The organism is Domibacillus sp. DTU_2020_1001157_1_SI_ALB_TIR_016 (assembly GCF_032341995.1).
Lineage (GTDB): Bacteria > Bacillota > Bacilli > Bacillales > Domibacillaceae > Domibacillus > Domibacillus indicus_A.
Genome location: NZ_CP135439.1, coordinates 3,316,740 through 3,372,986, shown reverse-complemented (window position 1 = coordinate 3,372,986; position 56,247 = coordinate 3,316,740). Strand labels below are relative to the sequence as shown.

Here is a 56,247-nt window from a genome sequence, read left to right as displayed (position 1 = left end):
TGTTGTGGCTCCAGCGAAGATCTTGAACGAATTCGCGAAGAAAAACGACGCCCTTGAAATCAAGGCGGGTGTTCTTGAAGGGAACTTCGTATCTGTTGAGGAAGTTAAAGCACTTGCAGAACTTCCATCACGCGAAGGACTTCTTTCTATGGTACTCAGCGTTCTTCAAGCGCCAATCCGCAACTTCGCTCTTGCAGCGAAAGCAGTGGCCGACCAAAAAGAAGAGCAAGGCGCATAATTGTAAGAAAAGCCGCCTAGCGGTTTAACGAATAAAAAAACATTTTTAAAACACACTAAGGAGGAAATACAAAATGTCTAAAGAGCAAATCATTGAAGCAATCAAAGAAATGTCCGTTCTTGAATTGAACGACCTTGTAAAAGCAATCGAAGAAGAATTCGGCGTAACAGCAGCTGCACCAGTTGCAGTAGCAGGTGCTGCAGGCGGCGACGCAGCAGCAGAAAAAACAGAATTCGACCTTATCCTTGCTGGAGCAGGCGACCAAAAAATCAAAGTTATCAAAGTAGTTCGCGAAATCACAGGTCTTGGCTTGAAAGAAGCGAAAGAGCTAGTTGATAACACTCCTAAAGCACTTAAAGAAGGTATCGCGAAAGAAGAAGCTGAAGAGCTTAAAGCGAAACTTGAAGAAGTTGGCGCTTCTGTAGAAGTGAAGTAATTCTTTGATACAATGACACAAAAGTCCGCTGGTTTTACAGCGGGCTTTTGTTTGTTGAAAGGGGAAATGATCGTGGCAGATCATTATTTTTCCAATAAACCAAACAGTGAGCACCGTCTGCAGCAGTTTGATTTTGTGCTGCGGGACCGGACTTATAGATTCGAAACCGATGCAGGTGTTTTTTCAAAATCGGAAGTAGATTTTGGCTCAAGATTGTTAATTGAAACATTCGAATGGCCTGAAGTAGAGGGTCCCATCTTAGATGCAGGCTGCGGTTATGGGCCGATCGGCCTTTCAATCGCATCCGAGCAGCCAAACCGGACGATTCATATGATTGATGTAAACGAACGGGCTCTTGATCTCGCAAGCAAAAATGCAAAGCGAAACGGAGTAGAGAACGTTCAAATTTATAAAAGTGACCGTCTTCAAAATGTGTCGGAAGAAGGATTTGCCGCTGTGCTGACGAATCCGCCTATTCGTGCAGGAAAAGAAGTGGTATTTGATATTATTCAAACAGGATTTGCGAAGCTCAGAGAGGGCGGCGAACTGTGGGTAGTCATTCAAAAGAAGCAGGGAGCACCGTCTGTAATGAAAGAAATGGAGCGTCTGGCTGGCTCATGTGATATAGCAGCGAAGTCTAAGGGCTATTTTATTTTACGAGCGAAAAAATAATTGACCCTAAAAAAACCGTATGCTATTATTGTAAAATGCCAATATAATATTTGTGCCCGTTTGTCAATGAGAATATTTTTTTGTTAAAATGGGAACAATGACAACAAAATAGGGCCAATTGTGATAAAAATGAGGTTTTCTTTGACAAAACCTTTTTCTTTTTGTCTTGTTGAGTATGAAAATACTCTGCTTGAAGATAAAGTATAGGCAATAATAACGCTTGATTTGAGGGGTGAATCAGTTGACAGGTCAACTAGTTCAGTATGGACGACACCGCCAGCGCAGAAGCTATGCGCGCATTAGTGAAGTATTAGATTTACCGAATTTGATTGAAATTCAAACAGCCTCCTATCAATGGTTTCTTGATGAGGGTCTGCGTGAAATGTTCCAGGACATTTCTCCGATTGAAGATTTCACAGGTAATCTGGCACTGGAATTTATTGATTACAGCCTGGCAGAGCCAAAGTATCCCGTGGATGAGTCGAAAGAGCGTGATGTTACGTATTCTGCGCCGCTCCGCGTGAAAGTCCGTCTTTTAAATAAAGAAACGGGCGAAGTGAAAGATCAAGAAGTTTTCATGGGCGATTTCCCGCTTATGACCGAAACAGGAACATTTATTATTAATGGTGCAGAGCGCGTTATCGTTTCTCAGCTTGTTCGTTCTCCAAGCGTATACTACAACGGTAAACTGGATAAAAACGGTAAGCGTGGATTTACTGCGACCGTTATTCCAAACCGTGGCGCATGGCTTGAGTATGAAACAGATGCTAAAGACATTGTGTATGTTCGGATCGACCGGACACGTAAATTGCCGATTACGGTATTACTACGTGCATTAGGGTTTGGCACTGATCAAGAAATCATCGACTTGCTTGGTGATAACGAATACTTGCGCAACACACTCGAAAAAGACAACACTGAAACAACGGAAAAAGCGTTGATTGAAATTTATGAGCGCCTTCGCCCGGGTGAGCCGCCAACAGTTGAAAATGCGAAAAGCCTTTTGGTTTCCCGCTTCTTTGACCCGAAACGGTATGACCTTGCAAGCGTTGGTCGTTATAAAATGAATAAAAAGCTTCACACGAAAAACCGTTTGTTTGGACAGCGTCTGGCAGAGACACTTGCCGATCCGGAAACAGGTGAAATTATCGCAGAAGCAGGCACTGTACTAGACCGCCGCACGCTCGATAAAATCATTCCGTATCTTGAAAACGGCGTAGCCTTTAAAACATACCGTCAAAGCGGCGGCGTAGTTGAAGAGGATATGACTGTTCAGACTATTAAAGTATATGCACCAAACAGCGAAGAAGAGCAGGTTATCAACATTATCGGAAACGGCTTCCCGGAAATGAATGTGAAGAATATCACGCCGGCAGACATCATTGCGTCAATCGGTTATTTCTTCAATCTTCTTTACGGAGTAGGCGACACAGACGATATTGACCACCTTGGTAACCGTCGTCTGCGTTCAGTAGGCGAGCTTCTGCAAAACCAATTCCGTATCGGTTTATCCCGTATGGAGCGTGTGGTTCGTGAGCGTATGTCGATTCAAGACACACAAACGATCACACCGCAGCAGTTGATTAACATCCGCCCAGTGATTGCGTCTATTAAAGAGTTCTTTGGAAGCTCCCAGCTTTCACAGTTCATGGACCAAACAAACCCGCTTGGCGAATTAACGCATAAACGCCGTTTATCTGCACTCGGACCAGGTGGTTTGACGCGTGAGCGTGCCGGCTTTGAAGTCCGTGACGTTCATTACTCTCACTATGGCCGTATGTGTCCGATTGAAACACCTGAGGGTCCAAACATCGGGCTGATCAACTCATTGTCTTCTTTCGCAAAAGTAAACCGCTTTGGCTTCATTGAAACACCGTACCGTCGTGTTGATCCAGACACAGGTCGTGTAACACAGCGTATTGATTACTTGACTGCGGACGAAGAAGACAACTATGTAGTAGCCCAGGCGAATGTTCCATTAAATGAAGATGGATCATTTGCGGAAGAAGAAGTCGTTGCTCGTTTCCGCGGTGAAAATACCGTCGTTAAACGTGAGCGCGTGGACTACATGGACGTATCGCCGAAACAGGTTGTTTCTGCTGCGACAGCATGTATCCCGTTCTTAGAAAACGATGACTCCAACCGTGCCCTTATGGGAGCGAACATGCAGCGTCAGGCTGTACCATTGATGCAGCCGGAAGCACCGATCGTCGGAACAGGTATGGAATATGTATCTGCGAAAGACTCCGGCGCTGCTGTTATTTGTAAGCATGAAGGAATCGTTGAGCGTGTAGAAGCACGTCAAATTCTTGTCCGTCGCATTCAGGAAGTAGATGGACAGGAAATCAAAGGCGATCTTGATAAATACAAACTGCAAAAATTCATTCGTTCCAACCAAGGAACATGCTACAACCAGCGTCCAATTGTTGCAGTCGGCAACCGTGTGAAAAAAGGTGAGATTTTAGCGGATGGTCCATCAATGGAACTCGGCGAACTTGCCCTTGGCCGTAACGTTCTTGTTGCGTTCATGACATGGGACGGCTATAACTATGAAGATGCGATTATTATGAGCGAGCGTCTTGTGAAAGATGACGTCTATACATCGATCCATATCGAAGAATACGAGTCAGAATCACGTGACACGAAGCTTGGGCCTGAAGAAATTACGCGCGATATTCCAAATGTCGGTGAAGATGCGCTTCGCAACCTTGATGACCGTGGAATTATCCGTGTTGGTGCAGAAGTAAAAGACGGTGATTTGCTTGTTGGGAAAGTTACGCCTAAAGGTGTAACAGAACTGACAGCAGAAGAACGCCTTCTTCATGCAATCTTCGGTGAAAAAGCACGTGAAGTTCGTGATACGTCGCTTCGTGTTCCTCACGGCGGAAGCGGAATTGTCCTTGATGTAAAAGTCTTTAACCGTGAAGACGGCGATGAGCTGCCACCGGGTGTAAACCAGCTGGTACGTGTGTACATCGTTCAAAAGCGGAAGATTTCTGAAGGGGATAAAATGGCCGGCCGTCACGGTAACAAAGGGGTAATCTCCCGTATCTTACCGGAAGAAGACATGCCGTTCCTGCCGGATGGCACGCCGGTTGATATCATGCTTAACCCGCTCGGCGTACCTTCCCGTATGAACATCGGTCAGGTGCTTGAGCTTCACTTAGGTATGGCTGCCCGCTACCTCGGCATTCATGTTGCGTCACCAGTATTTGATGGTGCAACTGAGGACGATGTGTGGGAAACAATCGAAGAAGCCGGCATGAGCCGTGATGCAAAAACGGTCTTGTACGATGGCCGCAGTGGTGAGCCGTTTGACAACCGTGTATCTGTTGGGATCATGTATATGATCAAGCTTGCGCACATGGTTGACGATAAGCTCCATGCGCGTTCTACTGGACCATACTCACTTGTTACACAGCAGCCGCTTGGCGGTAAAGCCCAGTTCGGCGGACAGCGTTTCGGTGAGATGGAGGTTTGGGCACTTGAAGCATATGGTGCCGCTTATACACTTCAAGAGATCTTAACAGTTAAGTCCGATGACATCGTTGGCCGTGTGAAAACATACGAAGCGATTGTGAAAGGCGAAAATGTTCCAGAACCAGGTGTTCCTGAATCATTCAAAGTATTGATCAAAGAACTTCAAAGTCTTGGTCTTGACGTGAAAATCATGTCAGGAGACGATCAAGAAATTGAAATGCGCGATCTTGAGGATGAGGATGATGTGCAGCAGGCCGATACGTTAAATATCGCTCCTGAAGCCGCTGGAATCGAGCCAATCGGATCAACAGACTGACCCATATAAATAGCAGTTCGTCCAAAAAGCGCTCCGAGCGCTTTTTGGGCGCTTTCAAGGAAATCGGTAAAAAGAAAAGGGAGGTAGGCCCCTTGCTGGATGTCAATAATTTTGAGTACATGAAAATCGGTCTCGCTTCACCGGATAAGATCCGTTCATGGTCTTATGGAGAAGTTAAAAAACCTGAAACTATCAACTACCGTACGCTGAAGCCAGAAAAAGACGGCTTATTCTGTGAACGGATTTTTGGTCCTACGAAAGACTGGGAATGTCATTGCGGCAAATACAAGCGTGTTCGTTATAAGGGCGTTGTGTGTGACCGTTGTGGCGTTGAAGTAACAAAAGCGAAAGTGCGCCGTGAGCGTATGGGACACATTGAGCTGGCTGCGCCTGTTTCGCATATTTGGTATTTCAAAGGAATTCCAAGCCGTATGGGTCTTGTTCTGGACATGTCTCCACGTGCATTGGAAGAAGTCATTTACTTCGCATCTTACGTAGTAACAGAATCAGGAGATACAGCGCTTGAGAAAAAGCAGCTTCTTTCTGAAAAAGAGTTCCGTACTTACCGAGATAAATACGGCAGTAAGTTCCAGGCGTCTATGGGTGCAGAAGCGATCAAAAAGCTTCTTCAAGACATTGATCTTGATAAAGAAACAGAACAGTTAAAAGAAGAATTGAAATCAGCGCAAGGCCAGCGCCGTACACGTGCGATCAAGCGCCTTGAAGTGATTGAAGCATTCCGTCATTCTGGCAACCGTCCAGACTGGATGATTCTAGATGTGCTGCCGGTTATCCCGCCAGAACTTCGTCCAATGGTACAGCTGGATGGCGGCCGCTTTGCGACGTCTGATTTGAATGACTTGTACCGCCGTGTAATTAACCGGAACAACCGTCTTAAACGCTTGCTAGATCTTGGTGCGCCGAGCATCATTGTTCAAAACGAAAAGCGTATGCTTCAAGAAGCAGTAGACGCGTTGATCGACAATGGACGCCGTGGACGCCCTGTTACAGGACCGGGTAACCGTCCATTAAAATCTCTTTCACATATGCTGAAAGGGAAACAGGGCCGTTTCCGTCAAAACTTGCTTGGTAAGCGGGTTGACTACTCTGGCCGTTCTGTAATCGTCGTTGGTCCGAACTTGAAAATGTATCAATGCGGCCTTCCAAAAGAAATGGCGCTTGAACTTTTCAAACCGTTCGTTATGAAAGAACTTGTTGAGCGTGGACTTGCGCACAACATTAAAAGTGCAAAACGTAAAATTGAACGCGTTCAGTCTGATGTGTGGGATGTGCTTGAAGAAGTAATCCGTGAGCACCCGGTTCTCCTAAACCGCGCACCGACGCTTCACCGTCTTGGTATCCAGGCATTTGAACCAACATTGGTAGAAGGACGTGCGATTCGCCTTCACCCGCTCGTATGTACAGCATACAACGCAGACTTTGATGGTGACCAAATGGCTGTTCACGTGCCGCTTTCAGCAGAAGCACAAGCGGAAGCGCGTATGCTCATGCTGGCTGCACAGAACATTTTGAATCCGAAAGACGGAAAACCAGTTGTTACGCCGTCACAGGATATGGTACTCGGTAACTACTACTTAACGCTCGAGCGTGAAGGAGCAGTAGGGGAAGGGGCCGTCTTTAAAGATACAAACGAAGCAATTTTGGCTTATCAAAATGGATATGTTCACCTGCACACACGTGTTGCGGTGGCAGCTTCATCTCTTGAAAACCAGACCTTCACAGAAGAACAAAACAAAAAGCTTCTTGTTACAACGGTTGGTAAATTGATCTTTAATGAAATTTTGCCGGATACATTCCCGTACATTAACGAACCAACAAGCAGCAACCTTGAAGTGAAAACACCGGAGAAATATTTCTTAGATGCGGGTGCAAATGTGCCTGAGCACATTGCCAAGCAGGAAATTGTTGCTCCGTTTAAAAAGAAAATTCTTGGTAACATCATTGCTGAAGTATTCAAACGCTTCAAGATTACTGAAACATCTAAAATGCTTGACCGCATGAAAGACCTCGGCTTTAGACATTCGACAAAAGCGGGTATCACAGTAGGGGTAGCGGATATCGTTGTATTGGGTGAAAAAGAGGGAATTCTAAAAGAAGCACAGGCAAAAGTGGACAACGTTATGAAGCAGTTCCGCCGCGGTTTAATTACCGAAGAAGAGCGCTATGACCGCGTTATTTCTGTCTGGAGCGCAGCGAAAGATGTTATCCAGGGCAAATTGATGGAATCCCTTGATAAACGCAACCCGATCTTCATGATGAGTGATTCCGGAGCCCGTGGTAACGCGTCCAACTTTACACAGCTTGCTGGTATGCGCGGACTCATGGCCAACCCGGCCGGCCGGATTATCGAACTTCCGATCAAATCTTCGTTCCGTGAAGGTCTGACGGTACTCGAGTACTTTATCTCGACACACGGTGCGCGTAAAGGTCTTGCCGATACCGCCCTGAAAACAGCCGATTCAGGTTACTTAACACGTCGTCTCGTTGACGTAGCGCAGGACGTTATCGTTCGTGAGGATGATTGTGGGACAGATCGCGGCCTGGAAATCAGCTCGATCAAAGACGGCACGGAAATTATCGAGGCACTTGAAGAGCGTCTTATTGGCCGTTATTCACGTAAAGCAATCAAGCATCCGGAAACGGGTGAAGTGCTTGTCCGTGAAAACGAACAAATTGATGAAGACTTGGCGAAAGTGGTTGTGGAAGCAGGCGTGGAAACCGTATGGATCCGCTCAGCATTCACTTGCAACACACGTCATGGCGTATGTAAAAAATGCTACGGACGCAACTTGGCAACCGGCCAGGAAGTGGAAGTTGGCGAAGCAGTCGGTATTATTGCTGCCCAGTCAATCGGAGAGCCGGGAACACAGCTTACAATGCGTACGTTCCACACAGGCGGCGTAGCTGGAGACGATATTACGCAGGGTCTTCCGCGTATCCAGGAGATTTTCGAAGCGCGTAACCCGAAAGGTCAGGCGATCATTTCGGAAATCAACGGAACCATTACGTCTATTACAGAAGGCCGTGACCGTCAGCAGGAGATCACTATTGCAGGCGACGTGGAAACACGCACATACAACGCTCCATATACAGCACGCTTAAAAGTAGCCGTAAACGATACGATCGAACGCGGTCAAGTATTAACAGAAGGGTCTATCGATCCGAAAGAATACTTGAAAATCAAAGATGTCACATCTGTTCAGGAATACTTACTGCGTGAAGTGCAGAAGGTATACCGTATGCAGGGGGTTGAAATCGGCGATAAACACGTTGAAGTAATGGTTCGCCAAATGCTTCGTAAAGTACGTGTGCTTGAAGCGGGAGATACAGATGTTCTTCCAGGCAGTCTGCTTGAAATTCATCAGTTCCGTGATGCCAATGAAAAAGTTCTTCTTGAAGGCGGAATTCCGGCAACAGGCCGTCCGATCCTTTTGGGAATTACAAAAGCATCCCTCGAAACGGATTCCTTCTTGTCTGCTGCATCCTTCCAGGAAACAACTCGTGTCCTGACCGATGCTGCGATCAAAGGAAAGCGCGACGAATTGCTTGGCTTGAAAGAGAACGTTATTATCGGAAAACTCGTTCCGGCGGGTACTGGTATGCAGCGTTATCGTCAATCCGAAGCAAATCTAAAAGAAGAAGAATCAGTTACAGTCGAATAATTTTTTATCGGCGCCGGGAATTATACCGGCGCCGATAAAATTTTTAAAAAGAATAGTTGACACTAGAAAATGAAAATGATACTATGATCAAGGTGTTCCTGTACGACCTTACTTTATGTATGGAGATAGGACCAAAACAATCATTGCCACTATTCGCAAAGAACGTTTTTGCAGGTTTGCTGCAAGAACTTTGTTTTTGCTCAAAAATGAGCCACCTGGTTGTGTTGGCTTAGAAAAAAAGGAAGGGAGGATCTTTACATGCCTACTATTAATCAGTTAGTACGTAAGCCTCGTAAATCAAAGATCACTAAATCGAAGTCTCCGGCGCTTAATAAAGGATTCAACAGCTTTAAGAAATCCCAAACAGATGTACTTTCTCCGCAAAAACGCGGTGTTTGCACACGTGTGGGAACAATGACGCCGAAAAAACCGAACTCAGCGCTTCGTAAATATGCGCGTGTGCGTTTGAGTAACGGTATTGAAGTAACAGCTTATATCCCTGGTATCGGCCATAACCTTCAAGAGCACAGTGTCGTTTTGATCCGCGGCGGACGTGTAAAAGACTTACCGGGGGTACGTTACCACATCGTTCGTGGTGCACTTGATACTGCCGGCGTTGAAACTCGTCGTCAAGGCCGTTCTAAATACGGTACAAAACGTCCTAAAGCACCAAAAGCATAATTTTAAAAAACATAACTTGAATTTCCGAAAGGAGGAAAACACATGCCACGTAAAGGTCCTGTAGCAAAAAGAGACGTATTGCCTGATCCGCTTTACAACTCAAAATTAGTTACTCGTCTTATTAACAAAATGATGGTTGACGGGAAGCGTGGAAAATCCCAAGCCATCCTTTACGCAGCTTTTGATACAATCCGTGAACGCACGGGAAATGATCCAATGGAAGTATTCGACCAGGCGATGAAAAACATCATGCCGGTACTTGAGGTTAAAGCACGCCGTGTCGGCGGTGCGAACTACCAGGTACCTATTGAAGTTCGTCCTGAGCGCCGCACAACACTAGGTCTTCGCTGGTTGGTAAACTATGCGCGCCTACGCGGTGAAAAAACAATGGAAGAGCGCCTTGCAGCTGAAATTCTTGATGCGGCAAACAACAGCGGTGCTTCTGTTAAGAAACGCGAAGATACACACAAAATGGCGGAAGCGAACAAAGCATTCGCTCACTATCGCTGGTAATTTTTAAAACAAAACTTAAACCTACCCTAATTCAGGAAGGAGAAAGATAATAGATGGCAAGAGAGTTCTCCTTAAAAAACACTCGTAACATCGGAATTATGGCTCACATCGATGCTGGTAAAACAACAACGACTGAGCGTATCCTTTATTACACTGGCCGTATCCATAAAATTGGTGAAACGCACGAAGGTGCTTCACAAATGGACTGGATGGAGCAAGAGCAGGAGCGCGGGATTACAATCACGTCTGCTGCAACAACTGCTCAATGGAAAGGTCACCGTGTTAACATCATCGATACACCAGGGCACGTAGACTTCACAGTAGAAGTTGAACGTTCTCTTCGTGTACTTGATGGTGCGGTAACTGTACTTGATGCACAATCAGGTGTAGAACCACAAACGGAAACAGTATGGCGTCAAGCGACAACATACGGCGTTCCACGTGTTGTATTCGTCAACAAAATGGACAAATTGGGTGCTGACTTCCTTTACTCTGTTGGCACAATCCATGACCGTCTAATGGCGAATGCTCACCCAATTCAATTGCCAATCGGTGCGGAAGACGAGTTCTCAGGCATCATTGATCTTATTGAAATGAAAGCAACAATGTATGGCAATGACCTCGGTACTGAAATTGAGGTTGTTGACATTCCTGCAGATTACCAGGATCAAGCTGATGAATACCGTGAAAAGCTAATTGAAGCGGTAGCGGAGCTTGACGAAGAATTAATGGAGAAATACCTTGGCGGCGAAGAGTTGACGAATGACGAAATCAAAGCTGCGATTCGTAAAGGTGTTATCAACGTAGAATTCTTCCCAGTAATGGTTGGTTCTGCATTTAAAAACAAAGGTGTTCAGCTTATGCTTGACGCTGTTATCGACTATCTTCCAGCACCGGTTGATGTACCAGCAATCAAAGGTACGCTTCCAGACAGCGATGAAGAAGTGGAACGTGAATCTAGCGATGAAGCGCCGTTCTCGGCTCTTGCATTTAAAGTTATGACGGATCCATACGTTGGTAAATTGACGTTCTTCCGCGTATACTCAGGTGTTCTTTCATCTGGTTCATACGTTCAGAACTCAACAAAAGGCAAGCGTGAGCGTGTAGGTCGTATCCTTCAAATGCACGCAAACTCTCGCGAAGAGATTTCACAAGTGTACGCAGGTGATATCGCTGCTGCTGTTGGATTGAAAGATACAACAACAGGCGACACGCTTTGCGATGAGAAAAACCTTGTTATTCTTGAGTCTATGGTGTTCCCTGAACCTGTTATCCACTTGTCAGTTGAGCCTAAAACAAAAGCTGACCAAGATAAGATGACAACAGCACTTCAAAAACTTCAAGAAGAAGATCCAACATTCCATGCACGTACTGACCAGGAAACTGGTGAAGTTGTTATCTCGGGTATGGGTGAGCTTCACCTTGACATCCTTGTTGACCGTATGCGTCGCGAGTTCAAAGTAGAAGCAAACGTTGGTGCACCACAGGTAGCATACCGTGAAACGTTCCGTGCTAGTGCACAGGTTGAAGGTAAATTTGCCCGTCAATCTGGTGGACGCGGTCAGTTCGGTCACGTTTGGATCGAGTTCTCTCCTAACGAAGAAGGAAAAGGCTTCGAATTCGAAAACGGTATCGTTGGTGGTTCCGTACCACGTGAATACATTCCTGCTGTACAAGCTGGTCTAGAAGACGCTATGCAAAATGGTGTTCTTGCTGGTTACCCGTTGATCGACGTGAAAGCCCGCCTATTTGACGGTTCTTACCATGATGTCGATTCATCTGAGATGGCATTTAAAATTGCTGCTTCAATGGCGCTTAAAAATGCAGTATCAAAATGTAACCCAGTTCTTCTTGAGCCGCTTATGAAAGTTGAAGTTGTTATTCCAGACGAATATCTTGGCGACATCATGGGTGATGTTACATCACGCCGTGGACGTGTAGAAGGCATGGAAGCACGCGGTAACGCACAAGTTGTTAAAGCGTTCGTTCCACTTTCTGAGATGTTCGGTTACGCAACGACTCTTCGTTCTAATACGCAAGGTCGCGGTAACTACTCTATGCACTTCGATCATTATGAAGAAGTACCAAAGAGTGTTATGGAAACAATCATCAAAAAAAATAAAGGCGAATAATTGATTTATACTTCCTAATCAAGTATAAATACTATTGTAAGCTTTCCCTTCTTTCGGAAAATGAATGTTTTTCGGAAGAAGACCAATATAAACTACTACTAATTTCTATATTTTGAAGGAGGACTTCCTAATGGGAAAAGCAAAATTCGACCGTTCAAAACCACACGTTAACATTGGTACAATTGGCCACGTTGACCATGGTAAAACAACTCTAACAGCTGCAATCACAACTGTTCTTGCAAAATCAGGTGGCGCAGAAGCACGTGCGTATGACCAAATCGATGGTGCTCCAGAAGAGCGCGAGCGCGGTATCACAATCTCAACTGCACACGTTGAGTATGAAACTGAAACTCGTCACTATGCACACGTTGACTGCCCTGGACACGCTGACTATGTTAAAAACATGATCACTGGTGCAGCACAAATGGACGGTGGTATCCTAGTGGTATCTGCTTCTGACGGTCCAATGCCGCAAACTCGTGAGCACATCCTTCTTTCTCGTCAAGTAGGTGTACCTTACCTAGTTGTATTCATGAACAAATGTGACATGGTAGATGACGAAGAGCTTCTTGAGCTAGTTGAAATGGAAGTTCGCGATCTTCTTTCTGAGTATGAGTTCCCAGGCGATGACATTCCTGTTATCAAAGGTTCTGCTCTTAAAGCACTTGAAGGCGACGCTGCATGGGAAGAAAAAATCCATGAGCTTATGGCTGCAGTAGATGAGTACATCCCAACTCCAACACGTGACACTGACAAACCATTCATGATGCCTGTTGAGGACGTTTTCTCAATCACTGGTCGTGGTACAGTAGCAACTGGACGCGTTGAGCGTGGACAAATCAAAGTCGGTGACGTAATCGAAATCATCGGTTTGACTGAAGAGCCAAAATCAACAACTGTAACAGGTGTTGAAATGTTCCGTAAGCTTCTTGACTATGCTGAAGCTGGCGACAACATCGGTGCACTTCTTCGCGGTGTAGCTCGTGAAGAAATCCAACGTGGTCAAGTACTTGCAAAGCCAGGTACAATCACACCGCATACAACTTTCAAAGCGGAAGTTTATGTTCTTTCTAAAGAAGAGGGTGGACGTCACACTCCATTCTTCACAAACTACCGTCCACAGTTCTACTTCCGTACAACTGATGTAACTGGTATCTGCAACCTTCCTGAAGGCGTAGAAATGGTTATGCCTGGTGACAACGTAGAAATGTCAGTAGAATTGATTGCTCCAATCGCGATTGAAGAAGGTACTAAATTCTCAATCCGTGAAGGCGGCCGTACAGTAGGCGCTGGCGTTGTAGCAACAATCCAAAAATAATCATATTTTCACCGAAAACAGTCCGGTTTCGGCCGGGCTGTTTTTGTTTGTAATTTTTTTTGTTTCTACTATTGCAATCAGTAGAAAATGGATGTATAATAATCAATGTTGGTTTTTGACAGCGTTGATGCGGAAGGTTGCTGACACACCCGGCCGCTTTGCCATGGCGGTGATGTCAGGGAAAAATTTTCGCGGAGTATGTCTATTAGCTAAATAGGCGATAAAGGAGGGAAAATAATGGCAAAACAAAAAATTCGTATTCGTTTGAAAGCATATGATCATCGTATTCTTGATCAATCGGCAGAGAAAATAGTTGAGACAGCTAAACGTTCTGGTGCAAGTGTATCCGGTCCGATTCCGCTTCCAACTGAGAAATCTATCTACACGATTCTTCGTGCGGTGCATAAGTACAAAGATTCTCGTGAGCAGTTCGAAATGCGTACTCATAAACGTTTAATCGATATCGTGAACCCAACTCCAAAAACAGTTGATTCATTGATGCGTTTAGACTTGCCGTCAGGCGTTGACATTGAAATCAAACTTTAATAAATAAATTAATGAAAAATCAGGAGGTGTGACTCATGACCAAAGGAATCTTAGGAAGAAAAATCGGTATGACGCAAGTGTTTGCTGAAAACGGTGAGCTGATCCCAGTAACTGTAATCGAAGCAGCGCCAAACGTTGTACTTCAAAAGAAAACAGTCGAAAGCGACGGCTACTCTAGCGTTCAATTAGGTTTTGAAGACAAGCGCGAAAAGCTTGCTAACAAACCAGCTCTTGGACACGTGAAGAAAGCAGGCGAAGGCATCGCACCTAAGCGCTTCATTCGTGAGTTCCGTAACATCGACAGCGATCTTGAAATTGGTCAAGAAGTCAAAGTTGATACTTTTGCAGAAGGCGACATCGTCGACGTAACAGGGATTTCAAAAGGGAAAGGCTTCCAGGGTGCTATTAAACGCCATGGACAAAGCCGCGGACCTATGTCCCACGGTTCACGCTACCACCGTCGTCCAGGTTCAATGGGACCTGTAGCGCCAAACCGCGTATTTAAAAACAAACTTCTCCCTGGCCGTATGGGTGGAGAGCAAGTAACAGTACAAAACCTACAAATCGTAAAAGTGGATGCTGAACGCAACGTGCTTCTTATTAAAGGAAACGTTCCGGGATCCAAAAAAGCCTTAATCCAAGTTAAAACTGCGGTTAAAGCAAACTAATCAACTTTTACAGGAAAGGAGGAAACAGAAATGGCTAAAGTTAAATTATTAAACCAAACAGGTTCTGAAGTCGGCGATATCGAACTAAATGACGCTGTATTCGGAATCGAACCTAATGAACACGTCGTATTTGAAGCGGTGGTTATGCAACGCGCATCTTTGCGTCAAGGAAACCACAAAGTTAAAAATCGTTCAGAAGTTCGCGGCGGCGGTCGTAAGCCTTGGAAACAAAAAGGAACTGGACGTGCGCGTCAAGGTTCTATCCGTTCTCCACAGTGGCGCGGTGGTGGTGTGGTATTCGGACCAACTCCTCGCAGCTATAGCTATAAATTGCCTAAAAAGGTACGTCGTCTAGCATTGAAATCTGCTTTGTCATCAAAAGTACAAGAGCAAAACATTCTAGTGTTAGAAGCATTGTCATTCGACGCGCCAAAAACAAAAGAATTCACTGCAGTATTAAAAAACTTGTCTGTTGACTCAAAAGCATTGATCGTGACAGATACAGTAAATGAATTCGTTGCATTGTCAGCGCGCAACATCCCTGGTGTAACAGTGGTTGAAGCATCTGGCATCAACATCCTTGACCTGCTTGGCCATGATAAACTTATCATGACAAAAGCAGCGGTTGAAAAAGTAGAGGAGGTGCTTGCATAATGGATGCACGCGATGTGATTAAGCGCCCCGTTATTACTGAACAATCTATGGCTGTAATGGCTGATAAAAAATACACTTTTGAAGTGGACGTACGCGCGAACAAAACGCAAGTGAAGACTGCTGTTGAAGAAATCTTCGGCGTAAAAGTGAAAAACGTTAACGTCATGAACTACAAAGGTAAATTCAAGCGTATGGGACGCCATGCTGGCTACACAAACAAACGCCGCAAAGCAATCGTAACATTAACGCAAGATAGCAAAGAAATCGAACTTTTCGAAGCTTAATAAACGTATAAAATAGAAGAGGAGGGACACGAAATGGCGATTAAAAAGTACAAACCGACCACAAACGGTCGTCGTAACATGACGTCTTTAGATTATGCCGAAATTACAACAAGCACACCTGAGAAATCACTGCTTGAGCCGTTGAAAAAGAAAGGCGGCCGTAATAACCAAGGTAAAATCACTGTTCGTCATAGAGGCGGCGGGCATAAGCGTCAATACCGTATTATCGATTTCAAACGTGATAAAGATGGCATTCCAGGACGCGTTGCTACGATTGAATACGATCCAAACCGTTCGGCTAACATCGCACTCGTGAACTACGCTGACGGAGAAAAACGCTACATCCTAGCTCCAAAAAACATCCAAGTTGGAACGGAAATCATGGCCGGTCCGGAAGCAGATATTAAAGTAGGGAATGCTCTTCCACTTATTAATATCCCGGTTGGTACAGTTATCCACAACATTGAATTGAAACCAGGCAAAGGCGGACAGTTGGTTCGTTCAGCAGGAACTTCAGCTCAAGTACTTGGTAAAGAAGGCAAATATGTACTCGTACGCTTGAATTCAGGCGAAGTGCGCATGATTCTTGCAACATGCCGCGCAACAATCGGTCAAGTTGGTAACGAGCAGCATGAACTTGTAAACGTTGGTAAAGCAGGACGTTCACGCTGGTTGGGCAAACGCCCTACTGTACGTGGTTCTGTAATGAACCCTAATGACCATCCACACGGTGGTGGTGAAGGACGCGCGCCAATCGGCCGTAAAGGTCCTGTTACACCTTGGGGCAAACCAGCTCTTGGTTACAAAACACGTAAAAAGGTTAACAAATCAGATAAATTTATCGTTCGTCGTCGCAAAAAATAACGTAATTGTCCTACGGTTCCAAACGCGAACCGTAGATCAATCACGAAGGGAGGTACACAAATGGGCCGCAGCTTGAAAAAAGGACCTTTTGTTGATGATCATTTATTCAAGAAAGTTGAAGCACTGAACGAAACGGAGAAAAAGCAAGTAATTAAAACTTGGTCTCGTCGTTCTACAATTTTCCCGCAATTCATCGGGCACACAATCGCAGTGTACGATGGTCGCAAACACGTACCTGTATATGTAACTGAAGATATGGTTGGACACAAACTTGGTGAATTCGCGCCAACGCGTACGTACAAAGGACACGTTGCTGACGATAAGAAAACAAGACGTTAATTGAGAGGAGGATATTCCAATGGAAGCTAAAGCTGTCTTAAGAACAGTCCGCATTGCTCCTCGTAAAGCACGTCTAGTAATTGACTTGATTCGAGGCAAGCAAGTTGGAGAAGCGGTGGCGATCTTGAAGCATACGCCAAAAACGTCATCTCCTGTAATTGAAAAACTTTTAAACTCTGCAATCGCTAATGCAGAACACAACTACGATCTTGATGTGAACAAACTTGTTGTTACTCAAGCATACGTAAACGAAGGACCAACATTGAAACGTTTCCGTCCACGTGCAATGGGACGTGCAAGCGCAATTAACAAACGCACAAGCCACATTACAATCGTTGTGGCAGAAAAAAAGGAGGGATAATTCGTGGGTCAAAAAGTACATCCTCATGGACTACGGGTCGGGATCATTCGCGACTGGGATTCTAAATGGTACGCTGAAAAAGACTATGCTAATCTTCTTCATGAAGATTTGAAAGTGCGCGCATACATCGAAGAACGTCTTAAAGATGCTTCTCTATCCCGTGTTGAAATCGAACGTGCTGCAAACCGCGTGAACATCACTGTTCATACTGCGAAACCTGGTATGGTTATCGGTAAGGGTGGTTCTGAAGTAGAAGCACTTCGTAAAGCTTTGAACGAACTAACAGGCAAACGTGTTCACATTAACATTGTTGAAGTGAAACGCGCTGATCTTGATGCGAAACTAGTAGCGGAAAACATCGCTCGCCAGCTTGAAAACCGTGTATCATTCCGCCGTGCTCAAAAGCAGGCTATCCAACGGACAATCCGTTCAGGTGCAAAAGGAATCAAAACACAAGTTTCAGGACGTCTTGGCGGAGCAGATATTGCCCGTGCTGAACATTACAGTGAAGGAACAGTTCCACTTCATACTCTTCGTGCTGACATCGACTATGCACATGTTGAAGCAGACACAACTTACGGCAAACTTGGCGTAAAAGTATGGATCTACCGTGGAGAGGTTCTTCCTGCGAAGAAGAAAACTCAGGAAGGAGGCAAATAATATGTTGTTGCCAAAACGCGTTAAATATCGTCGTGTACACCGCGGCAAAATGCGTGGTCAAGCAAAAGGCGGAACAGAAGTAGCATTTGGTGAATACGGTCTTCAAGCAACAGAAGCTTCTTGGATCACAAACCGCCAAATCGAATCTGCTCGTATTGCGATGACTCGTTACATGAAACGTGGCGGTAAAGTTTGGATCAAAATTTTCCCTCACAAACCATATACGAAAAAACCTCTTGAAGTACGGATGGGTTCCGGTAAAGGTGCTCCTGAAGGCTGGGTAGCGGTTGTAAAACCAGGCAAGATCATGTTTGAAATTGCCGGCGTTTCTGAGGAAGTAGCACGTGAAGCACTTCGCTTGGCAGCACACAAGCTTCCAGTGAAATGCAAAATCGTAAAACGCGAAGAAATTGGTGGTGAATCAAATGAAAGCTAATGAAATCCGTGAACTTACCACTGCTGAAATTGAACAACAAGTAAAGTCGCTCAAAGAAGAACTTTTCAACCTTCGCTTTCAATTGGCGACGGGACAGCTTGAGAATACTGCCCGTATTCGTGAAGTACGTAAAGCAATCGCCCGCATGAAAACCGTGATTCGTCAACGGGAAATTGATAATCGATAATTGAAAGGAGGTTTGCACGATGAGCGAACGCAATCAGCGCAAAGTTTATACAGGCCGTGTTGTTTCCGATAAAATGGACAAAACAGTAACGGTTCTTGTTGAAACATACAAAACACACAAACTTTACGGAAAGCGTGTAAAGTACTCGAAGAAATTCAAGGCTCATGATGAGAACAACGAAGCAAAAATCGGTGACGTAGTACGCATCATGGAAACTCGCCCGCTTTCTGCAACAAAACGTTTCCGCCTTCTTGAAGTAGTGGAAAAAGCAGTCATCATCTAATTAATTGTTCGGATAGATGTTAAAGTCCGAAAGGAGGTAACCTAAATGATCCAGCAAGAATCACGTTTAAAAGTAGCTGACAACTCTGGTGCGCGTGAAGTATTAACGATTAAAGTCCTCGGTGGTTCAGGCCGCAAAACAGCTAACGTCGGTGATGTAATCGTATGTACAGTAAAACAAGCAACACCAGGTGGCGTTGTCAAAAAAGGTGAAGTGGTAAAAGCGGTTATCGTTCGTACGAAACGCGGCGTTCGCCGTAATGACGGTTCATACATCCGCTTCGACGAAAACGCGTGCGTTATCATTCGTGACGACAAGAGCCCACGTGGCACACGTATTTTCGGCCCGGTTGCCCGCGAACTTCGCGACAGCAATTTCATGAAGATTGTTTCCCTAGCTCCGGAAGTAATCTAATTGAACGAATAAATAAAAGGCCCATCAAGGAGGTGCGCAACATGCACGTGAAAAAAGGCGATAAAGTCATGGTCATCACAGGTAAAGACAAAGGCAAAACAGGCGTTGTTCTTGCAGCTTTCCCTAAAAAAGACCGTGTACTTGTTGAAGGAATCAACATCGTGAAAAAACACGCGAAACCTTCACAATTAAATCCGCAGGGCGGCATCCTAAGCCAGGAAGCAGCTATTCACGTATCCAACGTTATGCTGTTGGATCCGAAAACAAACGAACCTACTCGTGTAGGTTACAAAGAAGTGGACGGCAAGAAAGTCCGCGTAGCAAAAAAATCCGGTGAAACTCTAGATAAATAAAAAGTTCAAGAAGGGAGGTATTCTAAGTGAACCGCCTTAAAGAAAAATACCTTAAAGAAATTACTCCTGCTCTTATGAGCAAGTTCGAGTACAGCTCTGTAATGCAGGTGCCTAAAATTGAAAAAATCGTTGTAAACATGGGTGTTGGTGAAGCAGTTCAAAACGCTAAAGTACTTGATACAGCTGTTGAAGAATTGAATCAAATCACTGGCCAAAAGCCAATGGTCACTCGTGCGAAAAACTCAATCGCGGGATTCCGTCTTCGTGAAGGTATGCCAATCGGTGCGAAAGTAACTCTTCGCGGCGAGCGCATGTACGAATTCCTTGATAAACTTGTTTCTGTATCACTTCCGCGTGTACGTGACTTCCGCGGCGTTTCTAAAAAAGCGTTCGACGGTCGCGGTAACTACACACTTGGTGTAAAAGAACAGTTGATCTTCCCTGAGATTGATTACGATAAAGTATCAAAAGTACGCGGCATGGACATTGTTATCGTCACTACTGCCAACACGGACGAAGAAGCTCGTGAATTGTTAACACAAATTGGAATGCCGTTCCAAAAGTAATCGCTATATAAGGGAGGCGAAAACGTGGCTAAAAAATCAATGATTGCGAAACAAAAGCGCACACAAAAGTTTAAAGTACAAGAGTACACACGCTGCGAACGCTGCGGACGTCCACACTCTGTATACCGCAAATTTAAACTTTGCCGTATTTGTTTCCGTGAACTAGCTTATAAAGGTCAAATTCCTGGCGTTAAAAAAGCCAGCTGGTAATACACTGATTCCGGAAGGAGGTAAATATAAATGGTTATGACTGATCCGATTGCTGACTTGCTGACTCGCATCCGTAATGCGAACATGGTTCGTCACGAAAAACTGGAAGTACCTGCTTCCAAAATTAAACGCGAAATCGCTGAAATCTTGAAACGTGAAGGATTCGTCCGTGACGTTGAGTTCATCGAAGACGACAAACAAGGTGTTATCCGCATTTTCTTGAAATACAGCGGCAATGAGCGTGTAATCACAGGCTTGAAGCGTATTTCTAAACCAGGTCTTCGCGTTTACGCGAAAGCTGATGAGGTACCTCGTGTACTTAACGGTCTTGGTATTGCAATTCTTTCTACATCTACTGGTGTAGTTACTGATAAAGAAGCCCGCGCTAAACAAGTAGGCGGCGAAGTACTCGCGTACGTTTGGTAATAATCTTTTAAAGAATGGAGGTGCGACTATGTCACGCGTAGGTAAAAAAGTAATCGAGCTTCCAGAAGGCGTAACGATTACAAACAACAACAATGAAGTGACTGTCAAAGGTCCTAAAGGAGAATTGACTCGTCAGTTCAACAAAGATTTGACAATTGAAGTAGACGGCAGCAACGTAACAGTTGTTCGTCCTTCAGATTCAAAAGAACACCGTACAATCCACGGAACAACTCGTGCACTTCTTGCCAATATGGTAGAAGGCGTATCAAAAGGGTTCGAACGCAACCTTGAGTTGGTTGGTGTCGGTTACCGTGCTCAAAAACAAGGAACGAAACTTGTACTAAGCGTTGGTTACTCTCACCCAGTAGAATTCGAAGCTGAACAAGGCATCGATATCGACGTTCCTGCAAATACAAAAATCAGCATCAAAGGGATCGACAAAGAGCGCGTTGGTGCAATTGCTGCTAACATCCGCCAAGTTCGTCCTCCTGAGCCGTACAAAGGCAAAGGTATTCGTTACGAAGGTGAACAGGTTCGCCGCAAAGAAGGTAAAACAGGTAAATAATGCCGCATAGGCATCAGAAAGGAGTGACCTCGGGATGATCACAAAAGCTGATAAGAATAAAACGCGTAAAAGACGCCATGCCCGTGTACGTGCGAAAATCGCTGGTACAGCCGCGCGTCCTCGCTTGAACGTATTCCGTTCAAACAAGCACCTTTACGCTCAATTGATTGATGATGCAAATGGTGTTACACTTGCAAGTGCTTCAACTATTGAAAAAGATTTCGGTCTTGAATCAACAGGCAACCTTGAAGCTGCTGCGAAAGTTGGCGAATTGCTTGCTAACCGCGCAACTGAAAAAGGTGTCGCTGCTGTTGTATTCGACCGTGGGGGCTACCTTTATCATGGCCGCGTGAAAGCTTTGGCTGACGCTGCTCGTGAAAACGGCCTACAATTCTAATAAAAGGAGGGACACATTTAATGCGTCGCATTGATCCAAACAAACTTGAACTTGAAGAACGCGTAGTAACGGTCAACCGTGTTGCGAAAGTAGTAAAAGGTGGACGTCGTTTCCGCTTTACTGCACTGGTTGTCGTTGGCGATAAAAATGGTAATGTCGGTTTTGGAACTGGTAAAGCTCAAGAAGTTCCAGACGCGATCCGTAAAGCAATTGAAGATGCGAAGAAAAACCTTGTATACGTACCGATGGTTGGCACAACTTTGCCACACCAAGTTATCGGTCAATTCGGTGCGGGTGAAGTTCTTTTGAAACCTGCTTCTGAAGGTACTGGAGTTATCGCTGGTGGACCTGTCCGTGCGGTACTTGAACTTGCTGGTGTTGGTGATATCCTCTCCAAATCACTTGGTTCAAACACGCCAATCAACATGGTTCGCGCTACAATTGCAGGCCTTAAAGACCTGAAAACAGCTGAAGAAGTTGCAAAACTTCGCGGCAAATCTGTAGAAGAACTGTTAGGATAAGGAGGGAATCATAATGGCTGAAAAACTACAAATTACCCTCACTCGCAGTCTGATCGGACGTACACAAGATCAGCGCGATACTGTTAAGGCACTTGGTCTTCGCAAAATGCACCAAACGGTTGAGCAAAACGACAACCCGGCAATTCGCGGTATGATCAACAAAGTGTCTCATCTTGTGACTGTTACAGAAAAATAATTTGATTTTATAGAACAAGGAGGTGCAAGAGCATGAAACTTCATGAATTGAAACCAGCTGCAGGTTCTCGTAAAGAACGTAACCGTGTAGGTCGCGGTACAGGTTCTGGTAACGGTAAAACGGCAGGTAAAGGTCATAAAGGTCAAAACGCACGTTCAGGCGGTGGTGTCCGTCTTGGATTTGAAGGTGGACAAACTCCTTTATTCCGTCGTCTTCCAAAGCGCGGCTTTACTAACGTAAACCGTAAAGACTATGCAGTTGTGAACATCGATACATTGAATCGTTTCGAAGAAGGAACAGAGGTTACACCTGAACTTCTTATCGAAAGCGGCATCGTAAAAAGCGAAAAAGCAGGAATTAAAATTCTTGCAAACGGCAACGTAGAGAAAAAGCTTACAGTTAAAGCTCACAAATTCTCTGCTGCTGCTAAAGAAGCAATTGAAGCGGCTGGCGGTAAGATTGAGGTGATCTAATGTTTCGCACAATCTCCAATTTTATGCGTGTGGGTGATATAAGAAACAAAATTATATTCACCCTCCTTATGTTAATCGTGTTCCGGATCGGTACATTTATTCCTGTTCCTTATGTTAATGCGGATATTCTCCGCATGCAGGAGCAGGCGGGACTGATTGGATTCCTTAATACGTTTGGCGGAGGAGCGCTTCAAAACTTCTCGATTCTCGCAATGGGGATTATGCCATACATTACAGCATCTATCATTGTGCAGTTGTTACAAATGGATGTTGTGCCTAAATTCACTGAATGGTCGAAGCAGGGTGACGTTGGACGGCGCAAACTGACTCAGTTTACCCGCTACTTCACAATTGTGCTCGGCCTCATTCAAGGTTTTGGGATGTCATACGGATTTAACCGTCTGTATGGAGGATTACTTGTCGAAAACAGCAGCGTTGGCGGCTATTTGCTCATTGCATTGGTGCTGACAGCGGGTACTGCTTTCCTTATGTGGCTTGGTGAACAAATCACAGCAAAAGGAGTCGGCAACGGAATCTCGGTTATCATTTTCGCCGGAATTGTGGCGGCCATTCCTGGAGCAGTTAACCAAATTTACGCACAGCAAATTGAAGGAGCGGGCGATCAGCTCTTCCTGCGTATTGTTGTACTTCTTTTGATCCTGCTTGCAGTATTGGCGATTATTGTAGGGGTTATCTATTTCCAGCAGGCGCTGCGAAAAATCCCGATTCAATATGCGAAACGTGTTGGAGCAGGTGGCGGCATGACGCCGGTTGGCGGCCAGTCGACACATCTTCCACTTAAAGTAAACGCGGCGGGTGTTATCCCGGTTATCTTTGCGATTTCATTCTTAATCACACCGCAAACAATTGGTTCGTTTTTTGGTTCAAACGATGTGACGACCACGATCCAAAACATCTTTGACTATACGAAACCGATCGGTATGACGATTTATGTAGCATTGATTGTGGCGTTTACGTATTTCTATGCTTTCATTCAAGTAAACCCTGAACAAGTTGCTGACAACTTGAAAAAACAGGGTGGATATATTCCGGGCATTCGCCCTGGGAAGAACACACAGGATTATTTGACAAATGTGCTTTACCGTCTGACTTTTGTCGGTGCAATTTTCCTTTCAGCCGTTGCTGTGCTGCCTGTTTTCTTCATTAAATTCGCGGGTCTTCCACCAGCGGCGCAAATCGGCGGTACTAGTCTTTTGATCGTCGTCGGTGTGGCACTTGAAACAATGAAGCAGCTTGAAGCACAACTTGTAAAGCGCCATTACAAGGGCTTTATGAAGTAAGCACGGTGAAGAGTGTGTGATTCACTTCACCTCGATCAGACTGAGGGGGTATATCGATGAATCTCGTGTTGATGGGATTGCCTGGTGCCGGTAAAGGAACTCAGGCAGAGAAAATTGTTGAAAAGTACGGTGTACCGCACATTTCAACAGGGGACATGTTCCGTGCTGCAATGAAGGATGAAACGGAACTAGGCTTGAAAGCAAAATCATTTATGGATAAAGGCGAACTCGTTCCAGATGAGGTAACGATCGGTATTGTTAACGAGCGCTTGGCAAAAGCGGACTGCGAAAAAGGCTTTCTATTAGATGGCTTTCCTCGTACAGTAGCGCAGGCAGAAGCACTTGAAGATATTTTATTCGGCTTAAACCGTAAAATTGATTACGTCATCAACGTTGAAGTAGATCAAGATATTTTGATGGCACGCTTAACAGGCCGACGCATTTGCAAAGCTTGCGGTGCGACGTATCATTTGGAATTCAACCCGCCAGCAAAGGAAGATACATGCGACCGCTGCGGTGGGGAATTGTATCAGCGTGCTGATGATAATGCAGAAACGGTTCAGAACCGCCTTGACGTAAACGTAAAGCAAACAGCACCATTGCTTGCTTTCTACAGCGAAAAAGGCTATTTAAAGAACATTAACGGCCAGCAGGATATCAATGTAGTTTTCGAAAACATTGACGAACTCCTAAAAGGTCTTTGTAACTAATGATCATTTGTAAAACCCCTCGTGAACTGGAGATTATGAAAGAAGCGGGGCGTATTGTCGCGCTTACACATCAGGAACTGCAAAACCATATCTCTCCCGGGATAAGCACGATGGAGCTGGATGCTGTTGCAGAAAAATTCATTCGAAGCATGAATGCAGCACCTTCTTTTAAAGGGTATAATGGTTTTTCGGGCAGCATTTGCGCTTCAGTGAATGAAGAGCTTGTGCACGGAATTCCAGGCAGCCGTATATTACAAGAAGGCGACATTATCAGCATTGATATTGGTGCTTATTATAAGGGGTATCATGGCGACTCGGCCTGGACATATGCTGTTGGCCGGATTGCACCTGAGACGGAGAAGCTTCTCGACGTAACAGAGGAATCGCTTTACATCGGACTCAATGAAGCGAAACCGGGTGAACGTCTTTCAAACATCTCCCATGCGATTCAAACGTATGTGGAATCGAATGGCTTTTCAATCGTTCGTGAGTATGTTGGGCACGGTGTCGGGCAGAACCTTCATGAGGCTCCGCAAATTCCCCATTATGGTCCGCCAGGGAGGGGACCGGTACTAAAACCTGGTATGGTGCTTGCGATCGAACCGATGGTCAATGCCGGTCATCGTTACGTAAAAACACTTGAGGATAATTGGACTGTCGTTACACAGGATGGAAAAATGTGTGCTCATTTTGAACATACAATTGCGATTACCGAAACAGGCTTTGAGATTTTAACGAAAGCTTGAGGCAGGCTGCCAATCGGATGAAAAGTGAAGGGAGAGGAAGCAAGTGGCGAAAGACGACGTAATTGAAATTGAAGGTACAGTCACTGAAACTTTGCCAAATGCCATGTTTAAGGTAGAATTGGAAAATGGGCATACTATTTTAGCGCACGTTTCAGGCAAAATCCGTATGCATTTTATCCGTATCTTGCCTGGTGATAAAGTAACAGTAGAACTTTCACCGTATGACTTAACACGCGGACGGATCACGTACCGTTACAAATAACATATATGGCGCTCCGGACTATGAAGGAGGTTGGAGAAATGAAAGTAAGACCATCAGTTAAGCCAATCTGTGAGAAATGTAAAGTTATTCGCAGACGCGGCAAAGTTATGGTTATTTGTGAAAACCCTAAGCATAAACAAAAACAAGGCTAATATTAAAGGGAGGTGCACATTTTATGGCACGTGTAGCAGGTGTTGATATTCCACGCGACAAGCGTGTAGTTATCTCATTAACTTATATTTTCGGTATTGGCAGACCAACTGCTGAGCAAATTCTTGAAGAAGCAGGTGTTTCTCAAGAAACTCGCGTACGCGACTTAACGGAAGATGAACTAAACAAAATCCGTGACATCGTTGACCGCTTAAAAGTAGAGGGTGACCTTCGTCGTGAAGTATCTCTTAACATTAAACGTTTGATGGAAATCGGTTCATTCCGTGGTATCCGTCATCGTCGTGGTCTTCCAGTTCGTGGACAGAACACAAAAAACAACGCGCGTACTCGCAAAGGCCCGCGTAAAACTGTAGCTAACAAGAAAAAATAATCGGTAAAGGAGGCAGAATTAGAACATGGCTCGTAAACAACAAACTCGTAAGCGTCGTGTGAAAAAGAATATCGAATCTGGTATTGCTCACATCCGCTCAACGTTCAACAATACAATTGTCACTATTACAGACGTTCACGGTAACGCTCTATCTTGGTCAAGTGCAGGTGCCCTTGGTTTCAGAGGATCACGTAAATCCACTCCGTTTGCTGCTCAAATGGCTGCTGAAACAGCTGCAAAAGCATCAATCGAACATGGTATGAAAACTCTTGAAGTAACAGTAAAAGGTCCAGGTTCAGGCCGTGAAGCAGCTATTCGTGCGCTTCAAGCAGCAGGTCTAGAAGTTACAGCAATCAAAGACGTAACTCCAGTACCTCACAATGGCTGCCGTCCTCCAAAACGTCGTCGTGTTTAATCTTCCTGCATAAAGGAGAACTATTCCGGTTATAATGGAAAATTGACTGTTTTGATTCAGGAATTGACCAATTACTTTGTACAATCGGGAATGGTAAACATGGGAATTTCGGGTTGCCGGAATTTTGACGTATTCGAGGAGGGAAAATGGAATGATCGAAATTGAAAAGCCAAAAATTGAAACGGTTGAGATCAGCGATGATGCTACGTTTGGAAAGTTCGTCGTGGAACCACTTGAACGCGGATATGGTACTACTCTAGGGAACTCCTTGCGTCGTATTTTATTATCTTCACTTCCGGGTGCCGCAGTGACGTCCATTCAGATTGATGGCGTACTGCACGAATTCTCAACAATTGAAGGCGTCGTAGAAGATGTTACGTCGATCATTTTGAACATTAAAAAACTTGCGCTTAAAATTTACTCAGATGAGGAAAAAACGCTTGAAATCGATGTTCAAGGTCCAGGAACCGTAACGGCTGCCGACATTACTCACGACAGCGATGTGGAAATTTTAAATCCGGATCTGCATATTGCGACATTAGGTGAAAACGCTAATTTCCGTATGCGCTTGACGGCACAACGCGGCAGAGGGTACAACCGGGCTGATCACAACAAAAAAGAAGATCATCCAATCGGCGTCATTGCGATCGACTCCATCTATACGCCTGTATCACGTGTAAACTTCCAAGTGGAAAACACACGGGTTGGGCAGCTTTCAAACTTTGATAAGTTGTCACTGGACGTTTGGACAGATGGCAGCATCGGACCGAAGGAAGCTATTTCCTTAGGGGCGAAAATCTTAAACGAACATCTTAACATTTTCGTAGGATTAACAGACGAAGCACAGCATGCGGAAATCATGGTAGAAAAAGAAGAAGACCAGAAAGAAAAAGTACTTGAGATGACGATCGAAGAACTTGATCTATCTGTTCGTTCTTACAACTGCTTGAAGCGCGCTGGTATTAATACTGTTCAAGAACTTGCGAACAAGAGCGAAGACGATATGATGAAAGTCCGCAACCTTGGCCGTAAATCTCTTGAAGAAGTAAAGGCGAAGCTGGACGAGCTTGGACTCGGCTTACGAAAAGAAGATTGATTAAATAAACGACATCAATAAAGGAGGGTATCTTCATGGCTTACAGAAAGCTAGGACGTACAAGCGCTCAGCGCAAAGCGATGCTTCGTGATTTGACAACAGACCTTATCATCAGCGAACGCATTGAAACGACTGAAGCACGTGCAAAAGAATTGCGCTCAGTTGTAGAAAAAATGATTACACTCGGTAAACGTGGTGACTTGCATGCCCGCCGTCAGGCTGCAGCATTCCTTCGTCACGAAGTCGCTTCTACGAAAGAAGTAGAGAAAAACGGCAAAACGAAAGAACAGCCAGTTTACGCACTTCAAAAATTGTTTGATGATGTGGCACCACGCTACAATGAGCGTCAAGGTGGCTACACTCGCATTATGAAAGTTGGTCCACGCCGCGGCGATGGCGCACCAATGGTGATTATCGAGCTAGTATAAGCTCCTTAAGACCGCGAAATGGGCAGAACAAAACGAACGTTGCTTTGTTTTGCCCTTTTTTTATATCTTAAGAAAGTGCCGGTTTTTGGAAAGTCCAGTTTCAATTGCCAACGGAGGCCTGCAGTATGCACAGAATACAAGCATGGCGAACCACGAAACCGCATTCTTTGCTTCTGTTCTGCTCTCCGCAGTCACCTCTGCACTTTCGAATGAACAAGCTTAGAGCGTTACGATGGGCGTACCTTCTTACGCTTCACGTGCGTCCCGTCTAGCTCATGCACCCCCTGCCACGCTGCCGTAGCAGCAAGAAGAAATCCATTCTTCGGCTCGGGGTGCGGGCTTTTTTTATTTTTGCCGAAATAAGGAGGTGCCAGCATGAAGGAATCCATTATCTCGATTGACGATGTGTCATTTCAATATCCGGATCAAACTGCTTTTGCTCTTCAGCATGTGTCTTTTCATGTGCAGCGCGGTGAATGGCTGGCGATTGTCGGTCATAATGGTTCAGGGAAATCCACGCTTGCTAAAATGCTGAACGGTCTTCACTATCCGCAGGAAGGAACGGTCACCATCAGCGGACTGGCTCTTTCAGAACAAAATGTGTGGGCGATTCGGAAAAAGCTCGGAATGGTTTTTCAGAATCCAGACAACCAGTTTGTCGGTACCACTGTGCAAGATGATGTGGCTTTTGGGTTAGAAAATAACGGTGTCGAACAAAAGGAAATGAAAGAACGTGTACAGGAAGCGCTCCAAAAAGTCGGCATGACCGCTTTTCTGAATCAAGAGCCACACCATCTTTCAGGCGGTCAAAAACAGCGGGTAGCCATTGCCAGCGTGATTGCGCTGCGGCCGGACATTATCCTGCTTGATGAAGCCACCTCGATGCTTGACCCGGCCGGACGTGATGAAGTGATGAATACGATTCGTGATCTTAAAGAGAAAGAAGGATTAACGGTTATCTCTATTACACATGATTTGGAGGAAGCTGCGAAAGCGGACCGGGTCATTGTGTTGAATGAAAGCAGTGTATATGCAGAAGGGTCTCCACAGGCTATTTTCCAACTGGATCAGGAATTGCTTACATTAGGTCTTGATGTTCCATTTTCAGTCCGGATGAGCCAACTGCTGGCGGATAAAGGAATCACCCTGTCGGAGCGCCATTTTACGGAAGAAGAGCTGGTGAGAGACGTATGGACATTAAATTTCACGGAGTAGAATACCGCTATGCAGCCGGAACGCCGTTTGAGCGGCTCGCGATTACAGATATCACCTTTCATATTCCTTCCGGTGAATACGTAGCAGTAATCGGCCATACCGGCTCTGGGAAATCGACGGTTCTGCAGCATTTAAATGTGCTGCTGCAGCCGCTGCGAGGCAAAATTGAGGTCGGCAGCCGGACGATTGTCGCCGGCCGGAAAGAAAAGAATTTAAAAGACGTCCGCCGCCGCGTCGGTATTGTGTTTCAGTTTCCAGAGCATCAGCTGTTTGAAGAAACGGTAGAAAAGGATATTTGCTTTGGGCCGATGAATTTCGGTGTATCTGAGGAAGAAGCCAGAAAACGGGCTCGTGAAGCGATTCATCTTGTGGGGCTTCCGCCATCTGTGCTGGAGCGCTCTCCTTTTGACCTATCAGGCGGGCAAATGCGCCGGGTAGCCATTGCCGGCGTGCTGGCGATGAAGCCGGATGTGCTCGTATTAGATGAGCCGACAGCAGGGCTGGATCCGCGCGGGCGTCGTGAAATCATGGAGCTGTTTCATTCGTTAAAAAAAGAAAACAGCCTGACCTGCGTGCTCGTGACGCACAGCATGGAAGATGCGGCTCGTTATGCAGACCGGCTGATTGTCATGCATAAAGGCCGTGTTGCGAAAATGGGCACGCCGCGGGAGCTTTTTCGGAATCGGGCCAGCTTAACGGCTCTTGGGCTTGATGTGCCGGAGACGGTTCGGCTGCAGTATATGTTTGAGGAAAAGCTTGGACAGCCGCTTCCTCATCTTTGCTTAACACCTGAAGAACTTGCTCATGAAATAGCCCGTCTTCGAGGTGAGCGCCCATGATGGAAAAAATAATTTTAGGCCGTTACCTGCCGGGCGATTCAGTTGTACACCGGATGGACCCCCGGGCCAAGCTATTATTTATTTTCGGCTTTGTCCTGATTGTGTTTTTAGCCAATAATGTGCTTACGTATGCTTTGCTGAGCTTGTTTACGCTTGTTGTTATCTTGCTGTCAAACGTACGGATTGCTTTTTTAATGGCTGGATTAAAACCGGTTATTTTTCTTATCCTCTTTACCTTTTTGATACATGTGTTTTTTACAAAAGAGGGAGAGGTTTTGGCTCAGCTGGGGTTCTTGAGCATTTATAAAGGCGGGATCATTAAAGGCGCTTTTATTTCCCTGCGCTTTCTCCTGTTGATCTTTGTTACGTCGCTTCTGACACTGACTACACCGCCTATTTCCGTAACAGATGGAATTGAATCACTTTTTGGTCCGTTAAAACGAGTGAAAGTGCCGGTTCATGAGCTGGCACTGATGATCTCGATTTCTCTGCGCTTTATCCCGACGCTGCTGGATGAAACGGACAAAATTATGAAAGCCCAGATGGCCCGGGGCGCTGATTTTACAAGCGGGTCCGTTTCAAGCCGGGTTAAGGCCGTGATTCCGCTTTTGATTCCCCTGTTTGTCAGTGCCTTTAAGCGGGCGGAGGAGCTGGCAGTAGCCATGGAAGCACGTGGCTACCGCGGAGGCGAAGGACGCACCAAATACCGTGTACTCGCGTGGCATCTGCGGGATACAGCTGCGCTGTTTGTTCTAGCAGCGCTGGCAGCTGCCTTAGTCGGGCTGAGAAGCTGATGGAGGAATGAGCGTGAAACGAATTAAATGTAAGTTAATGTATGATGGCTCTCGCTTTTCCGGCTACCAGTCACAGCCGAAGGACCGGACTGTACAGCAGGAAGTGGAGCGCGCACTTTGGAAAATTCATAAAAAGACCCCGATTAAAACTCATGCATCGGGCCGTACGGATGCAGGTGTACATGCAATGGGGCAGATCATTCATTTTGACACACCCATTGAGATGCCGGCAGAGCGCTGGGCCCGTGCTTTAAACGGGGTGCTGCCGGAGGATATATCTGTTAAGCGGGCCGAGGAAGTCCCGGAGACCTTTCATGCCCGTTACTCGGTTACAGGGAAGGAATACCGTTACCGTATTTACCGGACACCATACCGTGATCCGTTTCGTACGGTGCATGCTTATCATTATCCGTATCCGCTTGACGTTGAACGAATGAAGCGAGCGGCTGCACATCTGCTAGGGGAGCATGATTTTACTTCTTTTTGCTCGACGAAAACGGATAAAGAAAATAAAGTGCGGACTGTCACAGATATTTCATTTTTGGAGCAGGGTGACGATCTGGAAATCCGCTTTGCCGGCACCGGCTTTTTATATAACATGGTCCGGATCATGACAGGGACGCTTATAAAGGTCGGAAATGGGCGTCTGGAGCCTGATGAGGTGGCTCATATTCTAGCAGCAAGAGACCGCAATCGTGCCGCTCAGACGGCTCCTGCGGAAGGATTATATCTATGGTCCGTTCATTATGACTAAAACATCTGACGGCTTTTAAAGGGGCGGAAAAAAGCCGTGTTTTAAATTCTTTTCGTGACAACTTCACCAAGTGTTGCATTTTATCTTGACAATGAATAACAAGCGGTATATTATAGCATATGGTATGTTATTTGACCCCACGATAAGCCCCGGAAACTTATTCGTGATATAAATACATGGAACCGTAAAATACAAACAAATCAGGAGGGTAAACAATGCGTACGACTTATATGGCGAAAGCAGGCGAAATCGAGCGTAAATGGTTCGTGATCGATGCTGAAGGCAAAACATTGGGCCGTCTTTCAAGCGAAGTAGCATCTATTTTGCGCGGCAAACATAAACCAACTTTCACACCACATGTTGACACAGGCGATCACGTGATCATCATCAATGCATCTAAAATCGAATTAACAGGTAACAAACTTCAAGGGAAAATCTATTACCGTCACAGCATGTATCCAGGTGGTTTGAAATCAACAACTGCTGGTCAAATGCGTGACAAAAACCCTGAAAGAATGCTTGAGCTTGCAATCAAAGGCATGCTTCCAAAAGGTTCTTTAGGTCGTCAAATGTTCAAGAAACTTCACGTTTACGCTGGAGCAGAACACAAACACGAAGCACAACAACCAGAAGTTTACGAACTTCGCGGATAATTTATTTAACTAAAAGGAGGAAATGACATTGTCACAAGTTCAATACTTAGGCACAGGACGCCGTAAAAGTTCAGTAGCCCGCGTACGTCTAGTACCAGGCGAAGGTAAAATCATCATCAACGGCCGTACTGCTGAAGATTATATTCCATTCGAAGCGCTGCGCACTGTGATCAACCAGCCGCTTGTTGCGACTGAAACAGTAAACAGCTACGATGTACACGTAAATGTAAACGGAGGCGGCTACACAGGACAAGCGGGAGCGATCCGTCACGGTATCGCGCGTGCTCTTCTGCAAGCTGATCCAGAATTCCGTCCAACACTAAAACGTGCTGGCTACCTTACACGTGATGCACGTGCAAAAGAACGTAAAAAATACGGTCTTAAAGGCGCTCGTCGCGCACCTCAGTTCTCAAAACGTTAATTTTTGCGTTTGGAAGACTCTCAGCTTTTTGGCTGGGAGTCTTTTTTATTTATCCAGCTCTCTCTAGCTGGATAAAGCAGTTCTCATAAGGCTTCTGGAACGGCTTAAACAGATCAATCAGTCATCCTTTCCTGATAACGGGAAAGGATTCTTTCATGTGAGCCGGTTTTTCTACATATAGTGGTCGTGACAGGAGGGAAAGCGATGAAAAAGCTTATTTTCGTTCTGATGCTCGCAGCGGCTGCTGCTTTTTTATATCAAGGAGTCAAGCCGGTGTTTAATGATTGGCGTCCTCCGCTTACCGGAATGACGATTATGATTGATCCGGGGCATGGGGGAATGGATGGCGGCGCGGGAAGTGAGCCGGCACTCGAGAAGGACATTGCCCTGTCTGTTTCAGAGAAGCTGAGAGAGTATTTAAATGGACAAGGCGCGGTTGTCCTTATGACGAGAGAAAAAGATAAAGATTTAGCCGGGGCAGAAACAAAAAGCGTCCGTACGCGAAAAACGGAAGATCTGCGCAAAAGAAAGCAGCTGATTAACGAGTCGGGGGCAGACCTGCTTATAAGCGTGCACTTAAATGCGATTCCAGCAGAACAATGGCGGGGAGCGCAGACTTTTTACTCGCCTCATATGCCTCAAAACAAACAGATTGCAACAGCCATCCAAAACGAACTGGTCGGCAACCTGGGCAATACAGACCGGAAGCCGGCAGAGATCGGACATGTTTTTATTTTAAAAGAAGCGGATGTTCCCGGGGCGCTTGTCGAGATCGGCTTTCTATCTAATCCTGCCGAACGCCGGCTTCTCGAAAGTGAAAGCTATCAGGAAAAAACAGCAGCGGCTATTTCCCGGGGCATTTTACGTTACGTAGACGGGAAGTAACCGTTTCCTAACAATCCACAGAGAGTGTGCTATACTAAATAATGAGAATACTACAGTCAAAGGATGGTGCCACTGATGATGACAGAAACACAGGTACGTGATATCGTGAATGCTCTTGAAGACCCTTTTTTACATAAAAAACTATCCGAAACAGGGGGGCTTGAAGAGGTATCCATTAAAGAAGAAAAAAATCATGTCAGTGTTAAAATCGCAATTGCACAAACGGGTACACCGGAACAGCTTCAGCTGCAAATGCGAATTGTGAATGCGTTAAAAGAAGCGGGTGTGGAAACAGTCGGCATCCGATTTAAACAATTATCTGAGGAAAAAATCGCCCAATTTCGCGGAGCAGATGCAGCAGGACAGGATGAAGGCCTTCTGTCTCCAAACAGCGAAACAACCTTCCTGGCGATCGCGAGCGGAAAAGGCGGGGTTGGTAAATCAACTGTATCGGTAAATCTTGCTGTGTCGCTTGCACGCCTTGGAAAAAAAGTTGGTCTTATAGACGCCGATATTTACGGATTTAGTGTGCCGGATATGATGGGAATCACGACACGTCCAGTAGTCCGCGGTCAAAAGATTTATCCGGTTGACCGTTTTGACGTTAAAGTTATTTCGATGGGCTTTTTTGTAGACGATAACGCTCCGGTTATTTGGCGCGGCCCTATGCTTGGCAAAATGCTGAATAACTTTTTCACGGAAGTAGAATGGGGAGATCTCGATTACCTCCTATTGGACCTGCCTCCGGGTACAGGAGATGTAGCGCTTGATGTACATACGATTTTGCCGCGCTGTAAAGAAGTAATTGTTACTACACCGCACCCAACAGCAGCTTTTGTTGCAGCGCGTGCTGGTGCAATGGCACTGCAAACAGATCATGAAGTCGTCGGTGTTATCGAGAACATGGCTTACTTTGAAAGCAAAACAACAGGTGAAAAAGAATACATTTTTGGACGCGGTGGAGGAGACAAGCTCGCTGATGAGCTGCGCACAGAAGTGCTCGGCCGCCTTCCGCTGCAGCAGCCAGACTGGGATGAGAAAGATTTTGCTCCATCTGTTTATGCGGAGGATCATCCGCTTGGCTCGATTTATCTGGATATTGCTAAAAAGCTCGATCAAAAAATTGGATCTAACTAAACGCTTTTGGGCTTCGGCCCAGAAGCTTTTTTTTATGACGGTCAAAAAATGTTCATGGTGCAGGAAGGCATGTCTTGGTACAATCGAAGAAGACGAACATACGGGAGGAATTTTGTGTGGGTATACGAAATTGGATCCGTTTTTTTACACATACGCTGCTCATTGGCGGGGCCGCAACAGGTATCTTAGGTTTTATCATCCGCTGGAATGAATTTGCTCCGCTGTTTGCAAACGGAGAGTGGGGAGAAGTACTGTCGGTTTTAACATGGCTTATTGGAGTCGGCTTTACCTTCAGTGTAATCAGCCAAATGGGGTTTTTTGCATACTTAACAATTCACCAGTTTGGTCTTGGACTGTTCAAGTCTTATTGGGGGGGTATTCAAACAGCGCTTATTGCCGTTGTATTATTTGATCTCGTTTATTTCCGCTTTCAAGCATTCAGCAGCGGAGAAACGATCGGTTCCTACATCTTGCTCGCTGCGATTCTTCTTCTCGTTGGAATTGTGACCGCTTACCAAAAAGCAAGAGGCAGAAACCGGAATGTATTTGTGGCGGCTCTGTTTTTTATGGTCGTTGTGACAACGCTTGAATGGCTTCCTGTTCTGCAGGCAAACGAAGAAAGCTGGTTGTATTTAATGCTTTTTACTCTGCTGCCGTGCAACGCTTTTCAGCTGCTGATGCTCCCTAAGTATAATCAAAAAACCATGAAAGCAGCATAACAAACTGCTTTCATGGTTTTTTAAGGGATATATTCGACTTGTGCCCGGCCGCCAGCCAATTCCGATAAGCTGATGACTTTTTTCTTTGTTAGTAAAAGAGGCAGCCATTTCTTCGTTACACGGAGATCCTCCTGCGGGTTGAGAAGAATAATATCTCCTTCATCAACATGACGCACCAATTCTGAAGGCGGCTGGTCTGCTAAATTCACGCTCCATTGAACAGCTAAATAACCTTGGGCAGCGGGCATGTCCGGTAATTCTCCCGTATCTTCAGCCGCTCGTATAAAGAGAAGGGAGTTCCTTCCGTAGGTGCTTAATATCTTTTGGACAGCGGCAATTTCTTTTTCCACTGCCTGATCGTCTGAAACATCTGTCAGCAGCACTCCAATATCAAAAGCCCGATCGACTAATAATTTTGCGGTTTTTGGATGTTTTTTCAGCCAGGACGATGTGACAAAAAAAGAAGCCGTCACTTTCTGGTCGATGAATATGTTCACAAGCTTGGACGTATTTTTCGAAGTGGAATCTACGTTTACGGTTAAGGCAATGTGCTCGTTGCCTTTATAAATGGCAGCTGGCTGCCCGGCGAATGAAATGGCCGGCTGCTCAGCAGGCGGAGACATGATGACGAAACCCATGGTGACGGAAGAAAGGAAGAGAACAGCCCATTTTAATTGTTTGAGTCGAATAAATAACCAAGGCATCGCGGCTTCAGCCTCCGTTTTAAAGTGATTTGACAAAGTATATGAAAAAAAATAAAAAAAAGAAGAAAAACTATTGACCATTTGATTGTATGCATGGTAAATTAAATCTTGCCCGTTACGAGAAACAAATGTCGAAAAAACATTTTTAAAAAAGTGTTGACACATAACGAGGCGAAATGATATTATATAAAAGTTGCTATTGAGCAACGCATTGAACATTGAAAACTGAACAAAATCAATAAAAACGTCAACGTTTTAAATTTTTATCTTCCACTAAAAACACCCCGTGTTTTAGTGGAAACAAATGAGCAAGTCAAACTTTTTTGGAGAGTTTGATCCTGGCTCAGGACGAACGCTGGCGGCGTGCCTAATACATGCAAGTCGAGCGGACTTGACAGAGCTTGCTCTGTTCAAGTCAGCGGCGGACGGGTGAGTAACACGTGGGTAACCTGCCTGTAAGACTGGGATAACTCCGGGAAACCGGGGCTAATACCGGATAATATCAAGAGCTGCATGGCTCTTGATTGAAAGGCGGCTTCGGCTGTCACTTACAGATGGACCCGCGGCGCATTAGCTAGTTGGTGAGGTAACGGCTCACCAAGGCGACGATGCGTAGCCGACCTGAGAGGGTGATCGGCCACACTGGGACTGAGACACGGCCCAGACTCCTACGGGAGGCAGCAGTAGGGAATCTTCCGCAATGGACGAAAGTCTGACGGAGCAACGCCGCGTGAGTGAAGAAGGTTTTCGGATCGTAAAACTCTGTTGTCAGGGAAGAACAAGTACGGGAGTAACTGCCCGTACCTTGACGGTACCTGGCCAGAAAGCCACGGCTAACTACGTGCCAGCAGCCGCGGTAATACGTAGGTGGCAAGCGTTGTCCGGAATTATTGGGCGTAAAGCGCGCGCAGGCGGCCTTTTAAGTCTGATGTGAAAGCCCACGGCTCAACCGTGGAGGGTCATTGGAAACTGGAAGGCTTGAGTGCAGAAGAGAAGAGCGGAATTCCACGTGTAGCGGTGAAATGCGTAGAGATGTGGAGGAACACCAGTGGCGAAGGCGGCTCTTTGGTCTGTAACTGACGCTGAGGCGCGAAAGCGTGGGGAGCGAACAGGATTAGATACCCTGGTAGTCCACGCCGTAAACGATGAGTGCTAAGTGTTGGGGGGTTTCCGCCCCTCAGTGCTGCAGCTAACGCATTAAGCACTCCGCCTGGGGAGTACGGCCGCAAGGCTGAAACTCAAAGGAATTGACGGGGGCCCGCACAAGCGGTGGAGCATGTGGTTTAATTCGAAGCAACGCGAAGAACCTTACCAGGTCTTGACATCCCGCTGACCGGTCTGGAGACAGATCTTCCCCTTCGGGGGCAGCGGTGACAGGTGGTGCATGGTTGTCGTCAGCTCGTGTCGTGAGATGTTGGGTTAAGTCCCGCAACGAGCGCAACCCTTGATCTTAGTTGCCAGCATTTAGTTGGGCACTCTAAGGTGACTGCCGGTGACAAACCGGAGGAAGGTGGGGATGACGTCAAATCATCATGCCCCTTATGACCTGGGCTACACACGTGCTACAATGGATGGTACAAAGGGCTGCAAGACCGCGAGGTTTAGCCAATCCCATAAAACCATTCTCAGTTCGGATTGTAGGCTGCAACTCGCCTGCATGAAGCTGGAATCGCTAGTAATCGCGGATCAGCATGCCGCGGTGAATACGTTCCCGGGCCTTGTACACACCGCCCGTCACACCACGAGAGTTTGCAACACCCGAAGTCGGTGGGGTAACCCTTACGGGAGCCAGCCGCCGAAGGTGGGGCAGATGATTGGGGTGAAGTCGTAACAAGGTAGCCGTATCGGAAGGTGCGGCTGGATCACCTCCTTTCTAAGGATATTTACGGAAGTGAGAACTTGGTTCTCACAAACGTTTGACGTTTGATTTTGTTCAGTTTTGAAGAGTTCAATCTCTTCTTGTGCCCGCATTTATTTATGCAGGCAGCTGAAACTGTTCTTTGAAAACTGGATAGAAGCAACACATTGTATGACCAAAGCAAAAAACCGAGTAAGATACACCGCCATTTTAGGTTAAGTTAGAAAGGGCGCACGGTGGATGCCTTGGCACTAGGAGCCGAAGAAGGACGGGACTAACACCGATATGCTCCGGGGAGCTGTAAGTAAGCTTTGATCCGGAGATTTCCGAATGGGGAAACCCACCATCCGTAATGGGATGGTACCCCTGCCTGAATACATAGGGCAGGAGGAGGCATACCCGGGGAACTGAAACATCTAAGTACCCGGAGGAAGAGAAAGCAAACGCGATTCCCTGAGTAGCGGCGAGCGAAACGGGACATAGCCCAAACCAAGAAGCTTGCTTCTTGGGGTTGTAGGACACTCTATACGGAGTTACAAAGGAAGAGGATAGGTGAAGCGATCTGGAAAGATCCGCGGTACAAGGTAACAGCCCTGTAGCCGAAATCTTCTTCTCTCTTGAGTGTATCCTGAGTACGGCGGAACACGAGGAATTCCGTCGGAATCCGGGAGGACCATCTCCCAAGGCTAAATACTCCCTAGTGACCGATAGTGAACCAGTACCGTGAGGGAAAGGTGAAAAGCACCCCGGAAGGGGAGTGAAAGAGATCCTGAAACCGTGTGCCTACAAGTAGTTAGAGCCCTTTAACGGGTGATAGCGTGCCTTTTGTAGAATGAACCGGCGAGTTACGATTTCATGCAAGGTTAAGCTGATAAGGCGGAGCCGCAGCGAAAGCGAGTCTGAATAGGGCGCATGAGTATGAGGTCGTAGACCCGAAACCAGGTGATCTACCCATGTCCAGGATGAAGGTGAGGTAACACTCACTGGAGGTCCGAACCCACGCACGTTGAAAAGTGCGGGGATGAGGTGTGGGTAGCGGTGAAATTCCAATCGAACCTGGAGATAGCTGGTTCTCTCCGAAATAGCTTTAGGGCTAGCCTCAAACGAAGAGTACTGGAGGTAGAGCACTGTTTGGACTAGGGGCCCATCCCGGGTTACCGAATTCAGACAAACTCCGAATGCCAGATACTTATGTTTGGGAGTCAGACTGCGAGTGATAAGATCCGTAGTCAAGAGGGAAACAGCCCAGACCACCAGCTAAGGTCCCAAAGTATACGTTAAGTGGAAAAGGATGTGGAGTTGCCCAGACAACCAGGATGTTGGCTTAGAAGCAGCCACCATTTAAAGAGTGCGTAATAGCTCACTGGTCGAGTGACTCTGCGCCGAAAATGTACCGGGGCTAAACGTATCACCGAAGCTGTGGATTGACACCTTATGGTGTCAGTGGTAGGAGAGCGTTCCAGGGGCTGTGAAGCCAGACCGAAAGGACTGGTGGAGCGCCTGGAAGTGAGAATGCCGGTATGAGTAGCGAAAGAAGGGTGAGAATCCCTTCCACCGAATGCCTAAGGTTTCCTGAGGAAGGCTCGTCCTCTCAGGGTTAGTCGGGACCTAAGCCGAGGCCGAAAGGCGTAGGCGATGGATAACAGGTTGATATTCCTGTACCACCAAGCATCGTTTGAGTGATGGGGGGACGCAGGAGGATAGGAGATCACGCAGCTGGATACGCGTGTTTAAGCAGTCAGGCTGGAAATGAGGCAAATCCCGTTTCCATTAAGGCTGAGCTGTGATGACGAGGGAATTTTAGTACCGAAGTCTTCGATTCCACACTGCCAAGAAAAGCCTCTAGCGAGATGTAAGGTGCCCGTACCGCAAACCGACACAGGTAGGCGAGGAGAGAATCCTAAGGTGAGCGAGTGAACTCTCGTTAAGGAACTCGGCAAAATGACCCCGTAACTTCGGGAGAAGGGGTGCTCTGGTAGGGTGCAAGCCCGAGAGAGCCGCAGTGAATAGGCCCAGGCGACTGTTTAGCAAAAACACAGGTCTCTGCAAAGCCGCAAGGCGACGTATAGGGGCTGACGCCTGCCCGGTGCTGGAAGGTTAAGAGGAGGGCTTAGCGCAAGCGAAGGTCTGAATTGAAGCCCCAGTAAACGGCGGCCGTAACTATAACGGTCCTAAGGTAGCGAAATTCCTTGTCGGGTAAGTTCCGACCCGCACGAAAGGCGCAACGATCTGGGCACTGTCTCAACGAGAGACTCGGTGAAATTATAGTACCTGTGAAGATGCAGGTTACCCGCGACAGGACGGAAAGACCCCGTGGAGCTTTACTGCAGCCTGATATTGAATTTTGGCACAGTCTGCACAGGATAGGCAGGAGCCTTGGAAGCCGGAGCGCCAGCTTCGGTGGAGGCGCTGGTGGGATACTGCCCTGACTGTGTTGAAATTCTAACCCGCACCCGTGATCCGGGTGGGAGACAGTGTCAGGCGGGCAGTTTGACTGGGGCGGTCGCCTCCTAAAATGTAACGGAGGCGCCCAAAGGTTCCCTCAGAATGGTTGGAAATCATTCGCAGAGTGTAAAGGCACAAGGGAGCTTGACTGCGAGACCTACAAGTCGAGCAGGGACGAAAGTCGGGCTTAGTGATCCGGTGGTTCCGCATGGAAGGGCCATCGCTCAACGGATAAAAGCTACCCCGGGGATAACAGGCTTATCTCCCCCAAGAGTCCACATCGACGGGGAGGTTTGGCACCTCGATGTCGGCTCATCGCATCCTGGGGCTGTAGTCGGTCCCAAGGGTTGGGCTGTTCGCCCATTAAAGCGGTACGCGAGCTGGGTTCAGAACGTCGTGAGACAGTTCGGTCCCTATCCGTCGCGGGCGCAGGAAATTTGAGAGGAGCTGTCCTTAGTACGAGAGGACCGGGATGGACACACCGCTGGTGTACCAGTTGTCTCGCCAGAGGCATCGCTGGGTAGCTATGTGTGGACGGGATAAGTGCTGAAAGCATCTAAGCATGAAGCCCCCCTCAAGATGAGATTTCCCATTACGCAAGTAAGTAAGATCCCTTGAAGATGACGAGGTAGATAGGTTCGAGGTGGAAGTGCGGCGACGCATGGAGCTGACGAATACTAATCGATCGAGGACTTAATCAATGTACACTTGGCGTGTAACCGAAAGGTTTTTGCCCATACAATAACGCTTCTATCCAGTTTTGAAAGAACACTTCTTTCAAACTTCATAGTCAGGTGGCAATAGCGAAGAGGTCACACCCGTTCCCATCCCGAACACGGCCGTTAAGCTCTTCAGCGCCGATGGTAGTTGGGGGTTTCCCCCTGTGAGAGCAGGACGCTGCCTGGCATAATTTTATATCATTCCGCAGTAGCTCAGTGGTAGAGCAATCGGCTGTTAACCGATCGGTCGCAAGTTCGAGTCTTGCCTGCGGAGCCATTGCTTTATTGCTTTGCTTCCATAGCTCAGCAGGTAGAGTGCTTCCATGGTAAGGAAGAGGTCACCGGTTCGAGCCCGGTTGGAAGCTTACTTTTGTAAGCCGCTTATAAAGTTTAATAGATAGGCCCCTTGGTCAAGCGGTTAAGACACCGCCCTTTCACGGCGGTAACACGGGTTCGAATCCCGTAGGGGTCACCATTTTTGGAGGATTAGCTCAGCTGGGAGAGCATCTGCCTTACAAGCAGAGGGTCGGCGGTTCGATCCCGTCATCCTCCACCATTTATGCCGGTGTAGCTCAATTGGTAGAGCAACTGACTTGTAATCAGTAGGTTGGGGGTTCAAGTCCTCTTGCCGGCACCACTTCTTAATTAAATAATACGGAGGGGTAGCGAAGTGGCTAAACGCGGCGGACTGTAAATCCGCTCCTTCGGGTTCGGCAGTTCGAATCTGCCCCCCTCCACCATTTTCCTAAAGGAACATATACAAACATGTTCTTTTTCTTCTTTTTTGGGGTATACTACATAACAGATAACATCAATGGGCTATAGCCAAGCGGTAAGGCAACGGACTTTGACTCCGTCACGCGAAGGTTCGAATCCTTCTAGCCCAGCCATTTTGAGCCATTAGCTCAGTCGGTAGAGCATCTGACTTTTAATCAGAGGGTCGAAGGTTCGAGTCCTTCATGGCTCATTTTAGGAAAAAAGGCATTTCATGTATATACATGAAATGCCTTTTTTCATCTATTTTTTCGTTTTTCGACAAAAAAACTGCTATAATTAGAAATAAAAGGGAGCAACATCTAAAAAAAAGAGGTTGCTTTTTTATTTACGGATGGACCATTCATTTAAAAGTCGATCCAGCTTTTGACTGATTTCAATGACTTTTTGATCATTAAAAGATGTCAGCATGGCCTGGGAGATCATTTCAGAACGGTACTGCTCAATCGTTGTTTCGAGTTGAATGGACTGCAACAGATGATACCCCCTATCCATAAATAAATTATACATACAAAAGAATTACCCACTTAATGGAATTGTAAACCTGAAAAAAATAATTTTTATTTCTTTGAAACCTTTATGTACGTGCATCCGTATAAACACATACCGCGAGGGCGGAGGGAGAGAAAATGGATTTAATTGTACAAAGACGAATTAAACAAGTTGTAAAAGGAGACCAAAATGCATTTGGAGAAATTGTCGAGCTTTATAAGGACAAAGTATACCAAATCTGTTTTCGGATGCTCTGGGACCGCCATGAGGCAGAGGATGCGGCACAAGAAACTTTTTTGAAAGCTTTTTTGAACATTCATACGTATAATCAAAACAAAAAGTTTTCAACATGGCTGTATCGAATTGCCACCAATTTATGTATTGATAAAATCCGTAAAAAGAAGCCGGATTATCATTTAGATGCAGAAATTGCCGGAACAGAAGGATTAAATATGTACTCACATTTGGCCTCAGGCGATCAGCTTCCGGAAGATGAAGTCGAGAGCCTTGAATTGCAGGCATCGATTCATAAGGCGATTTTATTGCTTCCAGAGAAGTATCGTTCCGTTGTTGTGTTGAAATATATTGAAGAACTGCCGCTGCAGGAAATAGCAGATATATTAGAACTGCCCCTTGGAACGGTAAAAACACGTGTACACAGGGGACGTGAAGCCCTGCGAAAGCATTTGCGGCATTTGTGAGAAAGGGTGCGATGAACGATGACATCTTGTCCGAAACGGATTGTTCATTATATGCATGAGTATCTGGATGGGGATATTCAAGAAGAAGCAAAAAAAGAGTTAAAAGATCATATAGAAATGTGTAAGGACTGCAGACAGCATTTTGCTGAATTAAAGAAAACCATTGCACTTGTTCAAAGTGCTTCCCATATAGCAGCGCCGGCAGGCTTTACGGGCCGTGTAATGGCGCTGCTTCCGCGAGAAGGGAAAAAGGTCGGGATAGAGCGATGGTTTAAAAACCATCCGTTTTTAACGGCAGCAGCGTTGTTTCTGCTGTTAATGAGCGGGGGCTTTGCTTCTTTTTTCAGTCAGGAAGACAATCAGTTTGCTTTTACGAAAAATAGTGCGCTAAAAGTAGAAAATGAGACCGTCATTGTACCGGCCGGAACCGTTGTTGAAGAAGATATTGTCGTGAAAAACGGCGACATTCGAATCGAAGGCTCTGTCGATGGAAATGTCACTGTGATCAATGGAGACCGCTTTATGGCATCTGCTGGAAATGTTACAGGAGATATTGAAGAGATAGATGCATTGTTTGGTCGAATTTGGTATGAGATAAAAATGGTGTTTCAATAAGAAGCTGACGGTAATCGTCTGCTTCTTTTTCGCTTGTATGTTATAATGGACAAGTTAAGTAAGAGAGTGATTTCTTCACGGCTCCGTAATTCCAACCTGGAGGATCTAGTATGCCGTTTACGACTTATTTTCAAGATTATACGTTTATTGATTATTTATCGAATACGATTGATATACTGCTTGTTTGGTATGTGATATATAAGCTGCTTATGGTCATTAGAGGGACAAAAGCTGTCCAGTTGTTAAAAGGGATTTTTGTTATTGTCATTATACGCGCCATAGCAGGTTTTGCCGGCCTTGATACATTAAGCTGGATTATGCAGCAGGCGCTCACCTGGGGCTTCCTGGCTGTGATCATCATTTTCCAGCCGGAAGTAAGGCGTGCATTGGAGCAGCTGGGACGCGGGCGCATTTTTTCCCGCAGTGCCATACAGGAAGACGAGGAACAGCGTAAAATTATTGACGCGCTCGTTAAGTCGATCCGTTACATGGGGAAGCGCCGGATTGGTGCACTTATTTCCATTGAAAAAGAAACAGGCCTGAACGACTATATTGAAACGGGCATTCCGATGCAATCCGTTATTACATCAGAGCTGCTGATTAATATATTCATTCCCAATACGCCGCTGCATGACGGAGCTGTTATTATTCAAAAAGACCAGATTGCCGCTGCCGCCTGCTATCTACCCTTATCGGAAAACCCGTTTATTTCAAAAGAGCTGGGCACACGGCACCGGGCAGCGCTTGGTATTAGTGAGGTCACAGACAGCTTGACGATTATCGTATCGGAGGAAACAGGCGCTATTTCTGTAACCCGAAACGGTGATTTGTACCGTGATTTAACGGAAGAGGAATTTCGGGACATTTTAGAGCATCAGCTGTTGACTGGCATCAACAAAAATGAGTCTTCCAACCGCTGGATGTGGAAGGGGCGCAGAAACAATGGATAATTTCGTGGAAAGCAAATGGTTTGTACGCATTGTGGCTTTCTTACTGGCTTTTTTGCTTTACATGACAGTGAATTTTGGTGATTTTGAATCAGTTAAGCAGGCGGGAAGCGGCGCACTTGATACAACCGAGGTATTGACGAACGTACCGTTGAAGACATATTATGATACAGAAAATTTATATGTGTCTGGTGTACCGGAACAGGTGAGGGTGGAGATCTCCGGTCCGAAGAGTATCATCGAATCAACAAAGCGTCTGCGTGATTTCGAGGTGAACCTCGACTTAACGGATTACGAGATTGGAAAGCACCGGGTAGCTATTACGCACAAAAACTTCTCTGACAAGCTGGATGTGTCGATTCAGCCCGCTACGGTTGATGTAAACATAGAAGAGAAAGTAACCACTACGAAAACCGTCACTCCCGAATTTAATGATTCTGCGCTTGCAGAAGGCTATCAGGTCGACAACGTAACGGTTGCCCCAAGAGAAGTAAAAGTAACAGGGTCTGAGTCGGATATTGAGAAGATTGCATTTGTCCGCACAGCCCTGACCGGTGAAGACGAAATCGATGAGGAAACGACCGCAACCGCAGCGGTACAGGTACTCGATGGAAATTTAAACAAGCTTGATGTAAAAGTTGAGCCTGAAACGGTCCAAGTGTCGATCGCGGTAAAAAATCCAAGTAAAAAGGTGCCGCTCAATCCGGTAGCAAAAGGCACGCCGGCCGATAACGTGAAGATTTCTTCACTCCAGCCGGATGTAGATGAAATCACGATTTACGGAAAAGAATCAGCGCTGCAGGAGTTAAAGGAATTTTCTCTTCCAGTTGATGTAAGCGGGATAACAAAGGATACAACGCTTACCGTGCCGGTGAACTTGGGAGAACAGTTTAATTTCTCATCACCGCAGGAAGTAAAAGTGAAAGTCACAGTGGAAAAATCAACGGAAAAATCTTCATAAAGCCGTTTTGATAAAAGGAGAGAAACAATAGATGGGTAAGTATTTTGGTACAGATGGCGTCAGAGGCGTGGCAAATACAGAACTGACACCGGAACTTGCGTTTAAGCTGGGCCGGTTTGGCGGATATGTGTTAACGAAAGATGCGGAGCGTCCAAAAGTATTGATTGGACGGGATACCCGCATTTCAGGTCCAATGCTTGAAGGAGCACTTGTAGCAGGACTTCTTTCTATTGGAGCGGAAGTTATGCGCCTTGGCGTCATCTCCACACCAGGAGTTGCGTATTTAACAAAAGCCATGGATGCGCAGGCAGGTGTCATGATCTCAGCCTCACACAATCCTGTTCAGGACAACGGTATTAAATTTTTTGGTTCTGACGGTTTTAAGCTTTCTGATGAGCAGGAAGCAGAAATCGAAGCACTTTTAGATCAGGCAGAGGATACACTGCCGCGTCCGGCAGGAGCAGATCTTGGCTCAGTGAGTGATTACTTCGAAGGCGGCCAAAAGTACATCCAGTACTTGAAGCAGTCTGTTGAAGAAGATTTTGACGGCATTCACGTGGCACTTGATTGTGCACACGGCGCGACCTCTTCACTTGCTGCTCACTTGTTTGCCGATCTTGAAGCGGATATTTCGACAATGGGCGCTGCGCCAAATGGCTTAAATATCAACGACGGTGTTGGATCAACCCATCCAGAAAAGCTTGCACAATTCGTTAAAGAAAAAGAGGCGGATATCGGCCTTGCCTTTGATGGTGACGGTGACCGCTTGATTGCAGTCGACGAAAACGGCAGCATCGTGGATGGCGACCAAATTATGTTTATTTGTGCACGCTATATGAAAGAGCAGGGGCGCTTAAACAACAATACGATTGTTTCAACCGTTATGAGTAACCTGGGCTTTTACAAAGGCATCGCCGAGCACAGCATTCAAAGCGAACAAACGGCTGTCGGTGATCGATACGTAGTAGAAGCAATGAAAAAGTACAATTATAATCTTGGCGGCGAACAGTCCGGCCATATTATTTTCCTTGATTACAATACGACAGGTGACGGCCTGCTCAGTGGCCTACAGATTGTCAACATTATGAAAGCAACAAAAAAATCGCTGTCTGAACTTGCGGCAGAGATGAGAAAATTCCCGCAGACGCTTGTCAATGTGCGTGTAACAGATAAGCATCATGTGACAGAAAATGAAAAAGTCAAAGCAGAAATCGAACGTGTGGAAGCAGAAATGGCCGGTAATGGCCGAGTTCTTGTTCGCCCATCCGGTACAGAGCCTCTCGTGCGCGTGATGGTGGAAGCGGCGACAGAAGAGCAATGCCGTTCATACACAGACCGCATTGCAAAAATCGTTGACGAAGAAATGGGTCTTCGCGTATAAGAAAAGGAAGTCTGGACGCTGGTGGAATACTGGCAGGCCGGGCTTCTTTTTTTGTTTGCCCCGCCCTTTCAAATCATAATGGTTGAAATGAAGAATCATCTGCACAATAATAGTCAGAAAGCGTTCACATAAAAGGAGGCAGCTTGAAGAGTGGAAGAATACATAGAAAAGAAACAGCCCATTGTCGGGCGCGGCGATCATGCGTACTTTTTAGCAGCTGTATTTTGTTTTTGGCTGGCTACGTACATTTATGCACCCGTTTTTGGTGTATACCTTCAGGAAATCGGCTTTCGCTTTTCGGCTATTGGCATCATTTTAGGCGCTTACGGTATTACGCAGGTTTTGCTTCGTTTCCCGCTCGGCATCTTGTCGGACTTTCTGCAGAAAATCCGCAAGCATTTATTTGTGGGCGGCTTTATCGCAGCGCTTCTCAGCACCCTTATGCTTATTTTCTTTGATTCATTCGCGATGGTGCTGACGGCACGTCTTTTAGGAGGCGTAACCGCATCAATGTGGGTGATGGCGACGGTGCTTTACTCGCACTATTTCAGCGCCGGCCGTGCTTCCAAGGCGATGGGCATCATGCAGTTTGTCACAGTAGCCACACAGTTTTTTAGTATGGCCGTCAGCGGCTGGCTTGTTCATCAGTTCGGCTGGACTTTCCCTTTTTGGGCGGGGGCTGCTGCTGCTATTTTAGGTGCTTTTTTCGCGTGGAGAATTAAAGAGATACAGCCATCAGAGGAACCTGCTGTCCACAGAAATGCAGCGATTCATATAAAAGAAACGATCCGGCTGCCGCATCTGAAAGGGCTGACGTTTCTGTCCATGATCGCACATGCAGCTTTGTTTATTACGATCTTTGGCTTCAGTCCTATTTACGCGGCTGCACTTGGCGTGGAGGAGCAGTCTTTTATTTGGCTGACATGTGCTTTTTTCATTCCGCATGCGGCTGCTTCGCTCAGTCTCGTGTTTTATCGTCTTGATCCGCGCTGGAACAAACCCGTACTTACGATCTGCTTCATTCTTACTGCGTTTTTTTTATTTGCCGTTCCATTTACGCATACACTTGCATCTCTTAGTAGTGTGCACATATTTATTGGGCTGGCACTTGGCTTTATTTTTCCTCTTTTACTCAGCGAAGTGGTTCTAGCCAGCCCGCCGGCATTTAAAATGTCCGCCATGGGCTTTTTTCAGTCTTTTTATGCGCTTGGCATTTTTCTCGGTCCGCTTGCAGCCGGTATGATAGCAGATCAAATGGGCCTAGGTGCAGTCTTTATGACTACTGGCTTTCTGTGCGTGGCTGCTGCTATTTTTGTCCTGCTGTCTGCAAGCAGAAGAAAGTCAGTTTTTGATTGACGAAGGGATGAAAACACGGTATGATTATCGTGTTTTTATTCCTAAAAAGAAAGGAGCTATAGAACGACTGTTTTACCTCAAAGCGCCTGAACTGAGCGGGACGACCATACGTTCAGTTGACGAGGAGGAGGTTTATCGATGTTTCGGCGGATACCTCCCGGCTGCTGGTACACAGCTGTTACGTTCATCCTTAAAACGAGAGGGCAACTTCTCGCACAAAGGGGGCGGACATGTGCCAATTATAAATATAAAATTTAACGAAGCGCGACGGGCAGGTGCCTTAGCCGGCGCTTGTTTGTCGAGGCCTTCAATCAGGAGGAAATCTATTTATGTGCGGAATAGTAGGATATATTGGCAGTGAAGATACAAAGGAAATTTTATTGAAGGGGCTTGAAAAGCTCGAATACCGCGGTTATGATTCAGCTGGTATTGCTGTGCGCAACGAAGAGGGTGTGCACATCTTCAAAGAAAAGGGACGTATCGCTGATTTGCGTGCGGTTGTGAACGAAGAGGTACAATCACACGTAGGAATCGGCCACACACGCTGGGCTACGCACGGTATTCCAAGCCGTTACAATGCGCATCCACACCAAAACGAAGACAGCCGTTATACACTTGTGCACAACGGCGTTATCGAAAACGACGAACAATTAAAAAGCGAATATCTTTCAAATGTTGAGCTTCAAAGCGATACAGATACAGAAGTAATTGTACAAATGATGGGCTTGTTTGCGAAAGATGGCTTGTCAACAGAAGAAGCCTTCCGCAAGACGCTTGGTCTGTTAAAAGGCTCTTACGCGCTTGCTCTTCTAGACAAACAAGATGAAGATACAATTTACGTGGCGAAAAACAAAAGCCCGCTTTTAGTTGGTCTTGGTGCAGACTTTAACGTTGTTGCATCTGATGCAATGGCGATGCTTCAAGTAACAGACCAATTTGTAGAATTGATGGACAAAGAAATGGTGATCGTGACAAAGAACGCCGTGACGATTAAAAACGAACAAGGTGAAGTGGTAGAGCGTGCGCCATACACAGCGGAGATCGACGCTGGTGATATTGAAAAAGGCACGTATCCGCATTACATGTTAAAAGAAACGGATGAGCAGCCGTTCGTTATCCGTAAAATTACACAATCGTATCAAAATGAGCAGGGAGAGCTTCATGTAGACGAGGAAATCGTGAATGCAGTAAATGAAGCAGATCGCCTGTACATCGTTGCATGCGGCACAAGCTACCATGCGGGCCTTGTCGGCAAGCAGTACTTGGAGCAAATGGCGAATATTCCGGTAGAAGTGCACGTAGCGAGCGAATTCGTTTACAACATGCCGCTTCTTTCGAAAAAGCCTCTCTTTATCTTTATTTCCCAAAGTGGAGAAACAGCGGACAGCCGTGCTGTACTTGTAAAAGTAAAAGAACTTGGCTTCAAAGCGCTGACGATCACAAACGTACCAGGCTCTACGCTTTCACGTGAAGCGGATTATACGCTGCTCTTACATGCAGGCCCAGAAATTGCCGTAGCGTCTACAAAAGCATATACAGCGCAAATCGCGGTGCTTTCTATTCTGGCAGAAGCAGCAGCGAAAAAAGCGGGCATCGACATCGGCTTTGATCTTGTGCATGAGCTTGGAATTGTTGCCAATGCGATGGAAGTGCTTTGTGATGCAAAAGAAGAATTCGAGCAAATCGCCAAAGAATATCTGGCGACAACACGCAACTGCTTCTTTATCGGCCGCTCTGTTGACTATTATGTTGGCTTAGAAGGTGCCTTGAAGCTAAAAGAAATCTCTTATATTCAGGCAGAAGGATTTGCCGGCGGCGAGTTAAAGCACGGCACAATTGCCTTGATCGAAGAAGGTACGCCAGTCATCGCTCTTGCAACGCAGTCAGATGTAAACTTGAGCATCCGCAGCAACGTGAAAGAAGTGGCAGCGCGCGGCGCTAATACATGCATCATTTCCTTGAAAGGCCTTGAGCAGGAAGGCGACCGTTTCGTTCTTCCAGCCGTTCACGAAATGCTTGCACCGCTTGCAGCTGTTGTACCATTCCAGTTGATCGCGTACTACGCCGCTCTTCACCGCGGCTGTGACGTGGATAAGCCGCGTAACCTTGCAAAATCTGTAACAGTAGAATAAATTGGAAAACCGCCCGGAAAGGGGCGGTTTTTTTGTTATACTATAAACAAACTGGTTAACATTAAGACTAGGCTGCCAGAGAGAAGATTCAGCTTTACGGAACGAGTTATGAAAATATGTACATAAGCAGAACTCGATTTTAGAAACCATTGTGATTATTCTTTATTCAAAATGGTTTCTTTTTAATAACTGTTAATACACAGCTTCACGTGTTGTTTATAAATATCGGGATGAAATAGAATAAAAACGGCAGAGAGGATCTTTTTATGAAACAACTTTGGTGCAGTGGAACGATCTATACGATGGAACGAGAAAATGAGACGGTAGAAGCGGTGTTAGTGGAAAACGGATGGATTGTCGCCACAGGCCCGGCGGATGAGTTAAGGAAAGAAGCAGGGGAAGAGATTGATTTACAGGGAGCGGTTATGTACCCGGGCTTTGTAGACAGCCATCTGCATATGATCTTTCAAGGAGAAACGTTTGTCCGGCTTGATTTGTCGGCAGCTTCTTCAGCAGAAGAAATGCTGGAAATGGTTAAAGAAGCCGCCCGAACGACGCCTGCGGACAAGTGGCTGTTTGGGGAAGGCTGGGATGAGAATACGTTTTCTCATCCGCGCATCCCGACGATGAAAGAGCTCGATGCGATCCGGACAGAACCCATCCTGTTAACGAGAGTATGCCATCACGTAGCGCTCGGTAACAGAGCCGCTCTTTTGGCTGGAAGCATTGATGAGAAAAGTCAATCTCCGGCCGGTGGTGACATTGGGCGGAGTGCGGATGGAAGGTTAACGGGGCTTCTTTATGACAAAGCCATCGATCCGGTTACTGCGGCGATTCCAAGAAAAGGAGAGGCATACGTTGATTATTTAACAGATGTGCTAAACCGGACGGTGGATCAAATGCTGTCGTATGGACTAACGGGCGGCCATACAGAGGATATGCATTATTTCGGGGACTTTACCAATCCGCTGATGGCCTTTCAGCGTGTGATTGGGGAGAAGCATCATTTCAGAGTAAACCTGCTTCGCCATCACGCCGTCTTCGAAAAAATGATGAAAGCGAATGCCGTATTTGATGAACCGTTTATTGAGCCGGGTGCAATGAAAATTTTTGCGGACGGTGCACTGGGTGGATCAACCGCTGCCCTGTCTGCGCCGTATACGGACCAGCCTGATAACCAGGGGCTGCTTATTCATACGGATGAACAGCTCGAAGCATTAATTCAGATCGCGCGTCAATATAACGAAGCGATTGCGGTGCACATCATTGGAGATGCGGCGGCGGAACAGGTTCTTCATTTTATTGAAAAATATCCGCCGCCAGCAGGCAAACGGGACCGTCTTATTCACGGCTGCGTATTACGCGAAGACTTAATGGGGCGAATGGCGGCGTTGCCCGTTGTGGTGGATGTGCAGCCTGCTTTTGTTCCATCCGATTTTCCGTGGGTGATGGACCGCCTTGGCGAAGAGCGGCTCCGTTACGCATATCCGTGGAAAACGTTGTTAGACCGTGGAATTATGTGTGCAGCGGGAACGGATGCGCCGGTGGAGAATATTCATCCGCTGGCTTCCATTTATGCGGCGGTTGAACGCAAAAAGCCCGGGGAGGCGCATGAAGGGTATCTGCCTGAACAAAAGCTGTCCCGTTTCCAGGCCATTCAAATGTACACCCTCGGCAGTGCCCAGGCGATTTGTAAAGAGCATGAGCGTGGACTTATTAAACCGAATTATGTGGCGGATTTTTCAATTTTTGACCGGGATTTGTTTGCCGGAACATCGGAAGAGATGCTGACTGCCAAAGCAGTGCAAACAGTTGTAGCAGGACGGATTGTCTACGATAGAAGGAACAAATCAAAAACAATTGAATAAACGTAATCTGAAAAGAATGGAAAGGGGCAGAGCGAATGATCCTTCAACACGAACGAGCCAAAGAGGCAGCCCACCATCCTGCAGCCATACCTCAATTCTCCCGAAAAGCAAAAGCAATTATATAAGAATTTGCTCGGACTTGGCTGGAACTTTGGCTTGATCAGCAGCACTGCGATCATCATCGATGCCACGCATCCGTCCAGCCGGGTAAAAACGCAGGTGCCGTGTTGTCCTTATTGCTTATTCCAATGGTGATAGGGTCTCGCCGAAGTTAAATCAACGTCTTTAAAATATAAAATGCAGGCAGGTCCGCTGGAATGGGCCTGCTTTTTCGGTGTATGCTGTCGATCTTTTTTGTTCGTTTGTTCCTCGCATCAGGCGGGTAAGAAAAAAGAAACCTGATTTATGGGATCATAAAAAAATAGGAGGATGGCATGGATACGAGAAAATATCTAGTGAAAGCCAATCAAGAACTGGATCTGCGAAATTATGCGACATCGGAAAAAGGCGGTATCGAGGAACGAGAGCTGCTGGACAATGAGATTCCTGAACGTGTGAACCGGCTAAAGGAGCTGCACTGGAAGCTTTACGCGGAGGAGAAAAAAGGCATTTTGGTTGTACTGCAGGCAATGGACGCAGCCGGAAAAGACGAAGCCATCAGTTATATTTTCTCGAATTTAAATGCGCAAGGGTTGAAAACAACGACACTAGGGAAGCCTTCTGCTACGGAAATGAGCCATGATTATCTTTGGAGAATTCACGAAGCGCTTCCGGCGAGAGGACAGATCGGCATCTTAAACCGATCTCATTACGAGGAAGTCATCGCGACACGGGTTCATGATTTATTGGGAGAGGAAACCATTCCGGATCATTTAGAGAAAGAAGAAGATATTTGGCCGGTGCGGTTCCGGCAAATTAACGATTTTGAACGCTATATGGTGGAAAACGGCTTTTATGTAGTAAAGTTTTTCTTTCACGTATCGAAAGAAGAACAGCGAAATCGGCTGCTAGAAAGAATGAAAGACCCGAAGAAAAATTGGGAATTCTCCTTCAATGACGTAAGGGAGCGTGAGCATTGGGATAACTATCAGGAGATTTTTACCGATATGCTGCGCCATACATCAACCGAGCATGCTCCGTGGTACGTGCTTCCTGCAGATGATGAATGGTATTCACGCTACATTATTACGGAAGTGATGATTGAGCTGCTGGAGGGAATTGATCCGCAATTCCCAGTTATTTCAGATGAGGACCGACAAAAGTTGGATGAATATATTGAGAAGCTGGAAAACGAGTGAAAGAAGCCACACACCTGTGTGGCTTCTTTCTTACTTCATCCCTGTGTAAACCAAAATCGCATCCCGTAAAAATTGGGCGCCGCCCTTTACACGGGCATCATAATAAGCCGTAAACCGTTCATCTGCAATATATATTTCAGCCAGTCCCGTGTGTGCTTCTTTGGAATAGCTCGACCAGGAATAAGTGAGCCATTCCTTATGCCTGGCAGCCAGCTCCTGCGCTTCATGTGAGGCAGGGTCACCTGTAGCGGACGCTTTCTCAAGAAGGATGAAAATGTTCTCCCCAAGCTGGTTCATCGCATTAAAATCCTCTTTTGACATATTCATCAGCTTGGCGTTGCTGGCGTCAACTTTTTCATCCCCGTATCGGGCGCGAATTTCACTGCCATATTTTTGTTCGTTTTCCTCGACCATTTTTTCTTTCAGCCCTTCAAACTTTTCTTCATCCTGCATGATGATCTCTCCTTCTTTGCTGGCGATCGTTTTTTTCACTGTCGCCATTATTTTTTCAAGGCGATCGTGTTTTGCGGCCAGTTTTTCGTAATGGCTTTTCAGCGCAGCCAGCTCATTAAAGTCCGGCTTTTGTAAAATAGCCGCAATATCATCCAGGCTGACGCCAAGCTCCCGGTAAAAAAGAATGTGCTGCAGCAGGTCTATTTCTTTTTGGCCGTAAAGGCGGTAACCGGATGAATTAATGCGCGCTGGCTTTAAAAGCCCAATTTGGTCATAGTAGCGGAGTGTGCGCGTTGTCACGCCGGACATTTGTGCCATTTTGTTGATGGTATATTCCATAAGCAGCCCTCCTGATAGCTTTTATGCTACACGCTGACGCTGCGTAAAGGTCAAGCGTTTATATTTTTTTAATAAAAATGATCTGAAAAAATCACTTTTTCCTTTTTGCCTGAACGCTTATTCCTTTGCATTATTAAGCGCTGTCATTGGAAAGGGAAATAATGGCGAGTATATGTTCGGACTGCTTTTTTATTCTAGGGTTCTTCCTTGACATACAACCTGAGCATGTTAGTATGAAAACCGTTATGAAAATACGAACAGAAAATACGAACACGAAGGAGAGACAGATGGGCAAACAAATAACAGTCGCGTTTTTAGGTGCAGGTTCAATGGCGGAGGCCATGATCGCGGGGATTGTTCAAAATGGGCAATGGGCTCCGGAGCATGTGATCGTCACGAACCACAGCAATCATGAAAAACGGGCAGCCCTTCAAGCAAAATACGGAATCCGGGCGATGCAAAGCGGTGATTTGCCGTTTGATCAAATCGATTTCTTTATTTTAGCTATGAAGCCGAAAAATGCGGATACAGCGTTGCAGTCATTAAAAGGCTCCGTCGGTCCGCATCAGGTAATTGTTTCGGTGATGGCCGGCCTCACAACTGCCTTTATCGAGGCATTTTTTCCAGAAGGCCAGCAAGTGATCCGGGCCATGCCAAACACTTCAGCTATTGCCGGTGAATCTACAACAGCGATTTGCGCAGGGCGCTGGGTGAAGGAAAAAAACATAAACATTGCAACCGCCCTTTTGAGCAGCATTGGAAAAGTGTACCCCATTGAAGAAGAAAAGATGGATCTATTTACGGGCATTGCGGGAAGTGGTCCGGCATACTTTTATTTTTTGCTCGAACAAATGGAAAGAGCGGGCCGGGAAAGCGGCATGGACATTCAAATGGTTCGGGAGATCGGTGCGCAGACGCTGCTTGGCGCGGCCAAAATGATTATGCGGCAGGAAAACACACCAGCCGAGCTGCGAGAGAACATTACATCGCCGAATGGCACAACATATGCAGGACTGGCAGCGCTCGAATCGTTTGGCGGAGGGGAAGCTATATACGAGGCGGTCAAAGGCGCCGCAAAAAGATCAAAAGAAATTAGTGAACAGTTTTCCCATACAGTAACACACTTATAAGTTGAAAAGGAGTAATTGGATGGCCAATACGACCAAAAAACGGGTGGTTGTGAAAATGGGAAGCAATTCTTAACGAGACAGCATAGAGAAGAAAAATAAAGCCTTTCTTCTAAGGCAGGAGAAAAGCTGTCTTCAAGGAAAACCACTTTTTAGGGTAGATTGCTTTCGGAGAAAGACTGTAAGCCACGAGCTTACGATTTTCCTGGATTCATTGTATACTGGGAAGAAACAGTGAAGTTGGAGGAAATACAAATGACAGAACTGCCAAATTGCCCGGAATGCGGCT

The 56,247-nt window shown here is 46.1% G+C and carries 62 protein-coding genes, 8 tRNA genes, 3 rRNA genes and 1 pseudogene (2 of these 74 running past the window's edge); 71 read left to right on the top strand and 3 right to left on the bottom strand.

Going from position 1 to position 56,247, the window contains the following annotated elements; translation table 11 throughout:
• The 48 genes from rplJ to RRU94_RS25270 all read left to right on the top strand — a co-directional run.
• On the top strand, positions 1-238 hold the end of the coding sequence (gene rplJ, locus RRU94_RS25505) for a 50S ribosomal protein L10 (RefSeq protein ID WP_242236800.1). It extends 263 nt beyond the left edge of the window; 238 of the gene's 501 nt are visible here — the last part of the coding sequence; its start codon lies off the left edge, out of view; the stop codon is at positions 236-238.
• 73 nt (positions 239-311) lie between these two features.
• The gene (gene rplL / locus RRU94_RS25500) at positions 312-674 is read left to right on the top strand and encodes a 50S ribosomal protein L7/L12 (RefSeq protein ID WP_046176540.1); all 363 of its coding nucleotides are present in this window, start codon (positions 312-314) and stop codon (positions 672-674) included.
• Between the two features lie 72 nt (positions 675-746).
• Positions 747-1,346, top strand: a complete 600-nt coding sequence (locus RRU94_RS25495; RefSeq protein ID WP_315693598.1) for a class I SAM-dependent methyltransferase — start codon at positions 747-749, stop codon at positions 1,344-1,346.
• 241 nt (positions 1,347-1,587) lie between these two features.
• Positions 1,588-5,142, top strand: coding sequence for a DNA-directed RNA polymerase subunit beta (gene rpoB, locus RRU94_RS25490; protein ID WP_242236794.1), 3,555 nt, complete (start codon positions 1,588-1,590; stop codon positions 5,140-5,142).
• A gap of 92 nt (positions 5,143-5,234) precedes the next feature.
• Positions 5,235-8,825: a DNA-directed RNA polymerase subunit beta' gene (gene rpoC / locus RRU94_RS25485; protein ID WP_251273784.1), complete on the top strand. Its 3,591-nt coding sequence runs from the start codon at positions 5,235-5,237 to the stop codon at positions 8,823-8,825.
• Between the two features lie 258 nt (positions 8,826-9,083).
• Positions 9,084-9,506: a 30S ribosomal protein S12 gene (gene rpsL / locus RRU94_RS25480; protein ID WP_045851848.1), complete on the top strand. Its 423-nt coding sequence runs from the start codon at positions 9,084-9,086 to the stop codon at positions 9,504-9,506.
• 42 nt (positions 9,507-9,548) lie between these two features.
• Positions 9,549-10,019, top strand: coding sequence for a 30S ribosomal protein S7 (rpsG, locus tag RRU94_RS25475; RefSeq protein WP_045851849.1), 471 nt, complete (start codon positions 9,549-9,551; stop codon positions 10,017-10,019).
• A 53-nt stretch (positions 10,020-10,072) separates the two neighbouring features.
• On the top strand, positions 10,073-12,151 hold the full coding sequence (gene fusA, locus RRU94_RS25470) for an elongation factor G (protein WP_251273783.1): 2,079 nt from the start codon (positions 10,073-10,075) through the stop codon (positions 12,149-12,151).
• 130 nt (positions 12,152-12,281) lie between these two features.
• The gene (gene tuf / locus RRU94_RS25465) at positions 12,282-13,469 is read left to right on the top strand and encodes an elongation factor Tu (protein WP_315696144.1); all 1,188 of its coding nucleotides are present in this window, start codon (positions 12,282-12,284) and stop codon (positions 13,467-13,469) included.
• Positions 13,470-13,706: 237 nt separating this feature from the next.
• Positions 13,707-14,015 (top strand): 30S ribosomal protein S10, encoded by a 309-nt coding sequence (gene rpsJ / locus RRU94_RS25460; protein WP_018395154.1) that lies wholly within the window; start codon positions 13,707-13,709, stop codon positions 14,013-14,015.
• A 35-nt stretch (positions 14,016-14,050) separates the two neighbouring features.
• Positions 14,051-14,683 carry a 50S ribosomal protein L3 gene (gene rplC / locus RRU94_RS25455; protein WP_315693596.1) on the top strand — a complete coding sequence of 211 codons (633 nt, stop codon included), beginning with the start codon at positions 14,051-14,053 and terminating at the stop codon, positions 14,681-14,683.
• 30 nt (positions 14,684-14,713) lie between these two features.
• Positions 14,714-15,337, top strand: a complete 624-nt coding sequence (gene rplD / locus RRU94_RS25450; protein WP_315693595.1) for a 50S ribosomal protein L4 — start codon at positions 14,714-14,716, stop codon at positions 15,335-15,337.
• Entirely contained in the window at positions 15,337-15,621 is a 285-nt protein-coding gene (gene rplW, locus RRU94_RS25445; protein WP_046176550.1) for a 50S ribosomal protein L23, read from the top strand. Before rplD ends, rplW begins: the two co-directional genes overlap by 1 nt.
• Before the next feature lie 33 nt (positions 15,622-15,654).
• Positions 15,655-16,485: a 50S ribosomal protein L2 gene (gene rplB / locus RRU94_RS25440; protein ID WP_315693594.1), complete on the top strand. Its 831-nt coding sequence runs from the start codon at positions 15,655-15,657 to the stop codon at positions 16,483-16,485.
• Positions 16,486-16,545: 60 nt separating this feature from the next.
• Positions 16,546-16,824: a 30S ribosomal protein S19 gene (gene rpsS, locus RRU94_RS25435; RefSeq protein ID WP_046176552.1), complete on the top strand. Its 279-nt coding sequence runs from the start codon at positions 16,546-16,548 to the stop codon at positions 16,822-16,824.
• A gap of 19 nt (positions 16,825-16,843) precedes the next feature.
• A complete protein-coding gene (gene rplV, locus RRU94_RS25430; protein ID WP_242236775.1) occupies positions 16,844-17,185 on the top strand; it encodes a 50S ribosomal protein L22 in 342 nt (113 codons plus the stop codon).
• 3 nt (positions 17,186-17,188) lie between these two features.
• Positions 17,189-17,845 carry a 30S ribosomal protein S3 gene (rpsC, locus tag RRU94_RS25425; protein ID WP_251273778.1) on the top strand — a complete coding sequence of 219 codons (657 nt, stop codon included), beginning with the start codon at positions 17,189-17,191 and terminating at the stop codon, positions 17,843-17,845.
• Between the two features lies 1 nt (position 17,846).
• A complete protein-coding gene (rplP, locus tag RRU94_RS25420; RefSeq protein ID WP_050182391.1) occupies positions 17,847-18,281 on the top strand; it encodes a 50S ribosomal protein L16 in 435 nt (144 codons plus the stop codon).
• Positions 18,271-18,468, top strand: a complete 198-nt coding sequence (gene rpmC, locus RRU94_RS25415) for a 50S ribosomal protein L29 (RefSeq protein WP_045851860.1) — start codon at positions 18,271-18,273, stop codon at positions 18,466-18,468. Before rplP ends, rpmC begins: the two co-directional genes overlap by 11 nt.
• A gap of 19 nt (positions 18,469-18,487) precedes the next feature.
• Positions 18,488-18,751: a 30S ribosomal protein S17 gene (gene rpsQ / locus RRU94_RS25410; protein ID WP_050182390.1), complete on the top strand. Its 264-nt coding sequence runs from the start codon at positions 18,488-18,490 to the stop codon at positions 18,749-18,751.
• Between the two features lie 45 nt (positions 18,752-18,796).
• On the top strand, positions 18,797-19,165 hold the full coding sequence (rplN, locus tag RRU94_RS25405; RefSeq protein ID WP_018395165.1) for a 50S ribosomal protein L14: 369 nt from the start codon (positions 18,797-18,799) through the stop codon (positions 19,163-19,165).
• A 41-nt stretch (positions 19,166-19,206) separates the two neighbouring features.
• On the top strand, positions 19,207-19,518 hold the full coding sequence (gene rplX / locus RRU94_RS25400; RefSeq protein WP_050182389.1) for a 50S ribosomal protein L24: 312 nt from the start codon (positions 19,207-19,209) through the stop codon (positions 19,516-19,518).
• 26 nt (positions 19,519-19,544) lie between these two features.
• Positions 19,545-20,084 (top strand): 50S ribosomal protein L5, encoded by a 540-nt coding sequence (rplE, locus tag RRU94_RS25395; protein WP_242236769.1) that lies wholly within the window; start codon positions 19,545-19,547, stop codon positions 20,082-20,084.
• 24 nt (positions 20,085-20,108) lie between these two features.
• Positions 20,109-20,294, top strand: coding sequence for a 30S ribosomal protein S14 (gene rpsN, locus RRU94_RS25390; RefSeq protein WP_046176559.1), 186 nt, complete (start codon positions 20,109-20,111; stop codon positions 20,292-20,294).
• Positions 20,295-20,324: 30 nt separating this feature from the next.
• Positions 20,325-20,720, top strand: coding sequence for a 30S ribosomal protein S8 (rpsH, locus tag RRU94_RS25385; protein WP_046180679.1), 396 nt, complete (start codon positions 20,325-20,327; stop codon positions 20,718-20,720).
• A 28-nt stretch (positions 20,721-20,748) separates the two neighbouring features.
• Positions 20,749-21,285, top strand: coding sequence for a 50S ribosomal protein L6 (gene rplF, locus RRU94_RS25380; protein WP_251273777.1), 537 nt, complete (start codon positions 20,749-20,751; stop codon positions 21,283-21,285).
• A gap of 34 nt (positions 21,286-21,319) precedes the next feature.
• Positions 21,320-21,682 carry a 50S ribosomal protein L18 gene (gene rplR / locus RRU94_RS25375; RefSeq protein ID WP_251273776.1) on the top strand — a complete coding sequence of 121 codons (363 nt, stop codon included), beginning with the start codon at positions 21,320-21,322 and terminating at the stop codon, positions 21,680-21,682.
• A 20-nt stretch (positions 21,683-21,702) separates the two neighbouring features.
• Positions 21,703-22,203 carry a 30S ribosomal protein S5 gene (rpsE, locus tag RRU94_RS25370; protein ID WP_242236762.1) on the top strand — a complete coding sequence of 167 codons (501 nt, stop codon included), beginning with the start codon at positions 21,703-21,705 and terminating at the stop codon, positions 22,201-22,203.
• A 13-nt stretch (positions 22,204-22,216) separates the two neighbouring features.
• Entirely contained in the window at positions 22,217-22,399 is a 183-nt protein-coding gene (gene rpmD / locus RRU94_RS25365; RefSeq protein ID WP_050182384.1) for a 50S ribosomal protein L30, read from the top strand.
• 32 nt (positions 22,400-22,431) lie between these two features.
• The gene (gene rplO / locus RRU94_RS25360; RefSeq protein WP_315693593.1) at positions 22,432-22,872 is read left to right on the top strand and encodes a 50S ribosomal protein L15; all 441 of its coding nucleotides are present in this window, start codon (positions 22,432-22,434) and stop codon (positions 22,870-22,872) included.
• The gene (secY, locus tag RRU94_RS25355; RefSeq protein WP_315693592.1) at positions 22,872-24,173 is read left to right on the top strand and encodes a preprotein translocase subunit SecY; all 1,302 of its coding nucleotides are present in this window, start codon (positions 22,872-22,874) and stop codon (positions 24,171-24,173) included. The genes rplO and secY overlap by 1 nt, the downstream gene beginning before the upstream one ends.
• Before the next feature lie 56 nt (positions 24,174-24,229).
• Positions 24,230-24,883 (top strand): adenylate kinase, encoded by a 654-nt coding sequence (locus tag RRU94_RS25350; RefSeq protein ID WP_315693591.1) that lies wholly within the window; start codon positions 24,230-24,232, stop codon positions 24,881-24,883.
• Positions 24,883-25,629, top strand: a complete 747-nt coding sequence (map, locus tag RRU94_RS25345) for a type I methionyl aminopeptidase (protein WP_251273774.1) — start codon at positions 24,883-24,885, stop codon at positions 25,627-25,629. The genes RRU94_RS25350 and map overlap by 1 nt, the downstream gene beginning before the upstream one ends.
• Before the next feature lie 43 nt (positions 25,630-25,672).
• Positions 25,673-25,891, top strand: a complete 219-nt coding sequence (gene infA, locus RRU94_RS25340; protein WP_018395177.1) for a translation initiation factor IF-1 — start codon at positions 25,673-25,675, stop codon at positions 25,889-25,891.
• A gap of 38 nt (positions 25,892-25,929) precedes the next feature.
• Positions 25,930-26,043, top strand: coding sequence for a 50S ribosomal protein L36 (gene rpmJ / locus RRU94_RS25335; protein ID WP_000868344.1), 114 nt, complete (start codon positions 25,930-25,932; stop codon positions 26,041-26,043).
• 23 nt (positions 26,044-26,066) lie between these two features.
• A complete protein-coding gene (gene rpsM, locus RRU94_RS25330; protein ID WP_050182379.1) occupies positions 26,067-26,432 on the top strand; it encodes a 30S ribosomal protein S13 in 366 nt (121 codons plus the stop codon).
• A gap of 25 nt (positions 26,433-26,457) precedes the next feature.
• Positions 26,458-26,847: a 30S ribosomal protein S11 gene (rpsK, locus tag RRU94_RS25325; protein ID WP_045851874.1), complete on the top strand. Its 390-nt coding sequence runs from the start codon at positions 26,458-26,460 to the stop codon at positions 26,845-26,847.
• A gap of 151 nt (positions 26,848-26,998) precedes the next feature.
• Positions 26,999-27,943 (top strand): DNA-directed RNA polymerase subunit alpha, encoded by a 945-nt coding sequence (locus RRU94_RS25320; protein WP_242236747.1) that lies wholly within the window; start codon positions 26,999-27,001, stop codon positions 27,941-27,943.
• Between the two features lie 35 nt (positions 27,944-27,978).
• Positions 27,979-28,371, top strand: a complete 393-nt coding sequence (rplQ, locus tag RRU94_RS25315) for a 50S ribosomal protein L17 (protein ID WP_242236744.1) — start codon at positions 27,979-27,981, stop codon at positions 28,369-28,371.
• Positions 28,372-28,746: 375 nt separating this feature from the next.
• A complete protein-coding gene (locus RRU94_RS25310; RefSeq protein ID WP_315693588.1) occupies positions 28,747-29,586 on the top strand; it encodes an energy-coupling factor ABC transporter ATP-binding protein in 840 nt (279 codons plus the stop codon).
• Positions 29,562-30,425, top strand: a complete 864-nt coding sequence (locus RRU94_RS25305; RefSeq protein WP_315693587.1) for an energy-coupling factor ABC transporter ATP-binding protein — start codon at positions 29,562-29,564, stop codon at positions 30,423-30,425. Before RRU94_RS25310 ends, RRU94_RS25305 begins: the two co-directional genes overlap by 25 nt.
• Positions 30,422-31,219, top strand: a complete 798-nt coding sequence (locus RRU94_RS25300; RefSeq protein ID WP_315693586.1) for an energy-coupling factor transporter transmembrane component T family protein — start codon at positions 30,422-30,424, stop codon at positions 31,217-31,219. Before RRU94_RS25305 ends, RRU94_RS25300 begins: the two co-directional genes overlap by 4 nt.
• A 13-nt stretch (positions 31,220-31,232) precedes the next feature.
• The gene (gene truA / locus RRU94_RS25295) at positions 31,233-31,973 is read left to right on the top strand and encodes a tRNA pseudouridine(38-40) synthase TruA (RefSeq protein WP_315693585.1); all 741 of its coding nucleotides are present in this window, start codon (positions 31,233-31,235) and stop codon (positions 31,971-31,973) included.
• Positions 31,974-32,188: 215 nt separating this feature from the next.
• The gene (gene rplM / locus RRU94_RS25290; RefSeq protein ID WP_315693583.1) at positions 32,189-32,626 is read left to right on the top strand and encodes a 50S ribosomal protein L13; all 438 of its coding nucleotides are present in this window, start codon (positions 32,189-32,191) and stop codon (positions 32,624-32,626) included.
• A 28-nt stretch (positions 32,627-32,654) separates the two neighbouring features.
• Positions 32,655-33,047 (top strand): 30S ribosomal protein S9, encoded by a 393-nt coding sequence (gene rpsI / locus RRU94_RS25285; protein ID WP_045851882.1) that lies wholly within the window; start codon positions 32,655-32,657, stop codon positions 33,045-33,047.
• A gap of 228 nt (positions 33,048-33,275) precedes the next feature.
• Positions 33,276-33,932, top strand: a complete 657-nt coding sequence (gene cwlD / locus RRU94_RS25280) for an N-acetylmuramoyl-L-alanine amidase CwlD (protein WP_410493066.1) — start codon at positions 33,276-33,278, stop codon at positions 33,930-33,932.
• Between the two features lie 75 nt (positions 33,933-34,007).
• Entirely contained in the window at positions 34,008-35,069 is a 1,062-nt protein-coding gene (locus RRU94_RS25275; protein ID WP_315693580.1) for a P-loop NTPase, read from the top strand.
• A gap of 116 nt (positions 35,070-35,185) precedes the next feature.
• Complete coding sequence (locus tag RRU94_RS25270) at positions 35,186-35,788, top strand: KinB-signaling pathway activation protein (protein WP_315693579.1); 603 nt, start codon at positions 35,186-35,188, stop codon at positions 35,786-35,788.
• Between the two features lie 20 nt (positions 35,789-35,808).
• On the opposite strand, the gene RRU94_RS25265 is transcribed toward RRU94_RS25270, so the two are convergent.
• On the bottom strand, positions 35,809-36,492 hold the full coding sequence (locus tag RRU94_RS25265; RefSeq protein WP_315693578.1) for a polysaccharide deacetylase family protein: 684 nt from the start codon (positions 36,490-36,492) through the stop codon (positions 35,809-35,811).
• Positions 36,493-36,812: 320 nt separating this feature from the next.
• Here RRU94_RS25265 and RRU94_RS25260 point away from each other — a divergent pair.
• From RRU94_RS25260 to RRU94_RS25210, 11 genes are all read left to right on the top strand, one after another.
• A 16S ribosomal RNA gene (locus RRU94_RS25260) occupies positions 36,813-38,365 on the top strand.
• A 198-nt stretch (positions 38,366-38,563) separates the two neighbouring features.
• Positions 38,564-41,496, top strand: a 23S ribosomal RNA gene (locus RRU94_RS25255).
• A gap of 89 nt (positions 41,497-41,585) precedes the next feature.
• Positions 41,586-41,701, top strand: a 5S ribosomal RNA gene (gene rrf / locus RRU94_RS25250).
• The 16S, 23S and 5S rRNA genes sit together here with 8 tRNA genes alongside, the layout of an rRNA operon.
• Positions 41,702-41,716: 15 nt before the next feature.
• Positions 41,717-41,791: transfer RNA gene (locus RRU94_RS25245), tRNA-Asn, on the top strand.
• 15 nt (positions 41,792-41,806) lie between these two features.
• Positions 41,807-41,879, top strand: a tRNA-Thr gene (locus RRU94_RS25240).
• 35 nt (positions 41,880-41,914) lie between these two features.
• Positions 41,915-41,989, top strand: a tRNA-Glu gene (locus tag RRU94_RS25235).
• 5 nt (positions 41,990-41,994) lie between these two features.
• A tRNA-Val gene (locus tag RRU94_RS25230) sits at positions 41,995-42,070 on the top strand.
• A 5-nt stretch (positions 42,071-42,075) separates the two neighbouring features.
• A tRNA-Thr gene (locus tag RRU94_RS25225) sits at positions 42,076-42,151 on the top strand.
• Between the two features lie 19 nt (positions 42,152-42,170).
• Positions 42,171-42,254: transfer RNA gene (locus tag RRU94_RS25220), tRNA-Tyr, on the top strand.
• A 75-nt stretch (positions 42,255-42,329) separates the two neighbouring features.
• Positions 42,330-42,404 (top strand) — tRNA-Gln (locus RRU94_RS25215).
• 4 nt (positions 42,405-42,408) lie between these two features.
• Positions 42,409-42,481: transfer RNA gene (locus tag RRU94_RS25210), tRNA-Lys, on the top strand.
• Positions 42,482-42,612: 131 nt separating this feature from the next.
• Here RRU94_RS25210 and RRU94_RS25205 read toward each other — a convergent pair.
• Complete coding sequence (locus RRU94_RS25205; RefSeq protein ID WP_251272517.1) at positions 42,613-42,762, bottom strand: aspartyl-phosphate phosphatase Spo0E family protein; 150 nt, start codon at positions 42,760-42,762, stop codon at positions 42,613-42,615.
• Between the two features lie 155 nt (positions 42,763-42,917).
• Between RRU94_RS25205 and sigW the strand changes: the two genes are divergently transcribed.
• From sigW to RRU94_RS25155, 10 genes and pseudogenes are all read left to right on the top strand, one after another.
• On the top strand, positions 42,918-43,481 hold the full coding sequence (gene sigW, locus RRU94_RS25200) for an RNA polymerase sigma factor SigW (RefSeq protein ID WP_242235058.1): 564 nt from the start codon (positions 42,918-42,920) through the stop codon (positions 43,479-43,481).
• Between the two features lie 18 nt (positions 43,482-43,499).
• Complete coding sequence (locus tag RRU94_RS25195; protein WP_315693577.1) at positions 43,500-44,096, top strand: zf-HC2 domain-containing protein; 597 nt, start codon at positions 43,500-43,502, stop codon at positions 44,094-44,096.
• Positions 44,097-44,206: 110 nt separating this feature from the next.
• Positions 44,207-45,046, top strand: a complete 840-nt coding sequence (cdaA, locus tag RRU94_RS25190; RefSeq protein WP_242235069.1) for a diadenylate cyclase CdaA — start codon at positions 44,207-44,209, stop codon at positions 45,044-45,046.
• Positions 45,039-46,004: a CdaR family protein gene (locus RRU94_RS25185; RefSeq protein WP_315693575.1), complete on the top strand. Its 966-nt coding sequence runs from the start codon at positions 45,039-45,041 to the stop codon at positions 46,002-46,004. Before cdaA ends, RRU94_RS25185 begins: the two co-directional genes overlap by 8 nt.
• Positions 46,005-46,035: 31 nt before the next feature.
• Positions 46,036-47,385 (top strand): phosphoglucosamine mutase, encoded by a 1,350-nt coding sequence (glmM, locus tag RRU94_RS25180; RefSeq protein WP_315693574.1) that lies wholly within the window; start codon positions 46,036-46,038, stop codon positions 47,383-47,385.
• Positions 47,386-47,535: 150 nt separating this feature from the next.
• Entirely contained in the window at positions 47,536-48,741 is a 1,206-nt protein-coding gene (locus RRU94_RS25175) for an MFS transporter (protein ID WP_315693573.1), read from the top strand.
• Positions 48,742-49,070: 329 nt separating this feature from the next.
• Positions 49,071-50,873, top strand: coding sequence for a glutamine--fructose-6-phosphate transaminase (isomerizing) (glmS, locus tag RRU94_RS25170; protein ID WP_315693572.1), 1,803 nt, complete (start codon positions 49,071-49,073; stop codon positions 50,871-50,873).
• A 266-nt stretch (positions 50,874-51,139) separates the two neighbouring features.
• Positions 51,140-52,741, top strand: a complete 1,602-nt coding sequence (locus RRU94_RS25165; protein ID WP_315693571.1) for an amidohydrolase — start codon at positions 51,140-51,142, stop codon at positions 52,739-52,741.
• Positions 52,742-52,870: 129 nt separating this feature from the next.
• A pseudogene (locus RRU94_RS25160) lies at positions 52,871-52,960 on the top strand (MFS transporter); the annotation flags it as partial.
• 215 nt (positions 52,961-53,175) lie between these two features.
• Entirely contained in the window at positions 53,176-54,039 is an 864-nt protein-coding gene (locus RRU94_RS25155; protein ID WP_315693570.1) for a PPK2 family polyphosphate kinase, read from the top strand.
• 30 nt (positions 54,040-54,069) lie between these two features.
• Here the strand turns inward: RRU94_RS25155 and RRU94_RS25150 are convergent, their stop codons facing one another.
• On the bottom strand, positions 54,070-54,831 hold the full coding sequence (locus tag RRU94_RS25150) for a MerR family transcriptional regulator (RefSeq protein WP_315693569.1): 762 nt from the start codon (positions 54,829-54,831) through the stop codon (positions 54,070-54,072).
• Between the two features lie 287 nt (positions 54,832-55,118).
• Between RRU94_RS25150 and proC the strand changes: the two genes are divergently transcribed.
• Together proC and RRU94_RS25140 are read left to right on the top strand one after the other, a co-directional pair.
• Positions 55,119-55,961: a pyrroline-5-carboxylate reductase gene (proC, locus tag RRU94_RS25145; protein WP_315693568.1), complete on the top strand. Its 843-nt coding sequence runs from the start codon at positions 55,119-55,121 to the stop codon at positions 55,959-55,961.
• Positions 55,962-56,213: 252 nt separating this feature from the next.
• Positions 56,214-56,247, top strand: the 5' portion of a protein-coding gene (locus RRU94_RS25140) for a zinc ribbon domain-containing protein YjdM (RefSeq protein WP_315693566.1). It continues 308 nt past the right edge of the window; the window shows 34 of its 342 coding nt (coding positions 1-34); the start codon lies at positions 56,214-56,216; the stop codon falls past the right edge of the window.

What these genes read in the sequence shown, in the direction of transcription:
- RRU94_RS25195 (WP_315693577.1), top strand. Translation starts at nt 43,500, where the DNA reads ATGACATCTTGTCCGAAACGGATTGTTCATTATATGCATGAGTATCTG.
- rplW (WP_046176550.1), top strand. Translation starts at nt 15,337, where the DNA reads ATGGATGCACGCGATGTGATTAAGCGCCCCGTTATTACTGAACAATCT.
- rpsK (WP_045851874.1), top strand. Translation starts at nt 26,458, where the DNA reads ATGGCTCGTAAACAACAAACTCGTAAGCGTCGTGTGAAAAAGAATATC.
- rpsH (WP_046180679.1), top strand. Translation starts at nt 20,325, where the DNA reads ATGGTTATGACTGATCCGATTGCTGACTTGCTGACTCGCATCCGTAAT.
- rpmJ (WP_000868344.1), top strand. Translation starts at nt 25,930, where the DNA reads ATGAAAGTAAGACCATCAGTTAAGCCAATCTGTGAGAAATGTAAAGTT.
- rplO (WP_315693593.1), top strand. Translation starts at nt 22,432, where the DNA reads ATGAAACTTCATGAATTGAAACCAGCTGCAGGTTCTCGTAAAGAACGT.
- rplD (WP_315693595.1), top strand. Translation starts at nt 14,714, where the DNA reads ATGGCTAAAGTTAAATTATTAAACCAAACAGGTTCTGAAGTCGGCGAT.
- rplC (WP_315693596.1), top strand. Translation starts at nt 14,051, where the DNA reads ATGACCAAAGGAATCTTAGGAAGAAAAATCGGTATGACGCAAGTGTTT.
- RRU94_RS25300 (WP_315693586.1), top strand. Translation starts at nt 30,422, where the DNA reads ATGATGGAAAAAATAATTTTAGGCCGTTACCTGCCGGGCGATTCAGTT.
- RRU94_RS25150 (WP_315693569.1), bottom strand. Translation starts at nt 54,831, where the DNA reads ATGGAATATACCATCAACAAAATGGCACAAATGTCCGGCGTGACAACG.
- RRU94_RS25265 (WP_315693578.1), bottom strand. Translation starts at nt 36,492, where the DNA reads ATGCCTTGGTTATTTATTCGACTCAAACAATTAAAATGGGCTGTTCTC.
- rpsM (WP_050182379.1), top strand. Translation starts at nt 26,067, where the DNA reads ATGGCACGTGTAGCAGGTGTTGATATTCCACGCGACAAGCGTGTAGTT.
- tuf (WP_315696144.1), top strand. Translation starts at nt 12,282, where the DNA reads ATGGGAAAAGCAAAATTCGACCGTTCAAAACCACACGTTAACATTGGT.
- rpsE (WP_242236762.1), top strand. Translation starts at nt 21,703, where the DNA reads ATGCGTCGCATTGATCCAAACAAACTTGAACTTGAAGAACGCGTAGTA.
- rplB (WP_315693594.1), top strand. Translation starts at nt 15,655, where the DNA reads ATGGCGATTAAAAAGTACAAACCGACCACAAACGGTCGTCGTAACATG.
- rplL (WP_046176540.1), top strand. Translation starts at nt 312, where the DNA reads ATGTCTAAAGAGCAAATCATTGAAGCAATCAAAGAAATGTCCGTTCTT.
- RRU94_RS25155 (WP_315693570.1), top strand. Translation starts at nt 53,176, where the DNA reads ATGGATACGAGAAAATATCTAGTGAAAGCCAATCAAGAACTGGATCTG.
- glmM (WP_315693574.1), top strand. Translation starts at nt 46,036, where the DNA reads ATGGGTAAGTATTTTGGTACAGATGGCGTCAGAGGCGTGGCAAATACA.
- rplP (WP_050182391.1), top strand. Translation starts at nt 17,847, where the DNA reads ATGTTGTTGCCAAAACGCGTTAAATATCGTCGTGTACACCGCGGCAAA.
- RRU94_RS25165 (WP_315693571.1), top strand. Translation starts at nt 51,140, where the DNA reads ATGAAACAACTTTGGTGCAGTGGAACGATCTATACGATGGAACGAGAA.
- rpsS (WP_046176552.1), top strand. Translation starts at nt 16,546, where the DNA reads ATGGGCCGCAGCTTGAAAAAAGGACCTTTTGTTGATGATCATTTATTC.
- proC (WP_315693568.1), top strand. Translation starts at nt 55,119, where the DNA reads ATGGGCAAACAAATAACAGTCGCGTTTTTAGGTGCAGGTTCAATGGCG.
- RRU94_RS25310 (WP_315693588.1), top strand. Translation starts at nt 28,747, where the DNA reads ATGAAGGAATCCATTATCTCGATTGACGATGTGTCATTTCAATATCCG.
- sigW (WP_242235058.1), top strand. Translation starts at nt 42,918, where the DNA reads ATGGATTTAATTGTACAAAGACGAATTAAACAAGTTGTAAAAGGAGAC.
- glmS (WP_315693572.1), top strand. Translation starts at nt 49,071, where the DNA reads ATGTGCGGAATAGTAGGATATATTGGCAGTGAAGATACAAAGGAAATT.
- secY (WP_315693592.1), top strand. Translation starts at nt 22,872, where the DNA reads ATGTTTCGCACAATCTCCAATTTTATGCGTGTGGGTGATATAAGAAAC.
- RRU94_RS25185 (WP_315693575.1), top strand. Translation starts at nt 45,039, where the DNA reads ATGGATAATTTCGTGGAAAGCAAATGGTTTGTACGCATTGTGGCTTTC.
- rplF (WP_251273777.1), top strand. Translation starts at nt 20,749, where the DNA reads ATGTCACGCGTAGGTAAAAAAGTAATCGAGCTTCCAGAAGGCGTAACG.
- rpmD (WP_050182384.1), top strand. Translation starts at nt 22,217, where the DNA reads ATGGCTGAAAAACTACAAATTACCCTCACTCGCAGTCTGATCGGACGT.
- map (WP_251273774.1), top strand. Translation starts at nt 24,883, where the DNA reads ATGATCATTTGTAAAACCCCTCGTGAACTGGAGATTATGAAAGAAGCG.
- fusA (WP_251273783.1), top strand. Translation starts at nt 10,073, where the DNA reads ATGGCAAGAGAGTTCTCCTTAAAAAACACTCGTAACATCGGAATTATG.
- cdaA (WP_242235069.1), top strand. Translation starts at nt 44,207, where the DNA reads ATGCCGTTTACGACTTATTTTCAAGATTATACGTTTATTGATTATTTA.
- rplR (WP_251273776.1), top strand. Translation starts at nt 21,320, where the DNA reads ATGATCACAAAAGCTGATAAGAATAAAACGCGTAAAAGACGCCATGCC.
- rpmC (WP_045851860.1), top strand. Translation starts at nt 18,271, where the DNA reads ATGAAAGCTAATGAAATCCGTGAACTTACCACTGCTGAAATTGAACAA.
- rpsJ (WP_018395154.1), top strand. Translation starts at nt 13,707, where the DNA reads ATGGCAAAACAAAAAATTCGTATTCGTTTGAAAGCATATGATCATCGT.
- rplV (WP_242236775.1), top strand. Translation starts at nt 16,844, where the DNA reads ATGGAAGCTAAAGCTGTCTTAAGAACAGTCCGCATTGCTCCTCGTAAA.
- rpsG (WP_045851849.1), top strand. Translation starts at nt 9,549, where the DNA reads ATGCCACGTAAAGGTCCTGTAGCAAAAAGAGACGTATTGCCTGATCCG.
- RRU94_RS25305 (WP_315693587.1), top strand. Translation starts at nt 29,562, where the DNA reads ATGGACATTAAATTTCACGGAGTAGAATACCGCTATGCAGCCGGAACG.
- rplX (WP_050182389.1), top strand. Translation starts at nt 19,207, where the DNA reads ATGCACGTGAAAAAAGGCGATAAAGTCATGGTCATCACAGGTAAAGAC.
- rpsL (WP_045851848.1), top strand. Translation starts at nt 9,084, where the DNA reads ATGCCTACTATTAATCAGTTAGTACGTAAGCCTCGTAAATCAAAGATC.
- RRU94_RS25350 (WP_315693591.1), top strand. Translation starts at nt 24,230, where the DNA reads ATGAATCTCGTGTTGATGGGATTGCCTGGTGCCGGTAAAGGAACTCAG.
- rplQ (WP_242236744.1), top strand. Translation starts at nt 27,979, where the DNA reads ATGGCTTACAGAAAGCTAGGACGTACAAGCGCTCAGCGCAAAGCGATG.
- RRU94_RS25275 (WP_315693580.1), top strand. Translation starts at nt 34,008, where the DNA reads ATGATGACAGAAACACAGGTACGTGATATCGTGAATGCTCTTGAAGAC.
- cwlD (WP_410493066.1), top strand. Translation starts at nt 33,276, where the DNA reads ATGCTCGCAGCGGCTGCTGCTTTTTTATATCAAGGAGTCAAGCCGGTG.
- rplN (WP_018395165.1), top strand. Translation starts at nt 18,797, where the DNA reads ATGATCCAGCAAGAATCACGTTTAAAAGTAGCTGACAACTCTGGTGCG.
- rpsQ (WP_050182390.1), top strand. Translation starts at nt 18,488, where the DNA reads ATGAGCGAACGCAATCAGCGCAAAGTTTATACAGGCCGTGTTGTTTCC.
- rplM (WP_315693583.1), top strand. Translation starts at nt 32,189, where the DNA reads ATGCGTACGACTTATATGGCGAAAGCAGGCGAAATCGAGCGTAAATGG.
- RRU94_RS25320 (WP_242236747.1), top strand. Translation starts at nt 26,999, where the DNA reads ATGATCGAAATTGAAAAGCCAAAAATTGAAACGGTTGAGATCAGCGAT.